We start from the raw sequence: 57,671 nt of genomic DNA on the forward strand, positions 1-57,671 counted from the left end.
TACATTAAACGTTTGTCTTGGTTGCCGTGCTTGTGAGCCTGTTTGTCCATCTGGTGTAAATTATGGACATTTATTAGAAGAAGCTCGAGATATTATTAATCAAAATAAAAAATTCTCAATGCCAGTGAAAGCTGTTCGAAAAGTCGTTTTTGAAGGATTATTCCCCCATCAAAATCGAATGCGAACATTAACCGGACTAATCGGATTTTATCAACGTTCTGGTTTACAAACGCTAACACATAAAACAGGTATTATGAAGTTATTCCCTGAAACACTTGCAACAATGGATCTCGTTTTACCAAAAGTCCCTAAAATGAAAGCAATGAAAGATCGTCCTTTATTTTTACCTGCAGAAAGTACAAAGAAAAAACAAGTTGCATTCTTCACAGGCTGCTTAATGGATACGATGTTTTTAGAAACAAATAACGCAACGATGAAACTTCTCCAATTAGCTGGTTGTGATATTGTTATTCCGAAAACACAAAGTTGCTGCGGTGCATTGCATGGACATGCTGGTGAAAAGAGTGGAGCAAAAGAATTAGCAAAGCGAAATATAAAGGCATTCGAAGATTTAAACATCGACTATATTATTACGAATGCAGGTGGTTGCGGAGCTTACCTCGTAGACTATGATTATCTTTTAAAGGATGATTCGGAGTGGGCTGAACGTGCTAAGCAGTTTGTTTCTAAGATTAAAGATATTACTGCTATACTAGTAGAACTAGACTTCCATAAGCGAACTGATTTACGACTCACGCAGCAAATTATTACATATCAAGACTCTTGTCATTTACGCAATGTTATGCGCACAGCTTCTGAACCTCGTATGTTACTAGAGGCTATCCAAGGTGCAACATATCGTGAAATGAAAGATGCGGACCGCTGCTGTGGCTCTGCTGGTATTTACAATATTGTTCATTCAGAGTTATCAATGGAATTTCTAGATTACAAAATGGACCGTGTGCATGAAACAGAAGCAGCAACCATTGTTACTGCAAATCCAGGTTGTTTATTACAAATGAAATTAGGAATTGAGCGAGAAGGGCTTTCTCATAAAATGAGAGGAATTCACATTGTAGATTTATTATTAGAAGCAATTGAAACTAACTCGTAATAACTCGTAACATACGTAATAATAGGAAAACGGCTATCTCCTTCGTCTATGTAAAGAGATAGCCGCTTTTTTGTCTGCTACAACATTAAAAATATGTTACTTTATTATAAAAAAGAACAACAGAAACATTACAGTTTTGTAAAAATCAATCCATTATATTCCTCAAAAAATCGCTCAAACCATTGATACAATAGGATTCTTCATTTTCCATTTAGGTAAATTCATCCAAAAACCCCCTCTTAAAATCAAGTATAAAAACACTATAAATTCCTTTTATACTCTATATTTCTCTTATTTTTGCTCACTTCTTCTCTTAGGATAAATTAGGTAATTTTAAAGTCTATGAATTTTTTTCCATCTTTTTTCTCGCAAATTGTATGCTACGATAAATTTGTCAGTCAGACAGGCTGTCAAAAACAAATCGTGTGAAAACAAATTAAAACTTTATATAGGGGGACACACATCATGAAAAAGCGTGTTTTATTATCTGTAGCTGCTGCAACAGCTCTTACTTTAGGAGTATCTTCTCTAGATGCACAAGCTGCAACAGTACAACCATCTAACATTAAGGTTCAAAATATTCAGCATTCAAAAGTAATGATGAAACAAATGAACCAACAAGAATTACAAGCATTCTTACAATCTATGGGCGTTGAGTCATTAGCGCAATGGCAACAAGGAAACTTCCAACCAAATTGCATTATTCCTGGTCAACAACCTACTGAAAATGTTGTAACTGAGCAACCAACAGCTAAGCCAGAAACTCAAAAGCCTGCTGAGCAAAAACCAGTTGAGCAAAAGCCTGCTGAAGAAGTTCAAAAACCAGAAGCTCAAAAGCCTGCTGAAAACAACAATACTCAAAAACCTGCTGAACAAAAACCTGCTGAGCAAAAGCCTGCTGAAGAAGCAAAATCTTTAAGCGAGTTCGAACAACGTGTTGTTGAATTAACAAACGCTGAGCGTGCAAAACAAGGCTTACCAGCACTAAAAATCGATACTGAATTAAGCAAAGTAGCACGTATTAAGTCTGAAGACATGCAAAAAAACAACTACTTTGATCATAACAGCCCTACATACGGGTCTCCGTTTGACATGATGAAGAAATTTGGTATTTCTTATACATCTGCAGGTGAAAACATCGCTCAAGGCCAACGTACACCTGAAGAAGTAGTACAAGCTTGGATGAACAGCGCTGGACACCGTGCAAACATCTTAAATAACGGCTTCACTCACATCGGTGTTGGTTATGTAGAAAGCGGCAACTACTGGACACAACAATTTATTACAAAGTAAATAGATTAAAAGAGTCTTCTCATAATGAGAAGACTCTTTTTCAAGTTTCATAGCTTTCTATTATGTATGAATAGAAAATATAGAACATAAACAACATAGATCCACAGCTTATTACACTAAGCAATATATAAAATCCCCACTCTAAGTTCAAAAACAATGAAAACAATATGCCACATGCCATCACTTGAAAAATCCGTCTACTTACTAAACGAATTTTTTGTAATTTAATTGGATCTTTTTCTTTGCCTTTTATTTTCTTAAATTCTTTACTCAGCATAAAAAGAAACATGCTAATCCCAATCGTTAATCCTGTTTGAAAGAATATAAAATCTCCAAAATTAATCAAGAGAATAAGCATATGAATAAACAACATAAATAATGTAATTTTCTTTATAAATCCGCCTATAATACAATGCTCTCTTTCATTAAACTTAAATATATTATGTGAAATAATATACAAAAATCCATATGAAAAAATAATAAAACAAGGAATAAATGCTACAACAACTTGTTTACTCATAAACTCGTTTGGCTCACCATTTACATTCCAATGTACTGCCATACGATTTGGTAAATAGGGGTAAAGACATAGAGTAACTAAAAGACAAGCGAAAAATATTCCAAGTACATACTTATATTTGATCAAGTAATTCTCACCTCTCTTTTCTCTTAACGGCTTCGCTTCTTTTAGAGAAATCCCTGCAAAAATCTACTTTTTTCAAATTAAAACTTATACTTTACGCATTTTCTTTTTGAAATTCTTTTATTTTATTATTTAATTTTGTAGGAAACGGCACATCAACTTCAATTGCTTCTTTCGTAATTGGATGCAAGAAATTTATCTTCATCGCATGTAATGCTTGACTGGACATATATTTTGTTTGTCCACCATATAATACATCCCCAACTAGTGGATTACCATTATGGCTCATATGAACACGAATTTGATGCGTTCTACCCGTTTCTAATTGTAACGTTACGAAAGTCGTGTTTTGCTTCTTAAAATACTTTTCTACTTTATAATATGTGATAGCTTGGTCACCTTTTGGAGAAATACGACGCCTTGTAGCATGATGGCGATCCCTTCCGATAGCAGCATCAATCGTTCCTTGTTTCTTATTTACTTTCCCTTCAACGAGCGCTGCGTACGTTCTTTTAATTTTTCGTTCCATTAATAAACGATCCATAATTGCACCAGCAATTCTATGCTTAGCAAACACGACACCACCTGTCGTATCTTTATCTAAACGATGAATATGACGAACCTTCGTCTCTAAACCTTGCATTTGAAAATGAAAAGCAACAAGATTTGCAAGTGTCCCGTTTCCACCTTTTTCAGCAGGATGTGTGTCCATTTGCTCTGGTTTATTTACGATGAGTACGTGATCATCTTCGTATACTACATGTAATTCACCATATTCTGGATTTACACCGTACTCTTCCTCCGCAAACATATGAACTTGTAACTTATCGTTCTCTTTTAAAAGCTCATTCCATCTTCTTTGTTCCCCGTTAACCGTAACACCTTTTTCCATACGAAGCTGATGTAATAGCTTTTTCGGTATTTCCCATTCTACTTTTAATACTGATTCAATACTTATACCATTCCATTTAGCTGGAACGGTAATTTCACACCATTCGCCCTTTTTCTTTGTTTCCATACTGTTTATCACCTTATTTCTATTGATTCTCTCATTGTAACGGAAAACACACTTTGATGCACCGTCAAAAATAGAGGACAGTCTTATAATAGACTGCCCCTCAAGCTCTAAGCCTTTTCATTTCTAACAATACTTCTTCAGCTTTTTGTTCATACGATAAATCTTTAAAGAAATCTGCCAACCTTTTATAATCATTGTAAGCATCTAATAAATCGTCCATCCTTTCTATTTTCATCACTTGTTGTTTTTGTTTCATTTTTACTGGATAACGATAACCTGATACTTCTTGTATTTTGTAATACTCATCCTCTACTTGAACGACCTTTACAAGTTCTTCCTCCTCTGCATCCATCGTATACCCGTCAAATTCTCTAAGTAGTTCATAAATGATATGAGTCCATTCATCTTTTGGATAAAATCCCTTTTCTAACCGATAACCGACAATGCGATACATATGCCCATCGTTTTCTGCAAACTGTACTGTATCATTTAACTTAAACTTAAAATAACGAAACATTGCCTTCACCTACTTGTATGTAATGTTCTTATCACATACTATTTGCAAAATGTAGGTCTTGCTATTCATAAAAAAATGCTCATCAATATGATGAGCATTTTTTTATGATGATTTTTCTCGTTTTTTTCGAAATGGCAACCACCAGTTCCAGTCTCCAAATAACTTCATTAAGCTTGGTACGAGCATAAGACGAATAATTGTTGCATCAAGAAATATTGCTAATGCAACGCCAAGCCCCATCTGCTTTACTGGTAAAATATCAGTAAATGCGAATGCACCAGTTACAACAATCATTATTAAAGCAGCTGATGTAATGATTCTACTTGTTGAAACGAGCCCTTCTAACGTTGCTTGATCGTTATCTCCTGTTTCTTCATAGAGCTCATGAATGCGTGAAATAAGAAATACTTCATAATCCATACTAAGCCCAAATACGAGGCCAAAAATGAAGATTGGTAAGACAAACAGAACCGGACTCGCTTCTAAACCGAAATGACCACCTTCAAATAACCAAACAACAATTCCAATGGTTGCACTTAAACTAAGTATATTCATAATAATTGCCTTAATTGGAATGAGTATAGATCGGAATGCAAATAATAATATAACAAAGGTCGATCCAAATATAACAGACATACCAATTACAACTTTATCTTTAATTTCATCTTCTAATTCTTGTTGAAACGTCGTCATTCCGCCTAGATAATACGTAACATCCGTTTCTTTATAGTTCTTTTTAAAGTCACGCACCCACTGTTTTGCAGTCTCTGTACGTGGTTTTGTTTTCAAAAAGACTTCTATCGTCGTCTTATTCCCTTTCGTGTATGCTTCAAATACAGGAGTTAGTTTCGCTGACTCTGGCGACTGCAATATTCCAACAACTTGATTTGCTTTCATTCCAGTTAACCCGTCGTATAAACTTCTTACTTCATGTACTTTCTTATCATCTTTTAACTTTTGAACGACTTCTTCTATCTTTTGTAGACTTTCTTTTTCTTTCATATCTTCTTTCGTCTCTACAACTAACGTAACATCAGCGTGTGTTTTGACAGTTTCATTAAATGCTTCTTCATACTTTTCATATGCAATCCTTGTATCACTCTTTTCAGGTAAAGCTTCAACACCAGGGAACTGCAAATTAGCTGTACGTAACGGCAATAAGCAAATAACAATAAATGTTGTAACAACAATAATCATTGCGATTGGATGTTTCATTACAAATTGTGCAAATTTACGCCATGCTTTTGCCGGCGTATGTGCTACTTGATTCTTTTTTAATATTCTTTTACCTATTAACGATAATAGCGCTGGAAGAAGTGTGAGTGAGAATAAAATACTCATAATCACAACAATCATTCCGCTAATCGCGACAGATTGAATATAATCTATCTTAAAGAAAAACAAACCTGACAACCCAACAAATACGCATAATCCTGAAAATACAATTGCACGTCCTGCCGTCTGGTATGTAATTGCTATCGCTTCTTTTACCGTTCGTTTAGCAACTTCCTCTCGAAAACGGTTCACAAATAATAGCGCAAAATCAATAGATAGTGCAAGTCCAATCATCGGTGCAACGTTTAACACGAAAATAGAAAGTTCTTTATCCACACCGATAAAATACAATATACCCATCGTGCTAATAACACTAAGCGCCCCATTCAAAATCGGTAAAATTGATGCCAAAAGGCTACCAAACGAAAATAATAATACAAGAAACGCAATTGGTAATCCAATCATTTCTGCTACTTTTAAATCATTTTGCGTTCTTTCATTAATCTCTTGATTAATTTTCGGAAATCCTGTAGGTGTTACTTTTAATGCTACATTACTTTCTTTCTCAATCTCATCAGCAAATTGTAATGTCTTTTCCATTCTTTCTTTATTTGTTTTCCCAGAAAATAAAATTGTCGCATAACCGATATCACCTTGTAGCATTTCTTTATTTTGGATTGGGTGATGGAAAGATTCATAGTTCTCTTTCTCTTGAACATTCCTTACAATTTCATCTATTCGTTTTTTAAATTCCTCATGCGAAGCATCTTTATTTTTCTCAAAAACGAGCAGAAGCGTATCTTGAGACCTCTTAAAATCTTTATCTAAAATTTCTTTTGTTTTTTGATAGTCGCCTTCCGTTTGGAAACCGTCACCACCTAATACTCCCGGTAGCTTTGGAGCAAAAATCCCAAGTGCGATTGCCAGCAACAGTAACGCTACAATTACTGTATAACGAAATTGATACAAAAAAGCTCCTAACTTCCCCCACTTATCAACTTTATGAACATTTGTCTTCACACATTTTCACCTACTTTAAATAATTCAATTGTCACTTATACTGTATCATATCTTTATACAAACAAAAAACGCCTAGGAACACTATAATGATAGTTTTTCCAGGCGTTTTTTCTATCTCTCTTTATTAAGCCCCAATCTCTCAGTAAGTAAACGATGATAGTAAATCGCGATAATTAACAAAATACCACCTACGCAGTAACCAGCTAAAATATCAGTTGGGTAATGTACATTTAAAATGACTCTACTTAATCCAATCGATAGAATTACTATACCCATCAAAATCGTTGTGACACATTTCCCAGCTACGCTTTTCAAATTAGCAGCAATGATATAAGCAAGAAATCCAAATGTCATAATTGATAGCATCGCATGTCCACTAGGAAAACTATATCCAAGTGCATCTAGCGCTTCATTTAATGACGGACGTTCTCTCTTTACAATCTCTTTTATCCCTTTATTCACAAGATGTGTTATTAAAATTCCCATTGGATATACAATCATCGTAGCATAATAACGCTTCTTCCAAAAAACAAGCAAACTTATAACGAGCGTAGCGACTATCCCAATTGCTGATCCCAATTTTGTAAAGTACGAGAAAAATGTAAGGGAACTCTCCGTTTGTAGCCCTTTTACTAATCCACGGACATATGTATCCATCACGGTAACGCCACCTGCATGTACGCGCCAAGCAACAATACCAAATACAGCAAATAATAAAGCAATACACATTACCTCATATTGATGTAACTTCTTCAAACGATTTCCTCCTACTATGAAAAAATGCGATTTCTACTTTAGAAACCGCATTTCCTTACTTATTTACCTTTTGTTTTTAGCTCTGTCCAGTAACGATCATAGTCTTTTAACTTATCATCTACATCAACAAGCCATTCTGTACGATCTAACTCTTCTTTCGTTAAGAAAATCATGTGATTATCACGGTATTCTTTACTATGAAGAGGATGAGCTTTTTCATTTGGATTACTGTAACCAATGGACTCGTAGTTTTTCACACTTACTTTTTCATCTAGTAAGTAGTTCATAAATTTCTCAGCAAGCTCTTTATGTTTTGCACCTTTTGGAATTGCTAACGTATCAGCCCAAATCGTGCCGCCTTCTTTTGGTACAACGTATTCTACATCTTTATTATCTTTTGCGATAAATGCTGCATCTCCAGACCAAACTGTTCCGATCCAAGCATCTTCTGTAATGAATTTTTGTTTAATGTTGTCTGTATCAAATGCTAATAAGTTTGGAAGCAGCTTCTTTAAATCATCTGCTGCTGTCTTTAACTCTGCATCTTCTTTCGTACTGTTTGAGAAACCGTGCTTCTTAAGACCCATTCCTAATACTTCACGAGAATCGTTTAGTAACGTTACATGTCCTTTATATTTCTCATTCCATAAGTCAGCCCAGCTTGTAGGTGCTTCTTTCACATACTTTTTATTGTATGCAATCCCTGTTACACCCCAAGTGTAAACTAAAGAATATTTATTCTCTGGATCAAACGCCGGTGTTTTGAAATTGGAAACCATGTTTTCGATATTTGGGATATTCTTTTTATCTAACGGCGCTAATAAATCCATTTTTGCCATTGTTTTAACCATGTAATCAGATGGCTGAATTAAATCATACTTTGCGCCACCAGCTTGTAATTTCGCAAGCATTTCTTCGTTACTTGCGTACTTATCATAGTTAATTTTCACATTATATTTCTTTTCAAAATCTCTTAGCACTTGCTCATCAAAATTGTCAGCCCAGCTATAAATATTTAATTCTTCTTTCTTTTCACCACAACCAGCAAGTACACCAACAACAAGGCTAAAGCTAATTGCTGCGCCAGCTATTCTTTTCATTAATTTCATCGGTTTATTACCCCCTCGTACTTTCTATATCGTTCGTATTATAAAGGAAGGTGTCCTCCAGAGTTTTCTTCACCATCTGCACCTTTGTTACGGAAGATTTCAGATAGAACCATTAATCCTACGATAGCAACAATTAAAATTGTAGAAAGAGCATTAATTTCTGGTGATACTCCGCGCTTAACCATACTGTAAATGTATAATGGCAATGTTGTTGATCCTGGTCCTGATACGAAGAAACTAATTACAAAATCATCAATTGATAATGTGAATGTTAATAATGCTGCCGAAATAACTCCCGGTGCAATTGCTGGGAACGTTACATAACGAAACGTTTGCCAAGGCGTTGCTCCTAAATCATTTGCAGCTTCTTCTAAGTCACGTCCCATACTTGAAAGACGCGCAGCTAAAATAACAACAACAAACGAAATACTAAATGTAATATGTGCAATAATAATCGTTGTTTGTCCAAGTTCCATTCCTAACTGACTGAAAAGAATTAGTAAAGATAATCCCATTAAAATATCAGGAATTAAAATTGGTAAATATACAAGGCCATTAATAGCCCCTTCGAAACGATATTTATAACGATGTAAAGCAATCGCAAAGAATACACCAAGTATCGTTGTCACAATCGTTGTTATAACTGCAATCGTAATACTATTTACAAATGCATCAATAACATCTTGTTTTTGAAATAAATCTGTATACCAATGGAATGTAAAACCTTCCCACTCCGCATTAATGCGAGAGTCGTTGAAAGAATAGACCATTAAAACCATCATTGGAAAATACAAGAATAACAAAATTAACCAAGAATAAGAAACTAAAAACTTCTTCATCTTTGCCTATTCCCCTCCGTTCTCATTATATTTATATACTTTCGTTGCACGATAATATAAGTAAATTAACAGAACAGAGAATAGAACAACGATAATCGATAACGCAGATCCAAACGGCCAGTCACGTGCACCTAAGAATTGGTTTTGAATAACGTTTCCGATTAATGCTACTTTCGATCCGCCCATCACGTCTGATACAACAAACATTCCGATAGAAGAAACGAATACTAAAATAGAACCAGTCGCAATTCCTGACATTGTCATCGGCACTGTTATATTCCAAAATGCCTTTATTGGTGTTGCTCCTAAATCATAAGCCGCTTCTAGCTTACGCTTATCTAGCTGCTCGATTGCTGCATACACTGGTAAGATCATAAAAGGTAATAAAGAATAGACCATTCCGAGTATTACAGAAGGAGTATTATATAATAAATTTAACGGTTCACTAATAATACCAAGCTTTAATAACAACGTATTCACAAGGCCTTGTGAACGTAAAATAACAATCCATGCGTATGAACGAACAAGAAAGTTAATCCAAAACGGGATCGTTGCCAATAATAAAAGAATAGAACGATATTTGCGGTCAACAATTGTAATTGTATACGCAAATGGATAACCAATTAATAAACATATTACTGTAGTAATAACTGCGATTTTAACAGTTTCCCATAACGTCCCTAAGTACAATGGATCAAACACACGGGATATATTCTCTAACGTAAATTGCATTTCTACTGTCCCGTAAGCTCCGCGCTGCATGAAGGCGAATCCTAATACGAATACGAGCGGGATTAGGAAGAAAATTAATAGCCACGCGACTGTAGGTAGTGCGAGTAATTTCCCTTTTTTCAATTTAAGGTCACCTCGTCCTCTTGCTCCCAGCCTACATATACATTATCTCCAATGCTCCACTGCGCTGCCTCTTCAGCAGTTTGATATGCCATTAGTAATTCTGATGTTTTCTCATCACGTACATAAAGCTTCTCCATATTTCCGACAAACTCTATATCTTCAATATGTCCAAGATGGTATTCTTTTAAAATTGGTTCTTCAACCGAACGTACTTTTACATTTTCAGGGCGAATTGCTACATAGCCTTCCCCGTTTTTCACAATATTATTTTCACCGATGAATGTCGCAACGAACAATGTTTTCGGCTTATTATAAATTTCTTTCGGCGTTCCGATTTGTTCGATATGTCCTTTATTCATAACCACGATACGATCGCTCATGCTCATTGCTTCTTCTTGATCATGCGTTACGTATATGAACGTAATTCCTAAATTACGTTGTAAGTTTTTCAATTCACGTTGCAAGTCTTTTCGTAACTTAAAGTCAAGCGCTCCAAGTGGCTCATCTAATAGTAATACACGCGGATTATTTACAATTGCTCTTGCAATTGCAACACGCTGCTGTTGTCCACCAGAAAGCTTCGCAGGTTTACGATTACGGAACTCAAGTAACTGCGTTAAACGCATTGCCTCTTCAGCACGCTCTTTCTGCTCTGCTGCTGATACTTTCTGCATTTTCATACCAAAACAAATATTCTTCTCCACTGTCATATGTGGGAATAGTGCGTAATGTTGGAACACTAGGTTCATATGACGCTTATATGGCGGCAAATCGTTAATTCTTTCATCATCTAATAAAAGATTCCCTTTAGTTGGAGTTTCAAATCCTGCGATCATACGAAGTAAAGTCGTTTTCCCGCAGCCACTCGGCCCTAAAATTGTTAAAAACTCTCCCTCTTTAATATCTAAAGAAAGAGGTGGGATAATCACTTGATTTCCAAAATGTTTTTCAACTGCTTCAACTTTAATAATCTTTTTCATTTTCCCGTCCTATCTACCTTAAATTTTTAATTTTTATATTCATGAATAAATATTTATGTTCTATAGACTATTTTTTGTTTCGATCCAAACAAAAATGGTTATTTAGCAAGCGTTCGTTTCTATTCTTTATGTAGTATGTTTGATTCATTTTCGCATGATACATAACGTCGAACAGAAAAACCCCTTCCATTGCGAAGGGGCTATTATCATACGGCTGCGCCTACTGATAAACACCATCATCATTTTAACAACTTTCGTATGAATTTTAAAGCACTTTTTGTAGAAGAGTAACGAATTTTCATGTCGAATGCTGTAGATTGGGCTAAAATGCTTTTATAATGTGAAAAAGTCCGAAAACTTTCTTTCCCATGATAACCCCCTAATCCACTACTTCCAACACCCCCAAAAGGTAAATATGGCGTGGCAAGATGATAGACAACATCATTAATACAGCCTCCACCATATGAAATATTACTCGTCACTTTCTTTTGTACTTCTTTATCTTCAGAAAATACATATAACGCTAACGGCTTCGGATGTTGCTGAATTGTGCCAATTACATCTTCTATGTTGTCGTACTCTATGATTGGTAAAATCGGACCGAAAATTTCATCTTCCATAACAGCATCTTGCCATGTAATATCCGCTAGTACTGTCGGTTCAATATGTAATGTATCTTTCTTATAGTTTCCACCAATTACGACTTGACCATCTTGTAAAAATCGACATAATCGTTCAAAATGACGTTCACTTACAATACGCACGTAATTTTCATTTTGCAAAGGTTCTTTACTATACTGCTCTGTAATTTCATGTCGCATTGCCTCAATTAGCTTTTCTTTCACAGAAGAATGCACGTACATATAATCAGGCGCTACACACGTCTGCCCTGCATTTAAAAACTTACCCCAAACAATTCGTCTGGCTGTCATCTCTATCTTTGCATCTTTATGTACAATACAAGGACTTTTCCCGCCAAGTTCTAACGTAAGCGGCGTCAACTGTTTCGCTGCTGCTTCCATTACAACTTTTCCAACGCCAACACTACCAGTAAAGAAAATATAATCAATTGGTTCCCTCAACAAAGATGTACTCTCTTCAACGCCACCTTCTACTACCGCTACAAGCTCTTCTGGGAATAACTCACCTAACATTCTCTTAAGCACTTTTGAAACGCTTGGCGTTAACTCTGACGGCTTTAAAACGATTGTATTTCCAGCTGCCAGTGCTCCTACAAGTGGTGCAATTGCTAATTGGAACGGATAGTTCCACGGTGCAATAATAAGCGTAACACCATACGGTTCTGGCACTACTTTTCCTTTTGATCCAAAATGAGTCAGTGCTGTTCGAACTCGCTTCGGTTTACTCCAAGATGACATATGTTTCAATTGAAAAGAAATTTCTTTTAATACATACCCAACTTCAGTTGTAAACGACTCGTGAACTGACTTATTTAAATCTAATTTCAATGCCTGAAATATTTCTTCTTCAAAACGCTGAATGCCTTCATAAAGTTTCTTCAAATTATTCTTTCTCATTTTCATGCTTCTCGTATGCCCTTTTAAAAAATATTCCTTTTGCCTACTTACAATAGAGGAAATACTCATTCACTCACCTTCTCCCACTATTTTTATCCAATTCTTTCATTATTTATATAGACTTCATATATAATAAATTTCTATTCTTAAAGTTACATTATATATGACTTTTTTAGCTATATAAAATTCATTGCTCAAAAAAAACTACCGAAAGAAAATCTCTCGGTAGTTTTACTGTATTAACGATATAAACGAACAGCACCTGCAGAATTATCATCAGCTTGTCCTACTACTTCAAACTTCAGACCAAGCTTCGGTAAAATACGTCCTGCATCTGGAATCTGTTGATTAATATACGTTTTAGAATCATCAAACTTTGGTACACCTGCTAAGCCATCATACGTAAATGTTCCACGCGTTGGAGATACAACTTTCCAAGCTGGCGTTTTGTCGAATGAGAACGCTGCATCAGCGATTTGGAATCGTGTACTACTCTTAACTGTTGGTTTACCATTTAAAGTACCAACAATTGCTTCTGGGTGAGAATCAACTACACCAAGGAAACCGTGTCCTGGATGTACACCAACCCAGTTATCTGTGTAAGCTGAATCTGCATACCATACAACCATACCAGTGTTATATTCAGGACCGCGAGCAAATTTCAACGCGTTATCTGAACCAGCATAGTTTCTCCACTCAACATAATAGTTATGTTTTTTCTTCTCTGTTCCGTTAGATACAACGAAACCGTCTAATTTTAATTGTGGTGTACCTTCTGCGTCATCAGAGAATACTACTTTCCCATCTACTGTTAATGAAGCATTATCAAGAGCGAATCCATTTAATGCTAAACCGCCATCAGTAATGTAATCAAATGTTAATTTTACTTTCTTACCTTTGAATTGGCTTAAATCATATGATTTGTCAATCCATTTTCCATTTGTCGAAGCTGCATTTCCGCTATTCGCTTTCTCACCAAGTCTTTCAATTAACGTTTGTTGACCGTCTTCTGTTACAGCATGTACCTCAAGGAAATCGTACTCTGCTTCAATTTCATATAATGATTTGAAATCAAATTTCGCAGTCGTTGCATTCGTTAAATCGAACAGCGGTGTTTCCATCTTCGTATGAAGATCATCACCTTTTGTACTGTAGTAATACTGTTTTCCAAATGCCGGCTCAATTGTTTTTATATCTTTGTCTGGTAAGTTAACACGAATCATACCTGGACGGTTAGATTTCGTAACACTTTGGTCTAAATATGTTGCTAGACCGATACCTTTATTTAATTTCTCGTAATCTACTTCTACGATATTTGCCCAATTACCACCGATTGTTTTTTGGAAATACTCTTTATTTTGTGGTGATAAACTCGTTGGTGTTGTTCCAGCAATTTTACCAGCCCAGCTTCCGCCACTCATAATAGACCAAGCTTCAATCGGCTCACCTTGACCGCTATATTGTGTATCATACTCATCTGGTAAACCTAAATCATGACCATATTCATGTGCGAATACACCAACTGCGCCATCTTCTGGTTCAATTGTGTAGTCGAATGCTGCCATCTTTCCGCCCCAATATGGAACTTTCGCTTGTGTACCTTCAATTGCGAATGGTTTTGGTCCAACTGTCCAGCGGTGTGACCAAATTGCATCATCACCTAATTTACCACCGCCAGCTTCTTGTCCAACACCCGCATGAATAATCATTAAGTGGTCAATTAAACCGTCTGGTTGATTTTTATTTCCATCACCGTTTACATCATATTGATCGAATTGATCAAACTGTGATAAATCAAGACCGCTATCTACAGCTGCTTTTAATGCGTCTTTTACTAGATCACGTGGCCCTTTTGGTCCTTTATTATCATGACCGCCGCTAGCAGCATCTGCACCGTAATCAGCAGCCTTACCAGGAACTGTCAACCATTTTGTAACTGTTCCATCTACAGTGTAACTACCACCAGATTGCTCTTCGTAATATTGTTTAAACGTTTCAATTTTACTTCCATCATCTAACGTGAATGGCTCGTCACCGAATAACATTTTTTCATAGTGTTCTTTATTAAAGTCTTCCGAATACATATAACCAGGTTCTTTATCAATATTGTTATGTTTGAAATCAGCGTACTCTACAAGTAAAACGAGTACTTTATCTTTACGAACTTCGCCGTTATACTCTTTTTGCTTTGCCGGAGAAGTTGGCACTTTACCGTTTAGACCACCTTTAACTGGGCCTGTCGCTGCAGGTGTCCCTGTTGCTGGTTGATTTAATTTTTCTTTCGTTTCTGCTTTCGCATCTTTCACTTTCTTTAAAAAGTCGGATGCATCTTTCGTAAGTTGGTCCCCATTCGCTGCTTCTTTCCCAGGATTTTCACCCTTTTTGTTCTCTACATACTTTTCGACTGCTTTCTTTGTTTCTGTCTCTGAAGCCTTCGAATCAATTACCCCACGTTTTTTTAATGCATCTGCTAAACGTTCTTCCGGAATTAAATGATCATCAACTGGGCTCGTAGCTGTTTTATTCACAGGCGTTTCAGCATATGCAGATTGAGTGCCAGCTCCGAATGAAAGGCCTAATACAGCTGTCAATGCGATTGATGACAAAACTTTGAACGGTTTCTTGTTCATCCCTTATTTCCTCCCCTAATAAATAATATGTATTACAAATTGAATTTTATTAAAAATTCAATATTTTTTCAATATTTAGTCATATTATGTAATGTTTTTAATATATTTGTAAAAATTTCATAGTTAGCATACGAATATATCACAATTCAACAATGTTTTCTGAAAATATTGAAAGTTTTTATCGAACAATTTATAATTTCCATAGAGGGAGTTTAATGGGGATTTTATCTTTGTTTCATCTACACAATATTTGATAATTCACTATATAAAACACAAAATCGGATTTCATTATCATGTATTCTGTAGCAGCAATTATGACCGATAATTAGGGAGGAATTACATTTGTACAAAGATAAGACAGACGCACTGGATCAAGAATGGATTGATTTAATACTTGAAGCTCTAGATGCTGGTATCGCCATGCAAGACATCGAGCAATTTTTCCAACGTATGAAGCCATCCAGTCAGGCTCAATAGGTTTGTTCTTTTTAACGAAGTTTATGTTATAATAATGACATCATAAGACAACTACATATTGATAGAAAGGTGCGCAAATATGATTGGAGAACGTATAAAACGCCTTCGTTTACAAAAAGGGATTTCATTAACTGAACTTGCCGAAAAAGCTGGCGTTGCTAAATCTTACATTAGTTCTATAGAACGAAATTTACAAAAAAACCCTTCCATTCAGTTTCTTGAAAAGATCGCAGCAGTTCTACAAATTCCAGTTGATACTTTACTTCATGATGAAACAACAAAGGAAACTAACCTAGACTCCGAATGGACACAACTCGTTAAAGATGCAATGAACTCTGGTGTCTCCAAAGAACAATTTCGTGAATTTCTTGAATTTACAAAGTGGAAGCAAAATCAAAAATAATAATAGAAAGAAGTGCTTACAACCAGCACTTCTTTTTCTTTATAAAAAAAAGCGGGAATACCCGCTTTTTTTATTATTTTTCTTCCCCAGCTTCTTGGTTAGCATTGAATGTCCATTCTAAATTCAATGTATCACCTTGGAAGATATTTTGGTCTTTTCCATCATCTACAAATTCAAATTGTACCCATAGATAATCCTCTGTACCAGCTGCTAATCCACCCTTTTCTCCCCACTCAGGAGCAAAGATATCTTTAGCTAAAAGATCTGGATCAACTTTTTGTAAGTCTGCTAAAGTTGTTTCGTATACAGGCTCACTTTGTTTATCCCAGTTCCAAAGGAATTTTACTTTAACGTGCTTACCAAAGTCTTCACCAGCATTATCACCTTTTGCATCTTTAACAGTATACTTTGTTGCTAATTTAACGTCTTTAATAGTTAACGAACCGCTGTTTTGTAATAAGAACTCTTTCTTAACAGAATCCCCTGGTTTTAAATCTTTAATATCTACAAGCGTCTTAGGGTTTAATGTAAGGTCTAACGTCCCAGCTGCAAATGTATTATTTGATACTTCTTTATCGCTAAAGAATGCAAATGTTCCTCCACCAATTAAAGCTAACCCCAATGCTGCTGATGCAACTCCCATACCTAATTTCTTTTTCAGACTCACAATCAATTCCCCCTAGCTTTTTTTATATTTTTATCACTTATTTTTCAATAAGAGATGTAAAGAAAACTATATTAGCTTAGCTAATATGCGTTCTTTTTTAAAAACCTTATGTTCATTATAACGAACAACCCTATATAAACACAACACATATTTATTAATATTTTCAGTTATTTTTATTTCTCAATATTATTTAGACTTTTCAGAAAAAATAATGATAATTTATAACTTTTTTCACACTCAAATCATTTAATACTATAAGAAAAAAGAAAAACAAAGAGGTGAGGGCTAACGTTCCCTCACACTCGTATAAATATTACTAGCTTTGCTTATTCGTTCATAATCTCTTGCACCACATTCTTGTTTTCCAGCTGTTTCACTAAAGCTGTTACTCCGCTTTCTTCTGTTCTTCTATTTTCTTCTGTTCCTCTGCTTTCTTCTGTTCTTCTATTTTCTTCTGTTCCTCTGCTTTCTTCTGTTCTTCTATTTTCTTCTGTTCTTCTACTTTCTTCTGTTCTTCTACTTTCTTTTGTTCTTCTACTTTCTTTTGTTCTTCTACTTTCTTTTGTTCTTCTACTTTCTTTTGTTCTTCTACTTTCTTTTGTTCTTCCGCTTTCTTTTGTTCTTCCGCTTTCTTTTGTTCTTCCGCTTTCTTTTGTCCTTCCGCTTCAATTGCAACGTTTAATTGTTGCTGAAGAGCCTGAATTTGCTCATCAATAGCTTTCAAGCTAATTTCTTTCTCAATATAGTCACGCTTCTCTTTGATACTGCGGAAGCCTTCATTTACATATATGGACACTTGCTGCATCGACTCATCTTTATTTACCTTTAATTCTTCTTGTATTTGATTGTAAGGAGCTTCTATTTCAGTATATACATTTTGCAGGGCTTCCTTCTCAGCAACAATTTTCTCACGCCCATGTTGCCATACAGAAATCGCCTGTTTTATTTCTTCAATAGAAGTTGCTTTCGATTTCCCCTTCATCGTTCCATACTCACGCTCAATAAACTGTTTATGTTTCTCAGATTGCTCTTTTAACGTATTAACTGTTTTCGGAAATATAATTGCTGTAGAAAGCGTCGCTTCTACTTTCGTTTCATGAATGAACGCCGCTTCTGTATGTGTCATAATTTGAGATCCTAAATAAAACGTAATAGAACACATACACGGCAATATAAGCATCTTTTTAAAATTACGCGGTCTTTTCAGCATCTTAATCTCTCCCATCGAACATTACGTTCTTTATACAGAACATTATCTATATTATAGTAAAGAACTATTAAAATTGATAGACAAATACTAGAAAAATAGAAAAAGGGCTATCCATGTGATAGCCCTTTTTCTTATTATCTTTCTTCACCTGCTGTTTGTTGTGCATCAAACGTCCAATTTAATTGTAACTTATCGCCTTGGAATTGATTTTGATCTTTTCCATTATCAACGAACTCAAATTTCACTTTGAATTTATCAGATTTACCTGCTGAAATACCTTTTTCATCCCAGAACCAAGCCGATAAATCATTATCTACAGCTGTAAGTGTGTCACCTTTTAATTTATCTAAAGTAGTTTGTTTCACAATTGTCTCATGCTTATCTACATTTTTTAAGAATGTTACTTTAATATGTTTACCAAAATCATCTTTATTATCTTTCTTTACATCTTCTACATTATAATCTGTTTTCAGTAGAACCTTTTTAATATCTAAAGAGCCTTTATTTTCTAGTTTAAATTCTTTTTCAATTGTATCCCCAGGTTTTAAATTCGATACGTTAACAACTGTTGATGGATTTAATGCTAAATCCAGTGTTCCAGCCGCAAATGTATTGTTTGACACTTCTTTATCACTGAAAAATGCAAATGTTCCTCCACCAACTAACGCTGCTCCTAGTACTGCTGATGTAATACCCATTCCTAATTTTTTCTTTAAAGTCATGTCCATATCCCCTTAATATATATTTGTTAACTTCCTAAATGGAAAGTATAACCAAACAAACTAGACGGATTGTTCTACTTTTTTATCTTTCTTTTCTCCGTCAATGCTACGAATAGCACCAAAAATAGAAATCGCGGAATAACCAAGTAAAAAGACTCCTGGAATAATAAGAAGTAATGCTGCTCCCGCTTTTGAATTCGCATAATTCAGTAAATAACCAACATACGGAACTGTAATATCTGCATACTTTCCAACTACATTTTCTGCAAGTACTGGCTCTAAATCTGGTCCGTTGTTGTTATCCCCTTTTGTTTCATACATTACTTTTCCATTTGTATCTTTCACACCGATAATACGGTGAGTGATAATTTTTTGATCTTTCTCTTTAAAGGTAATAACATCACCTTTTTGATATTTAGAACCATCTTTGTTTGGTTCTATTGCAATGATTGATCCTGTTAAAAACGTCGGCTCCATTGATCCTGAAAGAACGCTCTTAAATTGATATCCCATAACTGTCGGATCACCACCACTCGCTTTTGAAGAAATAACTACAAAAGCTAAAAAAACCATCAATGCAAATAAAACAAATGAGATTGCGTTGCTAATTACCTTCCAAATTAATTTCATCGTCTCTCTCCCTCTCCGTTGTTTTATATTATTTGAAGTATGCAATATCCATTTTGTTCTTTAACAAGAACACAAGTAAATGATATAACGAACTTCAGGTTATTGCAATAAGAAAATTTACAATTATTAGTTAAATGTATTTTTAGCATAGAAAAAGACTGTGATAAAATCTCCACAGCCCTTTTTACTAATACGTTATTTTTCTTCTGTTTTCATTCCTTTTGTATTTCGGCGTAGCACTACATATAAAATGGCTCCAAATAATACAATCGCACCTATCCCAACACTTATCACTTTCACATTTGAACCTTTTACTTCAGGCGCAGTTGTATATTTTTTAGGCATCACAAAAGTGACATCTTCTGTTGAAAGAACATTTACCGTCGCAATTGTTTGATTATTTTTCGTAATATCAACTGCACCAACTACCTCACCACGATGGATTCCTTTATGATACAAAGATTCTTTATCTAATGAAGCTGCCCGGAAAATAGTTTTCACATTTTTCCCTTCATCTTTCTTAAGCATAAGTTCTGCACTTTTTTCAAGTTCACTATTAATATCTTTATTTAAATATGTTGTTTTTTGATGCCAACTATGTTTATCTAGTACAGTTTGCTTCACAAATTGACCAAAAGAATAGTCCGCCATCTGCTTCAAATCTTCATAAATTTCAGGTCTTTGAGAAGCCATTACTACATTTATAATACGATTTCCATCTTTCTCATTTAATAAAACAAGTGTATTACGCGCTTCATTCGTAAACCCTGTCTTACCGCCAATGCTATATGGATTTTCAAAAAAATTAGATTTATTAAAAATAGACACCGTCTGCCTAGACGTCGTAACTGTCGTTCTTTTCGTATTCATCGCTTGTAAAATTTCAGGATACTTTTGCACACCTTTCGTAATCATAGCCATATCATATGGCGTCGTATAATGATTCGGATCATGCAATCCATTCGGTGTTACAAAGTGACTATCTCTCGCCCCTAATTGCTTGGCTTTCTCATTCATCATATTGGCGAAATTTTCAACACTCCCGCCAATCCGCTCCGCAATCGCATACGATACATCATTCGCACTCAGCACCATTAAAATCATAAGCGCAGTATTTCTATTAATTGTCTCCCCAGGTTGGAACTCAATTTGATAATTACTCTTCTCTTGATCTAATGCTAATTGTGAAAATGCAAATTGATCCTCTGGCTTCGTATGCTCCATGAGTAAAATCGCTGTTAATACTTTCGTCATACTAGCAGGAAATGCGCGGTGATGTGCGTTTTTGTCATATAAAACATCTCCTGTTTTCGCATCAATCGTCGTTGCAAACTGACTAAAAACATTCGGCCCTTCCGCAGGTGGTGGTGCAACTTGTTCTGGATTTACTCCAATATTCGTCTCAGCACGCAATGTTATAGGCGTCAAAAAAAACAAACAAATAACTGTAATAAAAACCAAAATTTTCTTAAAATTTACCATATGACTCTCCCTTTTCCATTTACTCCTTAACAAAATAATAAATCTACCAATCACATGTAATTTGTATTAAACTGGAAGAATTTTCACTATTTTTTACTATATCATATTTTTACGATAAAGAACATAAATATACAATAAAAATAAGAAGGAATTACTCTTTCTTATCCTTCTCATCAATCAACGAATCTATTAACTTTTGACTAGCTTCCTCGGGCGTAATCTCATCTGTTATCCCCATAAACGACCAACCTTTAGAATCGACCCACTCAACAAACTCTTGTAAAAATTCATCATGTGTAACATCCACATCAAGAATCGATCCATTAATCGAAATCGTTCTATTTCTAGACACGCGCATCTTGAACGTTTTTCTTACCATTACAACTTTTCTCCCTCTACTTCTGAATATTTATAAAGTGAAACTTTAATCAGCCCTCACCAATCAGGCTTTTACGAGCAGCCCGCCCCCCAACCTAACTTCTTTGCTTTTGCTGAATTTTGAGGTAAGGGATCTTACTGCCCGCAAATAGCGGAATAAAATAATCTTGTATCTCTGTTATACATGATTTTCAGTAAATTGTAAAAAGGATATATTGGCCAATTGGCATATTGAAACTGAAAATCTATCATTCTGCAAAAATATTAAATGATATGTAATTGATCATAAATGACTAAATAGATTCACATAAAAATAAAACAACTTACATTTCACCACACCAAATACAACTGACTTTCGTAAAATGCAATGGAGTATACTAGAAGAAAACTTAAAATGAGGAGGAACCTCATGGCGCGTTGTACGTATTGTAAAACGAAGTGGACAATAAAAGATGTATGGTCAATACTCGTGACATTTGAAAAAGATTGTCCGTATTGTTTTGTGAGACAATATCTATCAAAGAAAACAGTGAACGCTATGCCAGAACTTATAAGCTTACCTTTACATTTCTTACTCCCTTTTCTTGTTGATTTGAGTGCTGAAGGTCCTTTGGATTGGTATCGTAAATAATATAACCTCTACATCCAAAGACTACTTTCTACTGAATTCGCTTCTCATCATTATTCCTTCATACATTACTAGCATAATCGCTTATACTTTCCCTTTTGAAGATCCTGTATCTCAGCAGAAAGGGTGTCCCCTGGACAAGGTTTATCAATTATGACTTTAATAAACGATGATATATGTATACTGTTAAACATAAAAAATTAGCATTAGATTCCACTCAAATATTAATTGAAACCCAACACTGCTTGTATTCTGTAATTCAGAATACAAGCAGTGGTTTTTTATTATGCATTTTTGCATACAGTATGATTTTCTCTTGTAAATAGATAATAATGGTATATAATAAAGTCAACATTTTACCAATAAAAGGTAATAAAAAGAGGTGTGATAAGTAAATAACCAAAACGTATTAACAGATTTATTCTATGTAAATTATGATACATATACGGATCAAAACTATGAAATTATATGTAGAGGTTAGATTACTACAAGATGAAAGATTCATAGCGAATACACTCGAGGAAAAAAGCGTTCGATTAGATTAATGTTATAAAACTACTTAATGTGATATCTATGGAACGAATTGAGAATATACTTAGGGGGAATTTCAAGTGAAAACATTTGGTAAAGTATTATTAACAGGAGCTTTAGCTTTAGGTGGTTTAACAGCTATGAACATTGATACACCGAAGGCACATGCTGACGGAGCAAGCGAGTTCTGTCGTTATATTTGTGGTCCTAGCGAAACGTTGAATGGTGTTACAGTTCAAGTACACGCTACAGAATATAGCTTTGGTCAAAACGTAATTGCAAGAATTACAAATGAACGAGCTGAAGATATTCATTACAATGTCAGCATCGAGAAAAAATATGGCGATAACTGGGGAGAATATGATACTTTCTTCCATTGGCAAAATCAATGGGTTCCAGCTGGAAGTAATGATGAAATTTCTACTTTCACAGGATATGGCGAAAACATTTCAGACAATGGAACATATCGCTATAAAGTTGAAGTTGTAAGTGCTGACGGTTCTGTAGATACAATTTACACAGCAGGAATGACAGTTACAGGACGATAGCTCATGAACGAGCTCCATTATTTATGATTGTATTTTTGAAAATATCATTGATAATCGCGGTGATATTATTATAAAAAATAAGCTCTTCGGGGCTTATTTTTTATATAAAAATTGGAATGATAATATCCACAAAATTAAATCTTTACACCATTAAAGTTTATTGCTATTATAGGAATACATCAAATGTTACAATATTCAATAAATTATACAAATCCTTCGATTACACGAATGAAATGAAAACACATTGCTGATCGTAATATTTATAGTTGGGATCCCGTAGCTCAGCAGGGAGAGCGCCACCTTGACAGGGTGGAGGTCGTGAGTTCGAGCCTCTCCGGGGTCATAAAAAAAGAGACACCATATCAACCTTCTACGTGATATGGCGTCTCTTTTTTATCTAATTCAATTACTTCCCACCAAACATCTTCTCCAAAGACTTCGCATTTGCAAACAATACTTCTTTCAAGTTATCGTCAGCAACGATTTTATAGTCGCCATCTTTGTCTTTTTTTAAGTTCAATGTAACTTCGCGAGTTGCCATTGTTGCATCTTTATCCGTTAAGTTTTTGATGATAGTTGAGGTCATTGTTTTTTCGATCGCTTTTTCAGATTGTTCTTTGTCTTCGCTAAATGCGCTAGCGAAGGCCATTGGCATAACTTCTCCCACTGCTTTTGTTACAGCAACGGATAGATCAGCAGATGTAATTTTCACTTTCACTTCTGCTTTGTCATCCTTTTTTGATACTTCTTCTAGCTTTTCAAATTTAAAGTTTTTTGTAATTGCACTTAGCATTGCTTTTGCCTCAGCATCATCTGTTTTTTCATTTAGTTTATTAAATTCCTTGTCACTCTCAACAAATGTACGAGCCTTTTCTACATCACCTTTTTGTATCGCTGTTAAAAATTCTTCTGTAGTATCTTTCGGATTTGTACACCCTGCTAAAACACCTGCTGTTAATCCTACTACCATCATTAATAGCAATAATCTCTTTATCTTTTGCACGCTCATTCTCCTCTTATCTTTTCTAGTAAGTCAGCATCATACAATATTATGAAACTGACATTACAAACATTTTTTAGTATAGCATTTATATGATTCGTTTTCTATTAATTCCCAAAAAATAAAGGGCCTTGCAGCATTCCTACAAGGCTCTTTATCTATCAATCCGTATCCGTAGCACAAATGAACCACATTTTACGCTCCCTACTATCTAACACCACCCAAGTAACATCCCATGCAACATCGTAAAACCAATCTGTCCAAGGGCAATAGCTTTCGAACACTTTAATATCTTCATAGCGATCTTGGAACATATATTGACATACATTCACTGCTAATTGTTTTGCGATAACTGGTCGTTCCTTAAATCCTTCATATGCTCCGCCCGACAAAATTTGAGCGGCAATGCTACCATCAAGCATGACTGCCCATTGCTCTTTAAAATGCAACTTATATTTTTCTGACGTATGTATTTTTAACTCTTCTAAGCTATTGATTATATCTAAAGAGTTAAAGATTCTTCTAAAGAAGTGCTCGTGTCCATCTTTCCAATATGGTATTTCTTTGAAAAAATTTTCGTTATGTACTTTAAAACAGCTTATAACCGCTCCGCCATTTACGTTTTGTTCCTTAAATGTATGTATGAGTTTCTCAATAGATGAGTCATTCGTTTCTATTTTTTCAAACGTTCCTGCTTTCCATCTCATAACGCCCACTACTCTCTATTCAAAATTTGTTTCTTCATTATAAATATCAAAATAAAACCCAGCAACTTTAAGATTGCTGGATTATCTCTTATTTATATTTGAAAAAACAATAACAATTGCTCCAATTATATAATGCCCTGCTACCATCCACATACTCCGATCAAAAATCATAAGCGACAACCAAAGTAATATATTAATAGCAGCAAATAATACATATAAAATGAAGTCTCTCTTTTGTAGTGCCCCTCTATTCATTACAATGTAAATTGCACCGATAGGAGGCAAAATAAAGCAAAGGAAAAAGTTTTTCTTAACAACCATGGGTACGCAGTTGCTTTCTGCATATGAATCTCCTTTTCATCATAATACTTGCTTCAACATCGGCCTCACTACCCTATATTCATCACTATAAGTGTCCTTTATGATTAAAGGCGGGTATTCACTTTTTTCTTCCTCAATCATTGTGAATACTTCTGTTTTCTCTTGTAATGTATTAGATTCTCTATTTTTAGTAGGTTTTTTACTTGTTTTAATTTTCTTCGTTACTTCGCCAAGTTTTTGCCCAACTTCTTCAGCTTTGGCAGGTTCATTCGTAACATAGTATTCTTGTTCGTCCCATACTAATATAGGTGGCACTTGTTCTCGTTTGTTACATATTATATAAGTAGTACTAGCTACAAGTAGTAGACAAGTTAATAAATAGAAGATAGTTTTTTTATTCATATACTACACTCCTTATCTATCATTTCATTGGATTATATAATACAAATCATTTACAGTAAATGGATTTAGCCGTAATTTTCAGGTTAAAACATAAGAAAAAACCTTACCAAAGTAAGGTTCCGTTTTACCTTCTATAGTGACTGACTTATTAAAACAATCATTACAATAATCGCTATAAGCATAACAACTAAACAGCCGATTAATTTATAAAATCCTCGCTTCGTTAATGTCCCACCTTGAACATCTTTACGAATAAATAAGAATACGGCTAAAAATAATACAAGCCCAATGCCAAAAGCATACATCATTTGCATATGTTAATCTTCCTTTCTCTCTTCCATCTTAATATCTTTTTGCCAAAACAACAAATGAGATAAAGACGGTACTCATCGTAAGTGCCATAAGTATATTCAATAATTCAGTAGCAGATAGTGTAAGTATTTTTAAGTTTAAGCCGATAGAGAAAAGAAGATAATATGCTGTTAATGCAAAAAAGGTTACAAACATTCCTTTATAACGAATGAGTTTCATTCGCTCATCTTTTTCTTTAAATTGTGGGTGTAAGTAGCTTAGGCAGAAACTCATAATCATCATCCCAAGCAATGGATACGTTATAGCCGGCGGTGCAGAATGCGTCATTATACCTGTTAATATCATAAATCCACTCATAAATAGAAAGATAATTCCCATGATTACAAAGTACTTTTGTGAATAGTTCATTCTTACTCCTCCCCTTCTTTTCCTTCATAAATAAATACATGTTCTATCGTTGTCTGAAATGTTTTTGCTATTTCAAATGCTAGCGGAAGTGATGGATCGTATTTCCCTTTTTCAATTGAGATAATGGTTTGTCTGGAAACCCCGAGTTTCTCGGCCAGTTTTTCTTGAGATAGTCCAAATTTCTTTCGGTATTCGACCATTTTATTTTCCAAGGAAATTTCTCCCTCCTCCCATATATCGAGTATATATGTAAAGTAAACTTTACGTCAAGGTTCCTTTACATTTATTTCAATCAGTTTTCGTTCTATTTATATAGAAGAAACTTGTTCGATTTCAGCACGTCTATTTTTTAATAAAACATGGAACACTGTATGTAATCGTTACTATATTTCCTCCTCACCTTTTTTAAAATTTAATATCTCCATATTTGTTTTATCCTTTTAAAATATTTCATTTATTTCTTTATTTCACAAAATGCGTTATTTGTTTTACGGTGTTTTTCGTCATATTTATAGAAACTAACTGTTTATGGAGCATTTTTTATGTTTAGCAACTTTTTTTGTAGAAATCCTTCATTTTCCTTTCGATATTTAACACTATCGAAATAAAGTTTATGGTAAATTCATAATTTTTTATTTTTTATACTATATTCCGTTATATTGTTGTATAATATCTATGAAAGCGCTTATTATTTCAATATACATAATTCGAATCAACTTTTATCAAAACATTCCAATGATTATACTTATATTTACATGTAACAATTCTAGTTTTCAATGTAGGTATACCAAATATATCCACCCCATTTTTCTGTAAAATTACTTTATAAAGTGAAAGATTAACTTGGGTGATAAGTTATTGTGAATGTTTTTTTACAAAACAGATAAGTAATAGTGTTTGGTATTATGTAAATTATTGTAATAACATAAGAGTAAAGAAAACATTTACATTGATTATTGATTCATTACTTATTGAAAAAGAGCAAAATGCACCTTTGTATGGAAAAGGATTATATGCATTGGGAGGTTTAAACAAATGACGAGGAAGAATACAACGACAAACCCTTGGGCCAAGTTCCACGGTCCGAACCTTGGTTATGTGATTGAACAGTATGATCTTTACGTAACTGGAGCAGGTTCTGTTGATCCGGAATTACAAGAGCTTTTTGAAATTTTTGGAGCTCCTTCGTTTCAAGATGATGTCGTAACAGGGGACAACACAGCAACACATTTTTCTCCTCAAAACACAGGTAACATTGAAAAAATTCTTAAAGTCGTTCAACTTGTTGAGCAGATTCGTTCTTTCGGGCACACGTTGGCTCACATCAACCCGATGGAAGATGCTGCAAATGGACAATCTCTTCTTGAGAAAGCAATGAACGAACTGAGCGATGCTGACTTGAAAGCGATTCCAGCGAAAACAGTATGGCAAGATGCACCAGAAGGTATTCACACTGCACTTGATGTAATTCATAGATTAAAAGACGTTTATACAAAATCTTTAGCTTATGAATTTTCTCATATACAAGATAGTGAAGAACGCACGTGGTTGCATCAAATGGTGGAATCAAATTCATTGCGTCAACCACTATCAAATAAAAAACGAACTGCTCTTTTAAAACGTTTAACAGCTGTTGAAGGTTTCGAGCAATTCTTGCATAAAACATTCGTTGGGCAAAAACGTTTCTCTATCGAGGGCGTTGATATGCTTGTGCCTGTTTTAGATGAAATTGTTCTAGAAGGTGCTAAGAACGGCGTAGAGGATGTCATGATTGGTATGGCTCACCGCGGTCGTCTAAGCGTACTTGCTCACGTATTAGAAAAACCATATAGTCACATGTTTGCTGAGTTCAAACATGCAAAAATAGAAGGCGCAGTAGCCAATTCTGGCTGGACTGGCGACGTAAAATACCACCTAGGTAGAGAACAAGTCGTTAGTAACGAAGAAGTTAGCACTCGCGTGACATTAGCAAATAACCCGAGTCATCTTGAGTTCGTGAATCCTGTAGTAGAAGGTTTCGCACGTGCTGCTCAAGAGAATCGTAAAAAATCTGGTCTTCCAGATCAAGATATTTCAAAATCATTCGTAATTTTAGTTCATGGTGATGCTGCATTCCCTGGTCAAGGTATTGTATCTGAAACGCTCAACTTAAGCAGATTGAACGCGTATCAAACAGGCGGAACGATTCATGTTATCGCAAACAATGCAGTTGGTTTTACAACTGATAGCTATGATTCTCGTTCTACGAAATATTCAAGTGACCTTGCAAAAGGTTTCGATATTCCGATTGTTCACGTGAACGCTGATGATCCAGAAGCTTGTCTTGCAGCTGCTAACCTTGCGATTCAATATCGCATGCTGTTCAAAAAAGACTTCTTAATCGATTTAATCGGTTACCGCCGCTACGGTCATAACGAAATGGATGACCCAGCGGTTACGCAACCACAAGTGTACAAAAAAATTAAAAATCACCCAACTGTAAGAGCAATTTATGCAGATCAATTACAAGCTGCTGGTGTTCTAAATGCAGATGAGATTGAAACAATTACTCAGTTTACGCAAGAACAATTAAAATCCGATTATGCACAAGTACCGCCAGCTGATACGAGCGATGCAACAATTCACGTTAAAGTGCCAGATGTTGTTGCAAAAGGCATTCAACCAATTGATACTGGTGTTGAGATTGATTCACTTCGTGCAATTAATGAAGGTCTACTATCTTGGCCAGAAGGCTTTAACGTATATCCGAAAGTGAAGAAAATTCTTGAGCGCCGTAAAGATGCTTTAGAAGAGAACGGTAAAATTGAATGGGCACTTGCTGAGTCATTAGCATTCGCTTCTATTTTACAAGAAGGTACGCCAATTCGTTTAACTGGTCAAGATTCACAGCGTGGTACATTTGCGCACCGTCATATCGTATTACACGATACTGATACAAATGAAACATATTCACCATTACATCGCTTACCAAACATTAATGCATCATTCTCTGTTCATAACAGTCCGTTATCAGAGGCTGCTGTTGTTGGTTACGAATATGGTTATAACGTATTCGCTCCAGAAACTCTTGTTATGTGGGAAGCGCAATATGGTGACTTCTCAAATACTGCGCAAGCATTATTTGATCAATATGTTTCAGCTGGAAGAGCAAAATGGGGTCAAAAATCTGGTTTAGTTCTTCTATTACCACACGGTTATGAAGGTCAAGGACCAGAGCACTCTAGTGCACGTCCAGAGCGTTTCTTACAGTTAGCTGCTGAAAATAACTGGACAGTTGCAAACTTAACGAGCGCGGCACAGTACTTCCATATCCTGCGTCGTCAAGCATCTATCTTAGGAACAGAAGCTGTTCGACCATTAGTACTTATGACGCCGAAGAGTTTATTACGTCACCCACTTACGCTTTCAACTGCTAGTCAGTTAAGCGAAGGACGTTTCCAACCTGCTTTAGAACAAGAACACCTTGGCATGAAACCAAATAAAGTAAAACGTCTTGTTTTAAGCACAGGTAAAATGGCGATTGACTTAGCAGCAGAAATCGAGTCTGGTAAACATGAGTACAACTTAGACGAAGTTCATGTCGTTCGTATCGAGCAATTGTACCCATTCCCTGCTGAGAAAGTTCAATCTATTATTAAACGCTTTAAAAACTTAGAAGAAATCATTTGGGTTCAAGAAGAACCTCGTAATATGGGCGCATGGCATTACATGGCTCCAATTCTGTTCGAACTTGCTGGAGATAAAGTAAAAACAGGTTACATTGGACGTCCTGATCGCTCTAGTCCATCTGGCGGCGATCCATTCGCTCACAAAGCTGAGCAAGAACTAATTGTTGCACACGCTTTAGATGTGAAGTATAACTTCCGTCAAGATAAACAAGAAATTGAAGTTTTCAGCAACTAAAAAGTAATAATGAAGGTTTCTAGCTTGTTCCCTGGGCAGATATTCTGCCCAAGGCCAGGCTAACAAATGGAGATTACCGAAGACAAAAGAAGAAAAAACACACCGTTAGGCAAATAAGGGGAGGACATTTAAAATGATCGAAATTAAAGTACCTGAGCTTGCAGAATCTATTACCGAAGGAACTATTTCACAATGGCTTATCAACGTAGGCGACAAAGTTGAGAAAGGCGGCAGCGTTGTTGAGCTTGAAACTGATAAAGTCAATGTAGAAATCATTGCAGAAGATTCAGGTATTGTATCGAAGTTACTAGGCGAACCTGGGGATACAGTTGAAGTTGGCGCAACTATCGCAATTTTAGATGCTAATGGAGCACCGGTTGCAGTAAGTACACCTGCACCACCTGCTGAGCAAGCAAAACAAGAAACAGCTGAAGCACCGAAAGCTGCGGCTCCAAATGCTGAACAAGCTACGGGTCTACAAGGCTTACCAAATACGAACCGTCCTATCGCATCACCAGCTGCTAGAAAAATGGCTCGTGAATTAGGAATCGACTTAAACGACGTACGTAGTACAGATCCACTTGGACGCGTGAGACCACATGATGTACAAGCTCATGCTGCCGCACCAAAAGAAGCACCAGCTGCTCCAAAAAGTCCAGCTCCTGCTCCAGTTGCAAAAACAGAATTCGAAAAACCAGTTGAGCGCGTGAAAATGTCCCGCCGCCGTCAAACAATTGCAAAACGCCTTGTAGAAGTTCAACAAACATCTGCAATGTTAACAACATTTAACGAAGTTGATATGAGTGCGATCATGGAATTACGTAAAGAGCGTAAAGACGCTTTCGAGAAAAAACATGATGTACGTCTCGGCTTCATGTCATTCTTCACAAAAGCAGTTGTTGCAGCATTAAAACAGTTCCCATTATTAAATGCTGAAATTCAAGGTGACGAGCTTATCATCAAAAAATTCTATGATATCGGTATTGCAGTAGCAGCTCCAGATGGATTAGTTGTTCCAGTTGTACGCGATGCTAACCAATTAAACTTCGCTGAAATCGAAAGTGAAATTCGTAATTTAGGTATGAAAGCACGCGATAACAAACTTTCATTAAAAGAACTACAAGGTGGTACATTTACAATTACAAACGGTGGTGTATTCGGTTCTCTAATGTCAACACCAATCCTAAATAGCCCTCAAGTTGGTATTTTAGGAATGCATAAAATCCAAGTACGCCCAGTTGCAATTGATAACGAGCGTATGGAAAACCGCCCAATGATGTACATTGCTTTATCTTACGATCACCGTATTGTTGATGGTAAAGAAGCAGTTAGCTTCCTTGTTGCTGTTAAAGATATGCTTGAAGATCCAAAATCATTATTATTAGAAGGTTGATAGATTAATAATCTAATATATAAAGGCTGTAGAATACATCATTCTACAGCCTTTTTTTGCGTTCATACGGGACAAATTTCATGACATAAGATAATAATGTATGCCTAAACGTAAGGAGGATTAAAATGAATAACCTTCCAATTCATGCAAAACTTAAAGTAAATAAGGATACTTTCTTCCTGCCCGATTCAAACGGGGGTGTCTATTTTCGAAATAACGCCAGTTCATTTCGCATGGACGGTGATGGAATTTATGACTGGATTGAAAAATTAATGCCAATGTTTAACGGTAATTATTCTTTAGCAGAAATAACTGATGGTCTCCCTCTCCCCTATCAAAATCGTGTATTTGAAATTGGAGAGGTTTTATATGAAAATGGTTTCGTTCGCGATGCAAATCAAGATGCACCTCATGAATTAAACAGTACATTACTCGACAGATATGCTTCACAAATTGAATTTTTAGAAGCTGATTCTCATTCAGGTGCTTTAAAATTTGAAACGTACCGCGGAGCAAATGTCCTTGTACTTGGCTCCGGAGATATGCTTACTTCTTTAGTTTCTTCTTTATTAGAATCTGGTTTACCTACATTTCATTACCTCGTTACAGATCGAGATGAAACAAACTATGACAGAATACATGAGCTAATAGAACGTGCATATGAAGTTGATAACGGTGTACTCATTCAAGAAATCGATACTACAATTGACCGTCCCTTGCATGAAGTATTCGAACCTTTTGATTGGATTTTATATGTTTCTCAAAATGGAGACATTGACGGTTTAAAAACAGTTCACACTATTTGTAGAGAAACGAAAAAGAATTTCATACCAGCTATTTGTTTATCAACACTCGGTATAGCTGGACCTGTCGTAACGGAAAATCGTGATGAATGCTGGGAATCCGCATGGCATCGGCTACATGAAACGACTTTGCAAAATGAAAATTCATCAGATTCCTTCTCACCAATTACATCTGCAATGTTAGCAAATGTAATCGTTTTTGAATTGTTTAAACATGTCGCGGATGATTTATATCGTGAAAAAGAATTACAATTCTTTTTATTAAACTATGAAACACTTGAAGGAACGTGGCATCCTTTTATAAAACACCCTCTTGCAACTGATGAAAGTTTTACAATTGATACGATAGAAAATCTTTCTGAAAAACTTGAGCATCGGTCCAACCAACATACTTCAACTGATGTATTCCGCTTTTTCGACTCATTAACTTCTAAAGAAGCCGGTATATTCCATGTATGGGATGAACAAGATTCATATCAATTACCGTTATCACAATGCTATATTCAAGTAGCCAATCCATTATCAGATGGCCCAGCTCCCCTTCTGCCTCTTATGACTCGCAGTGGATTGACTCATAATGAAGCGCGCCGAGAAGCTGGTTTAACAGGAATTGAAACATATGTAGCAGAAATCATTCACCGCCTTATTCCTGAACATAACGATATCGGTATTGGCGCTGGAGAAACGATGACAGAAGGATTTTACCGGGCACTACAACAACATTTAAATAATAAATTGTATGAACGGCAGTCACATATGCTAGAAGAACTTACAACGATTGATTTAACTGATATTCACGATAAACATTGTAGATTTTATTACGATGCCCTTGCTACAATTCATGAAACACCTAAAATCGCAATGAGTGAAGAGATTCTCAGTTTTCCAGTCGTTTGGGTTGGTATAAATGATAAATGGTACGGTGCATCTAATATTAATATGACGTTAGCGTTACGGAGCGCACTACAACTATCACTGCTCCACATTCAAAGTGAAGAGACTCCTTACAGAGCTAATATCTTGCCTGAATCATCTATTATTTTATATGACACGGATTCTTTTAGGGTGGAAATACAAGCGGAAGAAGAAATTCCAAGTGTGCAATCTTTACAGCTTGCCTTACAGCATTTAGAAGAACATAATTTTTATCCCTTCGTGTTTGATTTAGCAATCGAACCATTTTTGAAAGAAAACTTAGACGGTGTGTATGGGGTATTAATTGCAAAGGAGGACGGTCTATGACTCAAAATATATTGCTTATAGGGGATGGTCTTCTTGCAGACTATGTACATGATCATTTATGCAAACAATATTCCATCATTCGTCAGCATACCCTTACAGAAGAACTTCCTGAAAATATTTATCTCGCTCTCGTATTACATGATGGATCTCCTTCTACTATTCATCATGACGCTGAGCTAATTTTTCGGTCAAATCATATTCCGTGGCTACGTGGTTTTACTTCATTTGGCGAAGGTATTATCGGTCCTTACATTCATCCTCTTACGCCCGGATGTTCCCATTGTTCTGATGGACGCCGTTTTATCGCTGGCTTTGATCAAAAAGAAATGTGGGAACTACAGCGGAAATATGCCTTTAAAGCAGATAATGTAACGAGACGTGATGTACGTGCCACCCAAAATGGAATGTTGCAAATGTGCCATCTTATTTGCGCAGAAACAGAAAAAATATTAACTCATAACCATTCTTCTTTAGAAAATGAACTTATTTTACTAAACTTACAAACATTACAATGTACGCGGCATTCTTTTCTTCCAGATCCTCTCTGTCCTGTATGTAGTAATTTACCTGATGATACTGCGGATGCGGCGGAAGTTTCTTTACAACCAAGTTTAAAAGTAAGCACCGAAACGTATCGCTGCCGTTCCATTCATGAATTAAACACATTTTTAACGAGAGACTATTTAGATTATCGGGTCGGTATGTTGAACGGCAAAATGCAGCATTCTTTATTACCATTCGCTGACGTCATTATAAACATGCCATTAATGTTTGGAAATGAAGGTGTTGCAGGCCGAACTCATTCATTTGCAGTGAGTGAAGCAACTGCCATTTTAGAAGGTTTAGAACGATATTGCGGTATGTCGCCTCGTGGGAAAAAGACAAATGTGCATGGTAGTTTTCATGATTTAGAGGAACATGCACTAAATCCCCTCACACTCGGTGTACATACAAATGAACATTACAATCGTGATAATTTTCCATTTAAACCGTTTGATCCTGATTATGAGCAAAACTGGGTATGGGGATATTCTTTATCACAAAACAGACCGCTTTTAGTTCCTGAATCAATTGCTTATTATAGCCTCGGTCATCGAGATGCTTTCGTGTATGAAACATCAAATGGATGTGCAATTGGCGGTAGTTTAGAAGAAGCGATTTTTCACGGCATTTTAGAAATTGTAGAGCGTGATGCCTTCTTACTCACTTGGTATGCCGAATTACCTCTTCCCCGCCTGGATCTTAATTCAGCAAATGATACGGAATTACAATTAATGATTCAGCGGTTACGTACGATTACCGGATATGAATTACACGCTTTTAACGCGACGATGGAACACGGCATTCCGAGCTTATGGGTAATTGCAAAAAATACGCGTGAAAATGGAATGAACGTTGTTTGTGCGGGAGGCGCTCATTTAGATCCTATTCGAGCTTTAAAAAGCGCCATTCAAGAAATAGCAGGCATGTTACTTATAACAGACGATGAGCTCGAGCACAAAAGAGAATACTACGAAAAATGCTTACAAGATCCTTATTTCGTTAATAAAATGGAAGACCATAGTATGCTGTATGGATTGAAAGAAACGGAAGAACGTCTTCACTTCCTTTTACGGGAAGATGCACCGGTGCAAACGTTCCAAGAAATGAATGTATCACAATCATTTGATATGGATTTAACATCCGATCTCCACCAACTTTTAAATCGTTTGCATCAATCTAATCTTGAAATAATCGTTGTAGATCAAACCGTTCCCCTCATAGAAAAGAATGGATTACATTGTGTAAAAGTTATTATTCCAGGCATGCTACCGATGACGTTTGGTCACCATCTTACTCGAGTTACAGGACTGGACCGGGTATATACCGTACCGATGACACTTGGATATACAGACGAACCTTTAACGAATGAAAGATTAAATCCACATCCACATCCGTTTCCATAGTAAAGGAGGGATTTCATGCAGCTAGATACTTTTTTACATCATCTCCATTTCTCTATCGATGAAATTATGCCGAATCATGAGGTGGACTGGAAAGACGCACCGCTTCCTTATAAATTATATCGAAATGTACCTACCATCCCGCTCTCCTTAGAAATCCCGTTATCTTTATCGAACTCTTCTACTACACCTACTCTAAATGAAATTGGTCACTACCTTTGGTATTCATTTGGTGTAACACAATTATGTCAGCTAAATAGCGAGAGAAATGTATTACGTAGATCCATTCCTTCAGGCGGTGCCTTATACCCGAATGAATTGTATATCTATTTAAAGATTGACGATTATCCAGACGGCATTTACCATTATGACGCCGCGCATCACCGACTTATTTTACTTCGCGAAGGAAATTTCGATTCTTATTTGGCAGACGTACTCGGTAATCGCTGTAATATACATGATTGTTTCGGTGCTGCATTCGTATCCACTATGTTTTGGAAAAACTTCTTTAAATACAATAACTTTTCATATCGACTTCAAGGATTAGATAGCGGGGTTCTCATTGGACAATTACTAGAATGTGCAAAACAGTTCGGTTATACGAACGGCGTATACTTTCAATTTCTAGACCGTGCACTGAACCATTTACTCGGATTATCAGAAGGCGAAGAAAGTGTGTATGCCGTTATTCCTTTAAGTACAGAGCTAGAAACTAATTGGTTTCACAATGATTACCGTGAAAATAAAACAGTTACTTCTCATGAGTTGTTGCAACAAATTCCGCCACTTGCACATGAACATTTCGTTCGCTCAAAACATGTAAATGAATATCCGATGATAACAAAAATAAATGAAGCTTCTATGATTGAATCAACAGCACACTTCAAAACGCTACATGATGAAGAGCACTATCAACATAATACGTACGCTGTACAACTGCCGAAAGTAGAGCGTTTATCTTATGATTTCTTGCAACTTTGCAGAAAACGGTATTCCCCTGATGCTGACTTTACTTTAACGAAATGGGATGCAGCCGAGCTCGCTACTTTACTACAAGAAGCGAGCCTCTCCTTCCCCTATTACAACGACCTTGACGGTAAGTATACAAATAAAAATACACGCGTCTCCTTATATGGATGTTTTTATAACGTGAAAAATATTGAAAACGGAGCTTACGCTTATAACAGTAAAACACATTCCATACAACCAATTCGATATGGAGACCTTCGCTACCCACTTCAGTCTAGTATGACGATGGATAACGTAAACCTTTTTCAAGTACCACTTTGCCTACATGTAGTCGGAAAGAAAGATTATTATACAAATGCATTAGGCTATAGAGGGTACCGTATTCATCAAATGGAAGCAGGTATACTCGTTCATAAACTCGTTTTTGCAGCGACCGCGATGGGGATGGGCGGGCATCCTTTACTTAGTTTTGATACAAATTCATGTGATCAATTGTACGGAATAGATGCTGGAAATGAAACATCTCTTATTCAAGTTCCAGTTGGGGCATATCGGGCGCGGAATTGGTTAAAAGGGGCTTTGCATTGTTAGAAGCACGCCGTCTATCGGCGTGCTTTTTTTAAAGGATTTAATTTATAAAAAGCGAAATGAGTATATATTCTTACATAAAAGGAGAATTTAACTTGAGCATTTTACAACGGTTAATTCAGCAAGCAAAAAATCCTAGCGGAACAATTGGTTCCTCCATGCTTTGTATTATGAACGCTGCACATACGAGATTAATAAATTGGGCATTGCAGAAAGTACATATAAAGACAGATGCAGTCGTATTAGACATCGGCTGTGGTGGAGGTAAAACCATACACATTCTTTCAAAACGAACTCCACTTAGGGAAATATATGGGATTGATTACTCCGATCAAGCTGTGAAAAATTCTATACAGACGAATGCAAAAGATGTTCAAAAACAAAAAGTAATTGTTCAACAAGCAAGCGTTTCTTCTATTCCACATCATACGAACTTCTTCGATCTCATTACCGCCTTTCAAACTCATTATTTTTGGCCTGATGTTGAACAAGATATAAAAGAAGTATTTCGCGTCTTAAAACCGGACGGCTCCTTTTTATTAGTGGCTGAAACTTTCAAAATTCAATATCATATGAAGAAGTTTAACACGACCGAAGAACTAATAAATCTCTTTTATAAAACAGGATTTACAAGTGTACAATGTTACGAAGAAAGAGATTGTCTTTGTGTAATAGGAATTAAATAAAAAGCAGACCTCAAAGGGTCTGCTTTTTTACTAGATTAACTTAAAAATACTCTTAATTTGTCTAGCAAATAACCAATTTTTCGTACCGTAGTTATCATTTAAACTATCTAAATTAATAGATTGTCCGTTAGCAAACTTTAATTCTAACGTAGTATTTTTGTCATTTGTTTTTAAGTTACTATTTGTAATGTCATCATACTTTAATTTTTCAATCTCAACATATTCGTCTTTTTCTTGTCCAATCACGACATGGTCTTGGAAGAAGAAAAAGACTTCTACTTTTTTACCAAAACAAAATACATTTTTCGTATAAATTAATGTCGCGTTATCAAGTCCGACACATACTTCTTTCATTTCTTCCACAACGTGTCCAAAGTCTTCTTCATGTCTTGCATTTGATTCAGCAATCCATTCTTCGATTGTTTTCATGTTAATTGCCATACTGCGCCCCCTGGTTCGTTCATTGCTTTATTTAAAAATAAATACTATATGAAAATATAAGCGATAAATACTATGTTTTCAAGGGTGAACGGTATATTCGAAATAAAGTTAAATTTCAAAGTAATATACTAGGAGCATCGATTTCATTATATTTTAAACGTTTGAACGAGACATTCTTCATCATCAATTAACTGTGTTTTCTCATCAAATTCGATGTTTAGCTCCCTATATACTTTCTTCCAAAAAGAAACTGCTGGTATATTTTTCACAAGTTCGATAACGAAATACTGCCCTCGTTTCTCTTTTAGTACATTCGCAATAACTTGTTTACCGATTCCTTTCCCTTTGTACTGATTCAATATGAAAATGTCATTTATACCAAAGTCGTTTTCCTTCTTCAAAAAAGGACGTTCCAGTAGTAATAAAAATCCTACAATATCATTATCACTTTTAATAAAATACGGAGTGATTCCGTCATTTTCCCAAAACATGTGCAAATCTTCGTATTCGAAAAATCCATTTGCCTCAATCGTTATATTAGGAGTAAATGTAGAGAGGTCATGAAGATATAGTGCATACAAATTACGCAATATTTCTTTTTCTGATTCTTGAACTATTTGAAGTGTTAAAAACATTTTTAAAGATCCCCTTCCCTATATGTAACTGTTTCTCCCTCTTTATTATTCGCTAAAAAAGTTTACCTACCTTTGCAAAAAAAATAGCACTTAAAAAGTGCTATTCTGCTCTCCTTGCCGCTTGTTGAATTGGGTCCCACACGCTGTTATATGGTGGTGCATAACTTAAGTCGACATCTTCTAAATCGTGAACACTCATTTTATTGAAAAGCGCCATTGCGATCACATCAATTCGTTTATCTACGCCTTCTTCTCCAATTACTTGCCCGCCCAGTAATTGTTTCGTATCGGATCGATATAGTAATTTCAAGTAAAGTAGTTTTGCATTTGGATAATAGCCCGCCATATTTGTAGAATCTACTTTGACTGTTTTATACGGGATGTTTAGCCCTTTCGCTTCTTTTTCATTTAATCCTGTTCTTGCGAGTGTCAAATCCATAAATTTAATAATGCCTGTACCTAACGTACCTTTAAATGCTCTTCGTTTATCCAGCATATTCAGTCCAGCAAGTCGCCCTTGTTTATTGGCAGTCGTTCCGAGCGGGATATGATCATGAATTTCCTTTATAACGTGGTAATGTGTTGCGCAATCACCAGCTGCATATACGTCTTGCACATTCGTTTGCATATATGCATTTACTTCAATTGCCCCTTTATGATTCTTACGTATATTTGTCCCTTCAAGAAAATCAGTATTTGGCTTCACTCCTACCGACACTAAAACAAGATCTGCTTTATACGTACCTTTATCCGTTTCAATTGCTTCTACTCGTTCATTCCCTTTAAACGCTTTTACATTTTCATTCGTTAAAATTTCAATATGATGCTTATCTGCTTCTTTATGTATGTACTCTGCCATATCTGCATCGTAAATCGTACCGATATGATCATTTCGCTCAATCATTCTTACTTTCTTACCAAGTTCGACGAATGTTTCTGCCATTTCCAGTCCGATTGCACCACCGCCAATAATCGTTACATCTTCAACTTTATTCGTTTCTAGCGTTTTTAATATGCGCTCAGCATCAGGAATTGTTTTTAAAAGATGAACGCCTTGTAATTCCCGTCCTTCCCATTCTGGCATAACAGGACGCACTCCAGTCGCAATTAATAATCGATCGTACGGAAATTCAAAGACATCTTTCGTCTTCGTATGCTCTGCGTACACCATTTTCTTTTCCGTATCTACTTTCGTTACTTCATGACGCACTTTCGCATCAATTCCATATTTCTCACGAAACGTCTTCACGTTGCGCGCGATTAACTTTTCAGTTGAAGCGATAGCACCACTAATGACATACGGTAATCCACACTGAGCGTACGAATAAATTTCACCTTTTTCTAAAGTTACAACATTTGCATTTTCATCGTTTCTAACAATTTGCATCGCTGCACTCATACCAGCTGCATCTCCGCCAATAATGACATAGTTCACTTTACCACTCCTTCTTTTTTACATACTCTTTACGTTTTCCATATTTTATAGAAATAACACCTACTTCCATTGTAAAGAAAGAGACTTTCATCTTCAAATTTTGTGCACAAACCTATGCTTGAATAGGTAACTGTCGTGTCTTATAAACAATATGTTTAATATGCTATAACAGTAACAATTGAAAGTAGGTGAAACATACATGTGCGCCGGCCTTCTCGCTCAAACTCCAGAGGAACCGAAAGAACCAAAACCCGCCTTGTCGCTTGATCAAGAATTCTCCATTAACGCAACCATCTATAGTGCTCGTGCTTGGTTATCTAATGATGAGACTTTCCCACAAACGATTTGGAAAGGCTCTCGCTTCGCTTCAGCATCACACGCTGGCAAGTCCATCTTACCAATCGGTACTGTAAAAATTTTGAATTTATCCGATGATACAATAACAGTTACTGCATCATCAGAATCAGATGATAATCTCAAAATAGTCGTACCCCCTCATTCTGAAAGTGTTTTAACATCTAATGGTTTATCTGATGTGCAAGCAAGTACATCAGGAGGAGCAAGTAAAGTCACATTTCTCTTTCATATCTTTTTCTCAAGGGATCCTGGTTCAGATAAAAAACCATAAAAAAGGTACAGTTATGCACTGTACCTTTTTTCATGTGTTCTATTCTCTTGATTTGATTAGTTCAATATTATAAGTTTCGATATCTGTTAACGTTCCTGTAAAGTAAGGATTTTCTCTATACCAAGACTGTTTTGCAAAATACGCTTGCATATCTTTCGTTTGAAAAATATGTCCATGCCTTGCATATATTTCATTTCTAGCAATTTTCAACCGCTCTTTCGATAAATATGTTAAATCTGCGCTCGTTAATTTTCGAATATCACTATCAGGAAAGATGAAACCATTATATACATACTCAGTCGTAGGTGGCGGGGTAACATTATAAACAACTGTTTTTTCTGTACTTTTCTTTTGAAATGGAAGATTATAAGACGAAAGTGCCGTTACCGTCTCTACTTTTGTCGTTTCCCGTCCACTTTCTCCATTTCGTTCTAAATAAATCGTCGCACTTCCATCAGTCGCTACAGGCCCCCATGTAATTTCTTCTCCTGCCAGCGCTGTAACTGGTTTTTGATTTACGTACAATGTTGCACCAGGCGCGTTCGTTTGAACTGTAATATATTGACCTTGCAACGTTAAATCTACCGTTACGTTATTTTGGCTTTGTTTCATAAGTACAACCTTTTCCTCACGCGATAGTTTTACGTAGTCATTTTTATATTCTGATTGAAACACTTGATTTCCCGGAAGAAATGGCCCATATTGCTTCTCAAACTTTTTGTCATCTGTCTTATCAATTTCTTTTCCGTTCATTTTTAACGATACGTCTTTTTCATTTGTAAGCAAAGTTGTATAGTACGTCTTCGCTTTCAATTTATATCGATCAAATATAAAGAAATACTTTCCGTCTTTCGTTAATGAAAAATCAGCTCTTTCTATTCCGTCCCGTTGTTTTTCACCTTGTCTCAAATATTCTTTTAATTCATTCACGTAAGATGGATTTTCTTTTATATACGAAAATAGAGGCGTTACGCTCTCTCTCGTTATCATAACCGATGGATCATCTGCCGTAACGATCTCAGCTAATCTCTCTCCGTCCCTCTCTTGTAAAATCGTAATCATCCGGTCTACTTGTGCCACCTGCGTATAATACGACGATCCGTACAAATACAATCCAATAATCGCTATAACAAATAGCGCTAACAGTGTAATGCCAACTTTTACACCACCGCTCATGTTCTTCTTTACTACAGAACGTCCCCTCTTCGTCCCGCAGTTTTGACAAAATTGCACACCATCTTCAAACTGAACTCCGCACTTTGTACATACATTCATCCAGTCAACCACCTTTTCATTAGAAGCCAGTTATTCCCTGTGTTAAGGCTTGAATTATCGTGCTAATGTAAGACCAAAGTACAATGAATGTTGCAATTCCAATTAAAACATTTGCAATAATAAGTGTGTAAACGAGATCTAATCCGCCATTGTCTAGCTTTAATACGGCTACAGTTATACTAATCCCTATATAAGTTGCAGCTACGGATAATAATATAGGTAAGAAAAAGATTAATAAGAAACTAAAAAGAAAAGAAAGGACTAATATGACAATAGCCGGCGTCGCTATCGTTCCCCATATACCAAATACTTCAAGAAACGAAAAAGATGATTTCATCATCTTGCCACTTACAAAAATAATAAATCCGACAAATAAAGTTAAAATTAATAAAAAGAAAAAGACCGTTATAGATTCTCCAAAAAACGTGGGAGTAGATATATCTGGTGCAAATGTTCTCGTAACTGCTGATGCTGCACTCATCATTCTATAAAAAATACATGCTCCTAAAAAACAAATAAGAACAAGACTTACAATTCCATTTCTTACTTCAATCGTGCCGCTTTTCATAATCGCTGTCGGTGCTTGTAATGCATGTTTAAAAAATTGAAAATAGCCGCTCGCAAACCGCTTCGCTTGCTCTACCGTTTCATTTGGCCGAGTTTCCTTTACTTGTGCCGCGCGTGCTTGTTCCGGCCCTTCTTCTTGACCACTACTTGCCACTACTTCTTCCGTTAACGAATGTCCACAATTCCCGCAAAACTTTGCCTCTGCTGCATTTTCTGTATGACATGACGGACATTTCATTCTCTCATCCCTCCTTAAGCATATACCATATAGGGTGTTACAAATTCAATATATGACTTTGTACATAAAACATGACTACAAGAAAAAGATTCTGAAATCCTTCTTTCGAAAGAAATATATGTGCTAGCAATCTTGAAAAAAAATGCTATTATGAAACAGAATAAATAATATTTTTAACAGATTGGATGAAAGACAATGGAATTGGTAAACTCAATTTTTCAAATACTCCTTACAAGCGTAATCCAATTATTATCTTTAATTGGCGTTATCATTGTAATTGGATTTCTATTAGGCTATTTAGAATCTCTCACACGGATGTATTGGTCGAGAGCTTTCGGAAGAAAAGGATTCCTTTTAACTGCGTGGATTGGTGTTCCTATTCATGAACTTGGACATGCCATTATGTGCGTACTATTTCGTCATAAAATTGTTGCAACGCAGTTCTTCCCAACAGACATAAGTCAAGGTGCTTTAGGCTACGTACAACATCAATACAATCAAAAAAGTGTATATCAACGAATTGGGAATTTCTTCATCGGTATCGGGCCTATTATTTCTGGTATTACTGCACTAATCCTTTTAATGCGCTATTTCGTACCAGAATCATATTTTTTATTTAATACAACTCTCGAAAAAACGATCGCTTCTACTTCTATTAATATAGAAATGATCCAAAACATGCTCTTGTCGACGTTTGTATTATTGAAAAGCTTATTTACAATCGGCAATTTATTGAACCCTTCCTTTTGGTTATTTTTATTTATCGCCATTTGCATTTCTGCACATATCGCTTTAAGTAAACCAGACATTAAAGGATCAATAGACGGAGTTATCGTCATGTTTATCGTTTTATTTTTATTCAATATAATAGCCGGACTTTTTCAGTACGACAGTAATCAGCTAATTGGACAGGTTATGAAATATAATATGTATCTCATTGCGTTTTCTAGTGTAGCACTGCTTTTCTCTTGTCTTTCTACACTCGTTAGTTTTTCGTTTTATAAAATAAGAAGAGGGCGTTCTTTTTGAACGCCCTCTTCTTATTAATTATTCCCCTTATAATCACAATGCTCAACAGGCACACGAGCATGCCCTTCTTCATCCGTACACCATGACTGTGATTGGAATGCAAGAAAGATACCAATCCATTCTTCTTCCTTTTCAAAGTGAATGAGTATCCCTCCGTCTTGCCATATGCCATTATCACCTTTCCATTTCTCTACATTCCCTTGATTCATGTGAATATCATGTATACCGTTTCCTGGTTTGAAATGAAAATAGGAATCTGGTGTATTTTCTTCTGGTCCCCATCTTTCACCAAACGCGTAAATAATCGCTTTTTCTTCTATCGCTCGCTTTATATAACGTTCTATTTTTTCGTTTAAATCATTATCTGCTCCTGCTTTTTCGGGAGGCAAAGGAATCATTTGTTTTGAATCAAATAGATTTCCTCTTACATAATCTAAAGCCACTTTCGGTTCATTGTTTTTTATTTCTGTAAAACCGAATGGTAATGTCGGTAAAATATGAATCGCTTCTGATTTAATATTGTTACTCGCAAAATATAAAACTTCTGACGGATAACTTTGCGACTTTACGTTAATTGCAATACGATAATCTACTCCAGTCTCGCCCTGTAAATGAACTTGATAATGAGGTGTTTTCCCTTTTCCAATCTTTGATTGTATAACTGTACCTTTTAACACACCGTAGTTTTTTAGGGGCATACATTTCATCTCCTATTCATTTAGTAGAAGCTATTCATATTTAAATCATTATCCACTCATAAAAAAAATCCTCCTATGTTAGGGGGATTTTTAATTTCTCAACATATACCAAACAATAACCTCTACCACTACAAGTAAAGCCGCAACAAAGATCATTAACGTCGTCTTCTTTAATAGTTCATTTTCACGGTAAGGGATATTACATAAGTAAGCACCTAGTGTAATCCGTGACGGACAAGCGATTGTCGCTACTGATGATGCGGTGTTTTGCAGTGTTGTGACGTATTGCCACGGGAGTGCTACGTTTTGTGCGGTTTGCATTTGTAGTTTTATAAACATTGCATTTGATCCTGCGTTACTACCTGTTAAAAATCCACCAATAGCGCCAATAAACGGAGCAACAAAAACGAAAAAGGTTCCAAATGTTTCACCAGCTGTCTTTGCGAGTAATAAATGCATGCCTGATGCACCCATTAGTTCTGAAATGGCGATAAACATTGTCGTAGTAATAGCAAAAGGAATCCATTGTTTGATCGTTTGCGAGAGTGATTGTTTAATAATATTAGACGGGATGCGGAAGAAAATAATAGTAAATAAGCAAGTCATACCGAGCCAAAATCCTGGTGAATATAGTAACTCTAGTTTGTAAGAGTATGATTTCAAATCAAGAACCGCATATGATCTGAACAAATCATGTAATGCTGGAACGAGGCGAGAAAGTAAAATACAAACTGTTAGAAATATATAAGGGCTAATAATTTTTATAATGGATACTTCTCTCTCCGTTGCAGCCGCATGTTCTGTTATAAGATTCTGCCCACTTTTTCCTTTTAATTTAATGATAAGAAAGCCAAATGTAATCGTAACGATAGAACTTAATATCCCGGCTAGTTCAACACTTACGTACGCATTAGAAAGATAGATTCCGAGAGAAAATAATAGAAAGAATCCTACTCCTTCTTTCCACTTTTCTATAACCGCTTGCCAGCCGCCAACAACGTGTAAAGAAAGAATAACAAAGTAAGCAAACATCGGAATACTTAATAGCGCTGTATTTGTACCAAGTGTTGTAAGAGGCATATTTATTAGCTGCGAACCGATAATCGTACCAGTTGCCATTGCGCCCCATGAACTAGCTAGTAAGCCGATAAATGAGAGCAGTACAGCTTGAAATGGTTTATATCCTAGTGAAAGAAAAATAGGTGCTGCAACCATGAAGCCAATACCGAATCCACTTACTGATTCAATAAGCGGGCAAATGCCAAAACACATAAGCAGCATTTGTAATAAACGATCCTGAGTAACTGCTTCTAGAAAACGCGCTACTTGATCGATGTACCCCATTTTGTTCATGAGGTGAAATAAAAAAATACCGAAAAATAAAACGTACCCGACAATAAAACAAATTAACCATCCTTTAATCGTTGCGTGCACAGTTTCACTTATCCCTAATCGAAACGTTGGTGAGAGTAAAACGATTCCGACAGACACTGCATAAGAAATTAACGAGGACCTTAATGACGTTTGTTTAAATAAAAATAAACAAATGAAAATCATCATAATTGGGATAAGTGCCAACAATATGGCCATGTTATCATCTCATTTCGTTTAAAATACAATTTTTAACTATTATATAACAGATGACATAATTTTCAATTGTTTTTACAACAGATTCAAAAAAAGAGCCAAACGGCTCCTTTTCATTCACTCCCATTTTCTATTATCCTGAAAAATTGTCTGCTGTCCGACTATTTTATCTAACACAACAAACACAATATAAGCACATATTACTTGCAATACAATATTTCCAAATTTCATTAATTCAAATGAATGAATCCACCTGAATAATTCGTTTAATAATACAATCGAAACAATACTAAATAATTCTACACTAATCGAAAATATACATATTTCTAAAATAGACTGTTCTTGAATGCGATTTAAGTTTGAAAAGATGAATACATATCCTAAAAATAGAGCCATCAACTCTATTTTCGTCATGCTAATGAGCCAAGCGTATAGTGGTACAGTTAAAAGAAGATATAGTAATTTCCATCTTAGCATGCCTTCTCACCCTCTAAATTATATGTATTTTCTGTATATTTTAACATTTATTGAGCAAAACAAAAAGAAGGGACTTACGCCTCTTCTTTTTGTTTTGTCGCCTGTATTAATTCACATATCCCTTCTCTTTCTCCATTTTCTAACAGCTCAATAACTTTACTTCCAACAACAACGCCGTCACATATTGTAATCATTTCTTCTACATGTTCCTTTGTTGAAATACCGAATCCTGCGACGACTGGTAAGTTGACGTGTGATTTTACTTTTTCTAAGTAACTATGAATCTCTTCTTTAAAGTTTTGACGTACTCCCGTTACGCCCGCTACTGTAACAGCATAAACGAACCCTTCTGATTCACTCGTAATTTTTTCAATTCTTTCAATAGGACTCGTTACGGTAACGAGTGGAATGAGCGCAATGTTTGCCTCTCGAAGTAACGGCGCAATAATATTTTGTTCTTCATACGGTAAGTCTGGGACGATAATACCGTCTACACCTGCTTCTATACAGTTTTCGATGAATCGTTCTTTTCCGAATGCGAGTACTGGATTTAAATATGTCATGAGTACAAACGGAATTTGTACTTCTTTCCTTACCTCTATTAATGCTTGAAAAATGCCTTTTAATGTTACGCCGCTATCTAGCGCTCGCTTTCCTGCTCTTTGAATCGTTGGGCCGTCCGCGACTGGATCTGAAAACGGAATACCAATTTCAACGATGCTTGCTCCAGCCTCATCTAGAAAACGAATTCTTTCTTTTAATTTTTCAAGGCCACCATCTCCGCCCATTACGTACGGAATAAATGCTTTCTTACCATTTTCAAACGCTGCTTTAATTTTTTCTACTCCCATTTTTTACACCTCTTCCATATAACGTTTTATACTCTCTACATCTTTATCACCGCGGCCTGATAAGCAAATAACAAGTCCTTCATCTTCCTTCATTTTCGGAGCTAATTTTAATGCGTATGCGACAGCATGTGAACTTTCTAGCGCCGGGATAATGCCTTCTTTTTTCGTTAATAATTGAAATGCTTCTAACGCTTCTTCATCTGTTATCGAATGATAAGAAACGCGGCCAATATCTTTTAGCAAGCTATGTTCTGGACCAACACCTGGATAATCGAGTCCTGCTGAAATAGAGTGTGCTTCTTGAATTTGCCCTTCTTCGTTTTGCAGAAGATACATCATTGATCCGTGTAAAACACCGACGCTTCCTTTCGTTAAAGTTGCTGCATGCTTTTCTGTATGAACGCCTTTTCCAGCTGCTTCTACGCCGTAAAGAGCAACTTCTTCATCGTGTACAAACGGATAAAACATTCCCATTGCGTTACTACCACCACCAATACAAGCAACGACTGCTTCTGGTAATTTTCCTTCTAACTCTTCATATTGTTTCTTCGTTTCATTCCCAATTACACTTTGGAAATCACGGACAATTTGTGGGAACGGATGTGGTCCGAGAACTGATCCCATAATGTAGTGTGTATCATGCACGTGTGAAACCCAGTAGCGAAGCGCCTCGTTCACCGCATCTTTTAATGTGCCGCTACCTGCCGCTACACTTTCTACTTTCGCTCCGAGTAATTCCATTCGGAACACATTTAATTTTTGACGTCTCACATCTTCTTCTCCCATAAAAATGACGCATTCTAACCCGAGAAGAGCACATACAGTAGCTGTTGCAACTCCGTGTTGTCCAGCTCCTGTTTCAGCGACAACTTTTTTCTTGCCCATTCGCACTGCAAGTAGTGCCTGACCGATTGTATTGTTAATTTTATGAGCTCCTGTATGGTTCAAATCTTCACGTTTTAAATAAATCTTTGCACCACCGCAATACTTCGTCATATTTTCAGCATAATATAGCGGTGTTTCTCTTCCGACGTACGTTTTTAAATAATGATTTAATTCCTTTTGAAATGCTTCATCTTGCATCGCTTCTTTATATGCTTCTTCTAGTTCTAGTACAGATTGCATTAACGTTTCTGGAACGTATCGTCCTCCGTATATACCGTAATGTCCTTTTTCATCTGGATATGCGTAGTTCATTTGGAACACTCCTTCGCTTTTATAATAAATTGTTTTATTTTCTCTACATCTTTCTTTCCTTCTGTCTCTACTCCGCTGCTCACATCGACCATATATGGCCGAACAGTTCGAATTGCTTCTTCTATATTAAGAGCGTTTAATCCACCAGCTAATATCGTTTTCTTTCGCAATTCTTTTGGCATATGCCCAAGTAGTTCCCATGAAAATGTCTTTCCATTTCCTCCATGAAACTTTTCTTTCGGGCTATCAAACAATATATAATCCGTTTCATATGCTTGAGCGCTTTTCATATCACTCTCTGAAGTTACTCCTAGTGATTTTATAGATGGAATATTCAATCTTCTAATTCGATGATTCTCTTCATCCCCATGTAGTTGCACATGCGTTAACCCGCACTCATCTGCAATCTTCTGAATCACTTCAACTGATTCATTTACGAAAACCCCAATTTTTAACACGTGTGCTGGAAGCTCCCCAATAATTTCTTTCGCTAGCCCCGGAGTAATTTCCCGCTTACTTTCTGCAAAAACAAATCCGATTGCATCTGCTCCGTATTCGCAAGCACATTTTGCTGTTTCAACATCAGTAATACCGCAAATTTTCACTTTCATATATTCACCTTACAATCTTCAAAAAAGCTACTAATAGAAGATGATGTCATAAGTGCCTCTCCAACTAATACCCCTTTTGCCCCAGCTCTTTTAACGCGGGTAATATCTTCTTTTGAATGAATGCCACTTTCACTAATCCAAAGTAATTTCTCCTCATTCAATCGTTTTCCTAACTTTTCAGTTTGGCTTAAATCTACTTCGAACGTTTTTAAATTACGATTATTAATGCCAATAACATGTGGATTTAGTTGGATCGCAGTTTCTAATTCCTGTTCATCATGAACTTCAACAATCGCTTCCAATCCTTTTTCTAACACGTAGCCATACAACTCTTTTAATTTCTCTTTCGTTAACGCTGCTACGATTAGTAAAATAATATCTGCTCCCGCTTCATACGCTCTATCGATTTGAATCTTATCGATTATGAAATCTTTACATAAAAGCGGAATGTTACTTTCTTCTCTTGCCGTTTGCAAATCGTGAAACGATCCTTTAAAAAATTGACCATCTGTTAAAACAGATACTGCTCCTGCACCACATTTCTCATATGTTCCCACTTGTTTTCGTACGTCAACGTGTAAATTGATATCTCCTTTTGATGGTGATGCTCGCTTTACTTCTGCAATGACAGTAAACTGCTGTAACGCTTCTACAAGTGAATGTGCCTTTCTTTTTGTTTTTACTGGTGTATACGTTTCATATAACTCCGCAACTTCCTTTTTCTTCTGTTCTACAATTTTATCTAAAATCGTCCCCACTTTAGTTCACCCTTTCTAATTTTTCGTTGCTTGCTGCAATTAATAAGTTTAATTTGGTTAATGCTTTTCCAGAGTCAATGCTATGTGTTGCTAGTTTAATTCCTTCTTCAATCGTTTCTGTTTTTCCATTTGCAAAAAGGGCTAGACCTGCATTTAATAACACAGTATCGCGGTAAACACTCTTTTCTCCACTCAATACGCCGACTGTAATCTTTGCATTTTCTTTTGAATTCCCTCCTCTAATTTCTTCATTTTTCACTCTTGAAAAACCATACTTTTCTGGATCAATATTCATTTCTACTATTTCATTATCTTTTAAAAGGACTACGTGATTTTCCCCTTGTAATGACGCTTCATCTAAAAAACCACTTCCATTTACGACAAGCGCTTGTTTCCGGCCTAACTTTTGTAATACTTGTGCAACTGGTAATAACATATCTCGTTTATAAATACCGACAAATTGTGTTTCTAAATTCACTGGATTTGTTAAAGGACCAATTAAATTAAAGATTGTCGGCACATTTAATTCTTTTCTTATTTTCATAATACGTCTTAATGCTGGATGCATCGCTGGTGCGAATAAAAATGCGATGCCGACATGCTCTAATAAATAATCAATTTCGTTTGGTGTACTGCTAATATTTACACCCAGTTCTTCTAATAAATCTGCACTTCCTGTTTTACTAGATACAGCACGGTTACCATGTTTTGCAACCTTTACGCCAGCTCCTGCGAGTACAAATGCCGATGTTGTACTAATATTAAACGTTTGGGCACCGTCACCACCCGTTCCGCAATTGTCCATTGCTCCTTGTATATGGTTCAAAAACGGTAATGCCTTTTCGCGAAGAGCTCGAACAAGGCCGTATATTTCTTCTGCTGTTTCACCTTTCGCTTTCAGTAAGACTAAGAAAGCTGCAATTTCACTTTCCAATATGTTTTCATTTAATAAAAGAAGCCCTGCTCTATACATTTCCTCTTCTGTTAAATGTTGTCCCTCCACTAATTTACGAAGATAGTTATTCATACTCTTTCCTCCTCCTTCACTTCTGTTAAAAAGGCACGTATTAACTTTCCGCCTTCTTCTGTCGCGATTGATTCTGGATGAAACTGTAATCCGAATAGCGGATAATAATTGTGACGAACTGCCATAATTTCTCCGTCGTCCATCGCTGTCGCTAATATGTCAAAACACTCTGGCAAACTCGTTTGCGCTGCAACAAGGGAATGGTAGCGCATCGCTGTTAGCGGCTGTGTCACGTATGAAAAGATTGATGTTCCGTTATGTTTTACGCGTGATGTTTTTCCGTGTTTAATGCGCTCCGCTCTAACAATTTCTCCTCCAAATGCTGATATAATCGCCTGGTGTCCGAGGCAAATACCTAATATGGGAACGTTCTTATAAAAGTGACGAATCACTTCGATACAAATGCCAGCATCCTCTGGTTTTCCTGGTCCTGGCGAAAGCACAATTCCTGTTGGATTCATCCCTTCTAGCTGTTCTATCGTTATTTGGTCATTTCTTACGACTACAATATCTTCTTCGTATTCACCTAACAGTTGATACAAGTTATAAGTGAATGAATCATAATTATCAATCAGTACAATCATTTCATTACCTCCAAGAGCGCTCTCGCTTTATTTAACGTTTCTTCATATTCAGCTACTGGGTCTGAATCATAAACAATTCCCGCTCCTGCCTGAACGTATGCTTTTTCATCCTTTATGACCATCGTTCGAATGGCGAGCGCCATATCAAGATTCCCTGAAAAACTAACGTATCCAACTGCACCTGCGTATACATTTCTTTTTTCATTCTCTAGCTCATTTATAATTTCCATCGCTCTAATTTTCGGAGCGCCTGACACTGTTCCTGCTGGTAGGCAATACGCTAATGCATCAAATCCACTCATTCGTTTTCGTAATGTTCCGTAAACTTCAGATACAATGTGCATAACGTGAGAGTATTTTTCTACTTTCATATATTTATCTATCGTCACGGATCCAATTTCACTTACTCTGCCAATATCATTCCGACCAAGATCTACAAGCATCATGTGCTCCGCTCGTTCTTTCTCATCTTCTAACAGTTCTTTTTCAATTTCCGCATCTTGCTCCTTCGTTTTCCCTCTCGGCCTCGTACCCGCAATTGGATTCGTCATCACCTTATCTTCTCTAACTGATAACAAGCTTTCCGGCGAAGAACCGAGTACAACATAATCTTGAAAATCGATATAGAACATATATGGTGATGGATTGGTAATTCGAAGCTTTCGGTATAACGCGAAAGGATCACCAATACATTCACTTTGCAAACGCTGAGATAATACGACTTGGAATATGTCCCCGGCCCGAATGTATTCTTTCGCCGTTTCTACCATCTCACAAAACTTTTTTTCCGTTATAGAAGAAGTGAATGATAATGTGGATTGTATTGCATTTACTTCAGTTTCTTCTCCTTGTAGCACTTCCTCTTTGTATACTCGTAGCCTTTCGTATACTTCCTCATAATCTGCTGAATCATCTTCCCTGCATACATATACAAACGACAACTTTTGGCGTAAATGATCGTAAACGATAAACTCACGATATAGTAAAAGGTGTACTTCCGGAACATTTAATGGGTCGTGTAAATCCGCTCCAATGTTTTCATACTGCCGAATGACATCATATCCAATATAACCAACTGCTCCTCCGCAAAATGGAAATGGGCTATCTACTTGTGAGGATGCGATTACTTCTTCTAACACTTGTAGTACGTTACCTTGTAACTTTTCTGTTTGCCCATATATCATTCGTTCTACTTCCGTACCAACGCTTTTCACCTCTCCATAAGGATTACATCCTAAGTAAGAATAACGCCCTTTATCTTGATGAAGCTGTGAACTTTCTAATAAAAATTTCTTCTTCCCTTTCATACGTCTATATAAAGAAATTGGCGTAATGCTATCTCCTTCTTCTTCAGTGATTACTAAAAATGTCTTTCTCTCTCTTTTTTGTTTTATAAATTCTTCTTTCGTCATCATGTCCTTCACCTCACTCTGAAAAATAAAAAAGTCCCCTACATATCGAAAATATGTAGAGGACGATAAATATACCGCGGTACCACCTCGTGTTGGATGCAAAAGCATCCCGCTTTGTTCAGGTACAAAATTTATACCTTATCCTTGTAACGGCGGAACCCGGGTTGCCTACTGAAAATAATTGTTCAGCATACCTCTCGTAAGCCCATTCCGTATATGGCACCGTACCGGGCTCCCACCTATTCCCAGCTCTCTGTAACGTCTCCAATATACGTACTCTTCTTACTTAAACGATTTCATTTATTTAATTTTTTATACACAAAAAGGGAGTACTCATCCTATAGAAAGGACGGGTACTCCCGTGGTGCCACCTTAATTCGTTACAAATGTAACGCACTTTACCGCATCAAAAACAATACGTGTCTCTTGTATCGATGAGATCATGTCGCCAAAGCCTACTTCTTTCGTTTCGGTTTGGAAGCTCCGAAGCCCATTCCACATCAATTCCATACTGATTCGCACCAACCATCAGCTCTCTGACATGTTCATCATGTGTACTCTTCTTCATCAACGCTTGCATTTTTTTAAGTTGCACTCATTATAGACCTAACTTTTTTCACAAGTCAATACTTTTTTTAAAATTTTATTTTTCTTTCCTTTCAATATTATATTGACAAAACAACCTCTTTTTATGTAAATATAATAAATACTCTATTAAAAATAAGGTTTTTTGTATGAATATTATATATTAAAAAAGTAAAATAACATCAAAAAACGCTTACATTTCTGAAAATTCGTATTTCTATATGGATTTTTCAGAATAATCATGATAGATTATAAAGTGAAACTTTAATCAGTGGGGGTTTTGTTCATCACCCCACTGATTATTAGTTGAACCAATCGGGCATTTACGGGCAGTTGATCTCCCACCTAACTTCCTTGCCCAGCCAATTTTAAGGTGGGAGTTTTACTACCCGTTAATGCGGGATAAATATGCATAACGCATCAAAAGACATGACAAAAGGAAGGGGAACTACATGAGTACGCAGATGTTAACTTTAACTTCTATCTCTATTTACATGCTCGGGATGTTAGTAATTGGCTATTTCGCCTACAAACGAACATCCAACTTAACAGATTATATGCTTGGCGGGCGTACACTAGGCCCCGCAGTAACAGCATTAAGTGCTGGAGCAGCTGATATGAGTGGTTGGCTTTTAATGGGATTACCCGGTGCAATGTTTAGCGTTGGATTAAGTAGTAGCTGGATTGCGATCGGCCTAACATTAGGCGCATACGCAAACTGGATCTATGTCGCTCCTCGCTTACGTACCTACTCTGAAATTGCAAACAACTCTATTACTATCCCAGAATTTTTGGAACACCGTTTCCACGACAAATCCCATATGCTACGCCTAGTATCTGGACTTGTTATTATGATATTTTTCACGTTTTATGTAGCTTCAGGATTTGTCTCTGGCGCTGTATTATTCGAAAATTCATTTGGACTCAATTACCATGTTGGTCTTCTTATCGTTGGTGGAGTTGTCGTAGCTTACACATTATTTGGTGGGTTTTTAGCTGTAAGTTGGACAGACTTCGTGCAAGGAATCATTATGGTAGTCGCTCTTATTCTTGTTCCAGTCGTAACAATTATGCACGTAAATGGACTTGGTCCAGCATTTGAAACAATTAAATCTATCGATCCGGCATTATTAGATATTTTTAAAGGTACTTCTGTATTAGGAATTATTTCATTATTCGCATGGGGCCTTGGTTATGTTGGACAACCACATATTATCGTACGCTTTATGGCAATTTCTTCTGTAAAAGAAATTAAAAGCGCACGACGTATTGGTATGAGCTGGATGATTTTTTCTGTTGTCGGAGCTATGTTTACTGGCCTTATCGGTATTGCGTACTATTCAAAAGCAGGTTTAAAACTTTCTGATCCAGAAACGATTTTCGTTGAACTTGGCACTATTTTATTCCATCCACTTATTACTGGATTTTTATTAGCAGCTATTTTAGCAGCGGTTATGAGTACAATTTCATCTCAGTTACTCGTTACTTCGAGTGCTGTAACTGAAGATTTATATCGTACATTCTTTAAGCGTTCTGCTTCTGATAAAGAACTTGTATTTGTCGGTCGTATGGCTGTTCTTGTTATCGCTTTAATTGGATGTGCATTAGCACTTAAACAAGATGATACGATTTTAGCTCTTGTTGGATACGCTTGGGCTGGATTTGGTTCTTCATTCGGACCTGCTATTTTATTAAGCTTATATTGGAAACGTATGACGAAGTGGGGCGCACTTGCTGGTATGATTTCTGGTGCCGCTACAGTAATTATTTGGACTCAATTCAAATTCTTAAAAGAATTCTTATATGAAATGATTCCTGGTTTCACTATTAGTTTACTAGTAATCGTAATTGTTAGTTTACTAACACAACCTTCAAAAGAAGTTGAAGAGCAATTTGAGGATTTCGAAAAACAACATAGTCATAATCTATAAAAAGAAATCTCTGCTGTTATCGTAACAGCAGAGATTTTTTACAGTTCGACAATCTTCTTATCAAATTTAACAAATTCTTTATGTTTCGTTAAATTTAACATAACACTACTCCTTTATAGTATGAGTATCAGCACTTATACAGAAAGGGGACTCCAACATGTTAGCAGCTTTCCAGCAACAACAAACACGAAAATTTTCACCTATCACAAATACTTCTGCGTCTTGTTTAAACATGCAACCTAACCCGCCTAAAATTTCAATTGCTCCTTCTGTTATTTCAGTCATCGGTGTTCATATGGAAAAACATAAATTAAAAATAAAAACGGGACAAAACATTGTGTTATCAGCTTCCATTTTGCCAATACAAGCAACGAATAAAGAGCTTATTTGGTCAAATATGAATTCTGATATCATCACCATATATCCAAAAGGTGACACCGTGACGATTACTGGAAAAAGTGCAGGTAAAGCAGTCGTAATCGTCACAACTGCTGAAGGCAAATTTCGTGACCTATGTGTCATTCATGTACAACCTTATATGACAAATCCAAAGTAAAAGAGTGGCTTTCTAGCCACTCTTTTACTTAATTTCAATGTGTGAATTTTTACTTGTAACAAGATTGATGAATTGGTCTTTATCTTTAGGAGAAATAACTTCTGTTTTATGTGCGCGGTAAACAATTTCAAGTCGATCCAATGACAATGCATGAGCAGCTATTGGATTTTTCGTATTTGAAATTTGTTTTATATCTTGTATAAATATGCGTTTTTTAACGAGACCTGATCTAATTGTAATTGTTTCTTCTCCGACGATGTATTTTGTCGAAAACCAACTCCACATAAATAATATTGCTAACGGAAGTGTAAAAAATAAAAGAAAATATTCTCTTCCTACAAATATGGGGGCAAAACACGCTCCAATGATAACGAAAAAAATCGGGTATAACCATACATCTTTTTTTGATGGAAATTCCACTAAACTCCCCCTCCTTCAACTAAATTTCTATAAAACAAAAAGAGAAGTATCACAACTTCTCTTTTCTCCTCTAACATTATATTTCCTGTGTATAAGCCGGTTCGTTCACTACATTTTTTGCTGTTCGTTTTTGTTGCTGTAGTAAGAAAACAGATACACCAAACAATACGAGCATGCTACCGATAATTTGCATGGCATTTAGTCTTTCACCTAGTAAAAAGAACGCTAATATAGATGCTCCAACTGGTTCTCCTAAAATACTCATTGAAATTGTTGTTGCATTTACGTAGTTTAATAACCAATTATTAATGACGTGTGACACTGTTGGCACAACTGCAAGTAAAAGAAAAACGGTCCAGTCCCACTTCGTATAACCTGTAAAAGGCACTTGCAATACTATATTATAAATCCCCATAAAAATACCTGCGAATGCAAAGACTGTAAAGCTGTAAATCCAGTGTGATACTTTCTTTACTGTCGTTTGCCCGATAAATAAATAACCAACAACCGCTATTACACTTAAAAAGGATAATATATCTCCATAAATTGCTTGTTCACTTAACCCTAAATCTCCCCACCCAATACACATTACGCCTAGTATCGCTATTCCCATTGTAGCAATGGCTGAGTATGTTGTTCTTTCTTTAAATAAGAAAAAACCTCCAACTAAAGATACGATTGGTTGAAGCGCTAAAATAATCGTCGAACTAGCAACTGTCGTATGCTTTAAAGATTCAAACCATAAAAGAAAATGAAGCGCTAAAAAAAAACCAGATCCAATTAAAAATC

57 protein-coding genes, 1 tRNA gene and 2 other annotated features (2 of these 60 cut by a window edge) are annotated in these 57,671 nt (G+C 36.1%); of the genes, 17 read left to right on the forward strand and 41 right to left on the reverse strand.

The window, feature by feature from the left end; all coding sequences use genetic code 11:
* Together C4S65_RS05620 and C4S65_RS05625 are read left to right on the forward strand one after the other, a co-directional pair.
* On the forward strand, positions 1 to 1,114 hold the 3' portion of the coding sequence (locus tag C4S65_RS05620) for a (Fe-S)-binding protein (RefSeq protein WP_097888300.1). It extends 215 nt beyond the left edge of the window; the window shows 1,114 of its 1,329 coding nt (coding positions 216–1,329); its start codon lies off the left edge, out of view; the stop codon is at positions 1,112 to 1,114.
* 465 nt (positions 1,115 to 1,579) lie between these two features.
* On the forward strand, positions 1,580 to 2,407 hold the full coding sequence (locus tag C4S65_RS05625; protein ID WP_097820678.1) for a CAP domain-containing protein: 828 nt from the start codon (positions 1,580 to 1,582) through the stop codon (positions 2,405 to 2,407).
* 40 nt (positions 2,408 to 2,447) lie between these two features.
* Here the strand turns inward: C4S65_RS05625 and C4S65_RS05630 are convergent, their stop codons facing one another.
* From C4S65_RS05630 to inhA1, 11 genes are all read right to left on the reverse strand, one after another.
* Positions 2,448 to 3,053 carry a DUF1648 domain-containing protein gene (locus C4S65_RS05630; protein WP_000599007.1) on the reverse strand — a complete coding sequence of 202 codons (606 nt, stop codon included), beginning with the start codon at positions 3,051 to 3,053 and terminating at the stop codon, positions 2,448 to 2,450.
* 91 nt (positions 3,054 to 3,144) lie between these two features.
* On the reverse strand, positions 3,145 to 4,068 hold the full coding sequence (locus C4S65_RS05635; protein ID WP_000448354.1) for an RluA family pseudouridine synthase: 924 nt from the start codon (positions 4,066 to 4,068) through the stop codon (positions 3,145 to 3,147).
* A 100-nt stretch (positions 4,069 to 4,168) separates the two neighbouring features.
* The gene (locus C4S65_RS05640; RefSeq protein WP_000490302.1) at positions 4,169 to 4,585 is read right to left on the reverse strand and encodes a hypothetical protein; all 417 of its coding nucleotides are present in this window, start codon (positions 4,583 to 4,585) and stop codon (positions 4,169 to 4,171) included.
* A 102-nt stretch (positions 4,586 to 4,687) separates the two neighbouring features.
* Positions 4,688 to 6,880: an MMPL family transporter gene (locus C4S65_RS05645; RefSeq protein ID WP_097888301.1), complete on the reverse strand. Its 2,193-nt coding sequence runs from the start codon at positions 6,878 to 6,880 to the stop codon at positions 4,688 to 4,690.
* Between the two features lie 111 nt (positions 6,881 to 6,991).
* A complete protein-coding gene (locus tag C4S65_RS05650) occupies positions 6,992 to 7,609 on the reverse strand; it encodes a phosphatase PAP2 family protein (protein ID WP_003306560.1) in 618 nt (205 codons plus the stop codon).
* 86 nt (positions 7,610 to 7,695) lie between these two features.
* Positions 7,696 to 8,745, reverse strand: coding sequence for a spermidine/putrescine ABC transporter substrate-binding protein PotD (potD, locus tag C4S65_RS05655; protein ID WP_000772492.1), 1,050 nt, complete (start codon positions 8,743 to 8,745; stop codon positions 7,696 to 7,698).
* Between the two features lie 38 nt (positions 8,746 to 8,783).
* The gene (potC, locus tag C4S65_RS05660; protein WP_000714189.1) at positions 8,784 to 9,584 is read right to left on the reverse strand and encodes a spermidine/putrescine ABC transporter permease PotC; all 801 of its coding nucleotides are present in this window, start codon (positions 9,582 to 9,584) and stop codon (positions 8,784 to 8,786) included.
* Between the two features lie 6 nt (positions 9,585 to 9,590).
* Positions 9,591 to 10,439, reverse strand: coding sequence for a spermidine/putrescine ABC transporter permease PotB (gene potB / locus C4S65_RS05665; protein WP_000715500.1), 849 nt, complete (start codon positions 10,437 to 10,439; stop codon positions 9,591 to 9,593).
* Complete coding sequence (gene potA / locus C4S65_RS05670; RefSeq protein ID WP_000720333.1) at positions 10,436 to 11,419, reverse strand: spermidine/putrescine ABC transporter ATP-binding protein PotA; 984 nt, start codon at positions 11,417 to 11,419, stop codon at positions 10,436 to 10,438. Before potA ends, potB begins: the two co-directional genes overlap by 4 nt.
* Before the next feature lie 239 nt (positions 11,420 to 11,658).
* The gene (locus C4S65_RS05675; RefSeq protein ID WP_000028387.1) at positions 11,659 to 13,026 is read right to left on the reverse strand and encodes an aldehyde dehydrogenase; all 1,368 of its coding nucleotides are present in this window, start codon (positions 13,024 to 13,026) and stop codon (positions 11,659 to 11,661) included.
* A gap of 170 nt (positions 13,027 to 13,196) precedes the next feature.
* Positions 13,197 to 15,587, reverse strand: coding sequence for a M6 family metalloprotease immune inhibitor InhA1 (gene inhA1 / locus C4S65_RS05680; protein ID WP_061668019.1), 2,391 nt, complete (start codon positions 15,585 to 15,587; stop codon positions 13,197 to 13,199).
* A 342-nt stretch (positions 15,588 to 15,929) separates the two neighbouring features.
* Between inhA1 and C4S65_RS05685 the strand changes: the two genes are divergently transcribed.
* Both C4S65_RS05685 and C4S65_RS05690 read left to right on the forward strand, forming a co-directional pair.
* A complete protein-coding gene (locus C4S65_RS05685) occupies positions 15,930 to 16,064 on the forward strand; it encodes an anti-repressor SinI family protein (protein ID WP_000276219.1) in 135 nt (44 codons plus the stop codon).
* Between the two features lie 79 nt (positions 16,065 to 16,143).
* Positions 16,144 to 16,467, forward strand: a complete 324-nt coding sequence (locus C4S65_RS05690; protein WP_000578885.1) for a helix-turn-helix domain-containing protein — start codon at positions 16,144 to 16,146, stop codon at positions 16,465 to 16,467.
* Between the two features lie 73 nt (positions 16,468 to 16,540).
* Here C4S65_RS05690 and calY read toward each other — a convergent pair whose 3' ends face one another.
* The 6 genes from calY to C4S65_RS05720 all read right to left on the reverse strand — a co-directional run bounded on the left by calY (position 16,541) and on the right by C4S65_RS05720 (position 21,557).
* Positions 16,541 to 17,134, reverse strand: coding sequence for a biofilm matrix protein CalY (calY, locus tag C4S65_RS05695; RefSeq protein WP_000053713.1), 594 nt, complete (start codon positions 17,132 to 17,134; stop codon positions 16,541 to 16,543).
* Positions 17,135 to 17,519: 385 nt separating this feature from the next.
* Entirely contained in the window at positions 17,520 to 18,344 is an 825-nt protein-coding gene (locus C4S65_RS05700) for a DUF4047 domain-containing protein (protein WP_142391525.1), read from the reverse strand.
* Between the two features lie 134 nt (positions 18,345 to 18,478).
* On the reverse strand, positions 18,479 to 19,066 hold the full coding sequence (locus C4S65_RS05705; RefSeq protein ID WP_000172852.1) for a CalY family protein: 588 nt from the start codon (positions 19,064 to 19,066) through the stop codon (positions 18,479 to 18,481).
* A gap of 60 nt (positions 19,067 to 19,126) precedes the next feature.
* The gene (locus tag C4S65_RS05710) at positions 19,127 to 19,696 is read right to left on the reverse strand and encodes a signal peptidase I (RefSeq protein WP_000767802.1); all 570 of its coding nucleotides are present in this window, start codon (positions 19,694 to 19,696) and stop codon (positions 19,127 to 19,129) included.
* A gap of 195 nt (positions 19,697 to 19,891) precedes the next feature.
* Positions 19,892 to 21,178, reverse strand: a complete 1,287-nt coding sequence (locus C4S65_RS05715) for a D-alanyl-D-alanine carboxypeptidase family protein (protein ID WP_103945165.1) — start codon at positions 21,176 to 21,178, stop codon at positions 19,892 to 19,894.
* A 151-nt stretch (positions 21,179 to 21,329) separates the two neighbouring features.
* Positions 21,330 to 21,557, reverse strand: a complete 228-nt coding sequence (locus C4S65_RS05720) for a hypothetical protein (protein WP_000251862.1) — start codon at positions 21,555 to 21,557, stop codon at positions 21,330 to 21,332.
* 408 nt (positions 21,558 to 21,965) lie between these two features.
* Here C4S65_RS05720 and C4S65_RS05725 point away from each other — a divergent pair, with 408 nt between their 5' ends.
* The 3 genes from C4S65_RS05725 (at position 21,966) to C4S65_RS05735 (ending at position 23,606) form a co-directional block, all read left to right on the forward strand.
* Positions 21,966 to 22,187, forward strand: a complete 222-nt coding sequence (locus C4S65_RS05725; protein WP_000090230.1) for a hypothetical protein — start codon at positions 21,966 to 21,968, stop codon at positions 22,185 to 22,187.
* A gap of 608 nt (positions 22,188 to 22,795) precedes the next feature.
* Positions 22,796 to 23,263 carry a hypothetical protein gene (locus tag C4S65_RS05730; RefSeq protein WP_016082408.1) on the forward strand — a complete coding sequence of 156 codons (468 nt, stop codon included), beginning with the start codon at positions 22,796 to 22,798 and terminating at the stop codon, positions 23,261 to 23,263.
* Positions 23,264 to 23,533: 270 nt separating this feature from the next.
* Positions 23,534 to 23,606, forward strand: a tRNA-Val gene (locus C4S65_RS05735).
* 63 nt (positions 23,607 to 23,669) lie between these two features.
* Here C4S65_RS05735 and C4S65_RS05740 read toward each other — a convergent pair.
* The 7 genes from C4S65_RS05740 to C4S65_RS05770 form a co-directional block, all read right to left on the reverse strand.
* The gene (locus C4S65_RS05740) at positions 23,670 to 24,266 is read right to left on the reverse strand and encodes a hypothetical protein (protein ID WP_001169501.1); all 597 of its coding nucleotides are present in this window, start codon (positions 24,264 to 24,266) and stop codon (positions 23,670 to 23,672) included.
* A 158-nt stretch (positions 24,267 to 24,424) separates the two neighbouring features.
* Positions 24,425 to 24,970, reverse strand: coding sequence for a hypothetical protein (locus C4S65_RS05745; RefSeq protein ID WP_061668021.1), 546 nt, complete (start codon positions 24,968 to 24,970; stop codon positions 24,425 to 24,427).
* 81 nt (positions 24,971 to 25,051) lie between these two features.
* Positions 25,052 to 25,291, reverse strand: a complete 240-nt coding sequence (locus C4S65_RS05750; protein ID WP_003306512.1) for a hypothetical protein — start codon at positions 25,289 to 25,291, stop codon at positions 25,052 to 25,054.
* Between the two features lie 39 nt (positions 25,292 to 25,330).
* Complete coding sequence (locus C4S65_RS05755) at positions 25,331 to 25,693, reverse strand: hypothetical protein (RefSeq protein ID WP_001036581.1); 363 nt, start codon at positions 25,691 to 25,693, stop codon at positions 25,331 to 25,333.
* A gap of 131 nt (positions 25,694 to 25,824) precedes the next feature.
* Positions 25,825 to 26,007, reverse strand: a complete 183-nt coding sequence (locus C4S65_RS05760) for a DUF3976 domain-containing protein (RefSeq protein WP_001178295.1) — start codon at positions 26,005 to 26,007, stop codon at positions 25,825 to 25,827.
* Positions 26,008 to 26,035: 28 nt separating this feature from the next.
* Positions 26,036 to 26,413 (reverse strand): hypothetical protein, encoded by a 378-nt coding sequence (locus C4S65_RS05765; RefSeq protein WP_001109901.1) that lies wholly within the window; start codon positions 26,411 to 26,413, stop codon positions 26,036 to 26,038.
* Between the two features lie 2 nt (positions 26,414 to 26,415).
* A complete protein-coding gene (locus tag C4S65_RS05770) occupies positions 26,416 to 26,625 on the reverse strand; it encodes a helix-turn-helix transcriptional regulator (RefSeq protein ID WP_000428510.1) in 210 nt (69 codons plus the stop codon).
* A gap of 823 nt (positions 26,626 to 27,448) precedes the next feature.
* Here C4S65_RS05770 and odhA point away from each other — a divergent pair.
* From odhA to C4S65_RS05800, 6 genes are all read left to right on the forward strand, one after another.
* A complete protein-coding gene (gene odhA / locus C4S65_RS05775; protein WP_097888304.1) occupies positions 27,449 to 30,316 on the forward strand; it encodes a 2-oxoglutarate dehydrogenase E1 component in 2,868 nt (955 codons plus the stop codon).
* Between the two features lie 133 nt (positions 30,317 to 30,449).
* The gene (odhB, locus tag C4S65_RS05780; protein WP_098301434.1) at positions 30,450 to 31,709 is read left to right on the forward strand and encodes a 2-oxoglutarate dehydrogenase complex dihydrolipoyllysine-residue succinyltransferase; all 1,260 of its coding nucleotides are present in this window, start codon (positions 30,450 to 30,452) and stop codon (positions 31,707 to 31,709) included.
* Positions 31,710 to 31,834: 125 nt separating this feature from the next.
* On the forward strand, positions 31,835 to 33,754 hold the full coding sequence (locus C4S65_RS05785; protein WP_061668023.1) for a putative thiazole-containing bacteriocin maturation protein: 1,920 nt from the start codon (positions 31,835 to 31,837) through the stop codon (positions 33,752 to 33,754).
* On the forward strand, positions 33,751 to 35,700 hold the full coding sequence (locus C4S65_RS05790; protein ID WP_098838640.1) for a TOMM precursor leader peptide-binding protein: 1,950 nt from the start codon (positions 33,751 to 33,753) through the stop codon (positions 35,698 to 35,700). The genes C4S65_RS05785 and C4S65_RS05790 overlap by 4 nt, the downstream gene beginning before the upstream one ends.
* 15 nt (positions 35,701 to 35,715) lie before the next feature.
* Positions 35,716 to 37,257 carry a SagB family peptide dehydrogenase gene (locus C4S65_RS05795; RefSeq protein WP_098838639.1) on the forward strand — a complete coding sequence of 514 codons (1,542 nt, stop codon included), beginning with the start codon at positions 35,716 to 35,718 and terminating at the stop codon, positions 37,255 to 37,257.
* Between the two features lie 92 nt (positions 37,258 to 37,349).
* On the forward strand, positions 37,350 to 37,940 hold the full coding sequence (locus C4S65_RS05800; RefSeq protein WP_098838638.1) for a class I SAM-dependent methyltransferase: 591 nt from the start codon (positions 37,350 to 37,352) through the stop codon (positions 37,938 to 37,940).
* Between the two features lie 30 nt (positions 37,941 to 37,970).
* On the opposite strand, the gene C4S65_RS05805 is transcribed toward C4S65_RS05800, so the two are convergent.
* The 3 genes from C4S65_RS05805 to C4S65_RS05815 form a co-directional block, all read right to left on the reverse strand.
* Complete coding sequence (locus C4S65_RS05805) at positions 37,971 to 38,381, reverse strand: DUF3908 family protein (protein ID WP_000996783.1); 411 nt, start codon at positions 38,379 to 38,381, stop codon at positions 37,971 to 37,973.
* A 146-nt stretch (positions 38,382 to 38,527) separates the two neighbouring features.
* Positions 38,528 to 39,016: a GNAT family N-acetyltransferase gene (locus C4S65_RS05810; protein WP_061668027.1), complete on the reverse strand. Its 489-nt coding sequence runs from the start codon at positions 39,014 to 39,016 to the stop codon at positions 38,528 to 38,530.
* A gap of 100 nt (positions 39,017 to 39,116) precedes the next feature.
* Positions 39,117 to 40,451, reverse strand: a complete 1,335-nt coding sequence (locus C4S65_RS05815) for a CoA-disulfide reductase (protein ID WP_098838637.1) — start codon at positions 40,449 to 40,451, stop codon at positions 39,117 to 39,119.
* A 199-nt stretch (positions 40,452 to 40,650) separates the two neighbouring features.
* Here C4S65_RS05815 and C4S65_RS05825 point away from each other — a divergent pair, with 199 nt between their 5' ends.
* Entirely contained in the window at positions 40,651 to 41,079 is a 429-nt protein-coding gene (locus tag C4S65_RS05825; protein WP_098838635.1) for a hypothetical protein, read from the forward strand.
* A 39-nt stretch (positions 41,080 to 41,118) separates the two neighbouring features.
* Here C4S65_RS05825 and C4S65_RS05830 read toward each other — a convergent pair whose 3' ends face one another.
* Positions 41,119 to 42,354, reverse strand: coding sequence for a YARHG domain-containing protein (locus C4S65_RS05830; protein WP_098617801.1), 1,236 nt, complete (start codon positions 42,352 to 42,354; stop codon positions 41,119 to 41,121).
* Between the two features lie 19 nt (positions 42,355 to 42,373).
* Positions 42,374 to 43,159: a zinc ribbon domain-containing protein gene (locus C4S65_RS05835; protein WP_098838634.1), complete on the reverse strand. Its 786-nt coding sequence runs from the start codon at positions 43,157 to 43,159 to the stop codon at positions 42,374 to 42,376.
* A gap of 195 nt (positions 43,160 to 43,354) precedes the next feature.
* Between C4S65_RS05835 and C4S65_RS05840 the strand changes: the two genes are divergently transcribed.
* Positions 43,355 to 44,188, forward strand: a complete 834-nt coding sequence (locus tag C4S65_RS05840) for a hypothetical protein (protein WP_086405989.1) — start codon at positions 43,355 to 43,357, stop codon at positions 44,186 to 44,188.
* 14 nt (positions 44,189 to 44,202) lie between these two features.
* Here C4S65_RS05840 and C4S65_RS05845 read toward each other — a convergent pair whose 3' ends face one another.
* The 10 genes from C4S65_RS05845 to trpE all read right to left on the reverse strand — a co-directional run bounded on the left by C4S65_RS05845 (position 44,203) and on the right by trpE (position 53,393).
* On the reverse strand, positions 44,203 to 44,886 hold the full coding sequence (locus C4S65_RS05845) for a DUF2278 family protein (protein ID WP_001128605.1): 684 nt from the start codon (positions 44,884 to 44,886) through the stop codon (positions 44,203 to 44,205).
* 90 nt (positions 44,887 to 44,976) lie between these two features.
* On the reverse strand, positions 44,977 to 46,476 hold the full coding sequence (locus C4S65_RS05850) for an L-lactate permease (RefSeq protein ID WP_086405988.1): 1,500 nt from the start codon (positions 46,474 to 46,476) through the stop codon (positions 44,977 to 44,979).
* Between the two features lie 114 nt (positions 46,477 to 46,590).
* Complete coding sequence (locus tag C4S65_RS05855) at positions 46,591 to 46,950, reverse strand: DUF4029 domain-containing protein (protein WP_000946977.1); 360 nt, start codon at positions 46,948 to 46,950, stop codon at positions 46,591 to 46,593.
* Positions 46,951 to 47,024: 74 nt separating this feature from the next.
* The gene (gene trpA, locus C4S65_RS05860) at positions 47,025 to 47,801 is read right to left on the reverse strand and encodes a tryptophan synthase subunit alpha (RefSeq protein ID WP_000537828.1); all 777 of its coding nucleotides are present in this window, start codon (positions 47,799 to 47,801) and stop codon (positions 47,025 to 47,027) included.
* Between the two features lie 3 nt (positions 47,802 to 47,804).
* Positions 47,805 to 48,998, reverse strand: coding sequence for a tryptophan synthase subunit beta (gene trpB, locus C4S65_RS05865; protein WP_001105039.1), 1,194 nt, complete (start codon positions 48,996 to 48,998; stop codon positions 47,805 to 47,807).
* Positions 48,995 to 49,609, reverse strand: coding sequence for a phosphoribosylanthranilate isomerase (locus C4S65_RS05870; RefSeq protein WP_000865126.1), 615 nt, complete (start codon positions 49,607 to 49,609; stop codon positions 48,995 to 48,997). The genes trpB and C4S65_RS05870 overlap by 4 nt, the downstream gene beginning before the upstream one ends.
* Positions 49,606 to 50,367, reverse strand: coding sequence for an indole-3-glycerol phosphate synthase TrpC (trpC, locus tag C4S65_RS05875; protein WP_000536710.1), 762 nt, complete (start codon positions 50,365 to 50,367; stop codon positions 49,606 to 49,608). Before trpC ends, C4S65_RS05870 begins: the two co-directional genes overlap by 4 nt.
* 1 nt (position 50,368) lies before the next feature.
* On the reverse strand, positions 50,369 to 51,394 hold the full coding sequence (trpD, locus tag C4S65_RS05880; protein ID WP_001067377.1) for an anthranilate phosphoribosyltransferase: 1,026 nt from the start codon (positions 51,392 to 51,394) through the stop codon (positions 50,369 to 50,371).
* The gene (locus C4S65_RS05885; RefSeq protein WP_000636341.1) at positions 51,391 to 51,978 is read right to left on the reverse strand and encodes an aminodeoxychorismate/anthranilate synthase component II; all 588 of its coding nucleotides are present in this window, start codon (positions 51,976 to 51,978) and stop codon (positions 51,391 to 51,393) included. The genes trpD and C4S65_RS05885 overlap by 4 nt, the downstream gene beginning before the upstream one ends.
* Positions 51,975 to 53,393, reverse strand: a complete 1,419-nt coding sequence (gene trpE / locus C4S65_RS05890; protein WP_061668035.1) for an anthranilate synthase component I — start codon at positions 53,391 to 53,393, stop codon at positions 51,975 to 51,977. Before trpE ends, C4S65_RS05885 begins: the two co-directional genes overlap by 4 nt.
* Positions 53,394 to 53,445: 52 nt before the next feature.
* Positions 53,446 to 53,690, reverse strand: a binding site (T-box leader).
* A gap of 42 nt (positions 53,691 to 53,732) precedes the next feature.
* Positions 53,733 to 53,970: a binding site (T-box leader), on the reverse strand.
* 457 nt (positions 53,971 to 54,427) lie between these two features.
* On the opposite strand from trpE, the gene putP reads away from it, so the two are divergent.
* Both putP and C4S65_RS05905 read left to right on the forward strand, forming a co-directional pair.
* Positions 54,428 to 55,906, forward strand: coding sequence for a sodium/proline symporter PutP (gene putP, locus C4S65_RS05900; RefSeq protein ID WP_000107195.1), 1,479 nt, complete (start codon positions 54,428 to 54,430; stop codon positions 55,904 to 55,906).
* A gap of 157 nt (positions 55,907 to 56,063) precedes the next feature.
* The gene (locus tag C4S65_RS05905) at positions 56,064 to 56,462 is read left to right on the forward strand and encodes an Ig-like domain-containing protein (RefSeq protein ID WP_000878734.1); all 399 of its coding nucleotides are present in this window, start codon (positions 56,064 to 56,066) and stop codon (positions 56,460 to 56,462) included.
* Between the two features lie 24 nt (positions 56,463 to 56,486).
* Here the strand turns inward: C4S65_RS05905 and C4S65_RS05910 are convergent, their stop codons facing one another.
* Both C4S65_RS05910 and C4S65_RS05915 read right to left on the reverse strand, forming a co-directional pair.
* Positions 56,487 to 56,882, reverse strand: a complete 396-nt coding sequence (locus C4S65_RS05910) for a PH domain-containing protein (RefSeq protein WP_098324014.1) — start codon at positions 56,880 to 56,882, stop codon at positions 56,487 to 56,489.
* Positions 56,883 to 56,958: 76 nt separating this feature from the next.
* Positions 56,959 to 57,671: the 3' portion of a DMT family transporter gene (locus C4S65_RS05915; RefSeq protein WP_000808256.1), read on the reverse strand. The gene runs 199 nt beyond the window's last position; the window shows 713 of its 912 coding nt (coding positions 200–912); its start codon lies beyond the right edge, outside the window; it ends in the stop codon at positions 56,959 to 56,961.

Origin of the sequence: Bacillus sp. ok061, assembly GCF_900108285.1 — a bacterium.
Classification (GTDB): domain Bacteria; phylum Bacillota; class Bacilli; order Bacillales; family Bacillaceae_G; genus Bacillus_A; species Bacillus_A thuringiensis_S.

Coding starts and splice junctions, on each gene's coding strand:
- C4S65_RS05625 (WP_097820678.1), top strand. CDS start 1,580: ATGAAAAAGCGTGTTTTATTATCTGTAGCTGCTGCAACAGCTCTTACT.
- C4S65_RS05635 (WP_000448354.1), bottom strand. CDS start 4,068: ATGGAAACAAAGAAAAAGGGCGAATGGTGTGAAATTACCGTTCCAGCT.
- C4S65_RS05640 (WP_000490302.1), bottom strand. CDS start 4,585: ATGTTTCGTTATTTTAAGTTTAAGTTAAATGATACAGTACAGTTTGCA.
- C4S65_RS05650 (WP_003306560.1), bottom strand. CDS start 7,609: ATGTGTATTGCTTTATTATTTGCTGTATTTGGTATTGTTGCTTGGCGC.
- potD (WP_000772492.1), bottom strand. CDS start 8,745: ATGAAATTAATGAAAAGAATAGCTGGCGCAGCAATTAGCTTTAGCCTT.
- potC (WP_000714189.1), bottom strand. CDS start 9,584: ATGAAGAAGTTTTTAGTTTCTTATTCTTGGTTAATTTTGTTATTCTTG.
- potA (WP_000720333.1), bottom strand. CDS start 11,419: ATGAAAAAGATTATTAAAGTTGAAGCAGTTGAAAAACATTTTGGAAAT.
- C4S65_RS05675 (WP_000028387.1), bottom strand. CDS start 13,026: ATGAGTATTTCCTCTATTGTAAGTAGGCAAAAGGAATATTTTTTAAAA.
- inhA1 (WP_061668019.1), bottom strand. CDS start 15,587: ATGAACAAGAAACCGTTCAAAGTTTTGTCATCAATCGCATTGACAGCT.
- C4S65_RS05690 (WP_000578885.1), top strand. CDS start 16,144: ATGATTGGAGAACGTATAAAACGCCTTCGTTTACAAAAAGGGATTTCA.
- C4S65_RS05700 (WP_142391525.1), bottom strand. CDS start 18,344: ATGCTGAAAAGACCGCGTAATTTTAAAAAGATGCTTATATTGCCGTGT.
- C4S65_RS05705 (WP_000172852.1), bottom strand. CDS start 19,066: ATGACTTTAAAGAAAAAATTAGGAATGGGTATTACATCAGCAGTACTA.
- C4S65_RS05710 (WP_000767802.1), bottom strand. CDS start 19,696: ATGAAATTAATTTGGAAGGTAATTAGCAACGCAATCTCATTTGTTTTA.
- C4S65_RS05715 (WP_103945165.1), bottom strand. CDS start 21,178: ATGGTAAATTTTAAGAAAATTTTGGTTTTTATTACAGTTATTTGTTTG.
- C4S65_RS05720 (WP_000251862.1), bottom strand. CDS start 21,557: ATGGTAAGAAAAACGTTCAAGATGCGCGTGTCTAGAAATAGAACGATT.
- C4S65_RS05725 (WP_000090230.1), top strand. CDS start 21,966: ATGGCGCGTTGTACGTATTGTAAAACGAAGTGGACAATAAAAGATGTA.
- C4S65_RS05745 (WP_061668021.1), bottom strand. CDS start 24,970: ATGAGATGGAAAGCAGGAACGTTTGAAAAAATAGAAACGAATGACTCA.
- C4S65_RS05750 (WP_003306512.1), bottom strand. CDS start 25,291: ATGGTTGTTAAGAAAAACTTTTTCCTTTGCTTTATTTTGCCTCCTATC.
- C4S65_RS05755 (WP_001036581.1), bottom strand. CDS start 25,693: ATGAATAAAAAAACTATCTTCTATTTATTAACTTGTCTACTACTTGTA.
- C4S65_RS05760 (WP_001178295.1), bottom strand. CDS start 26,007: ATGCAAATGATGTATGCTTTTGGCATTGGGCTTGTATTATTTTTAGCC.
- C4S65_RS05765 (WP_001109901.1), bottom strand. CDS start 26,413: ATGAACTATTCACAAAAGTACTTTGTAATCATGGGAATTATCTTTCTA.
- odhA (WP_097888304.1), top strand. CDS start 27,449: ATGACGAGGAAGAATACAACGACAAACCCTTGGGCCAAGTTCCACGGT.
- odhB (WP_098301434.1), top strand. CDS start 30,450: ATGATCGAAATTAAAGTACCTGAGCTTGCAGAATCTATTACCGAAGGA.
- C4S65_RS05785 (WP_061668023.1), top strand. CDS start 31,835: ATGAATAACCTTCCAATTCATGCAAAACTTAAAGTAAATAAGGATACT.
- C4S65_RS05790 (WP_098838640.1), top strand. CDS start 33,751: ATGACTCAAAATATATTGCTTATAGGGGATGGTCTTCTTGCAGACTAT.
- C4S65_RS05795 (WP_098838639.1), top strand. CDS start 35,716: ATGCAGCTAGATACTTTTTTACATCATCTCCATTTCTCTATCGATGAA.
- C4S65_RS05805 (WP_000996783.1), bottom strand. CDS start 38,381: ATGGCAATTAACATGAAAACAATCGAAGAATGGATTGCTGAATCAAAT.
- C4S65_RS05810 (WP_061668027.1), bottom strand. CDS start 39,016: ATGTTTTTAACACTTCAAATAGTTCAAGAATCAGAAAAAGAAATATTG.
- C4S65_RS05825 (WP_098838635.1), top strand. CDS start 40,651: ATGTGCGCCGGCCTTCTCGCTCAAACTCCAGAGGAACCGAAAGAACCA.
- C4S65_RS05830 (WP_098617801.1), bottom strand. CDS start 42,354: ATGAATGTATGTACAAAGTGCGGAGTTCAGTTTGAAGATGGTGTGCAA.
- C4S65_RS05835 (WP_098838634.1), bottom strand. CDS start 43,159: ATGAAATGTCCGTCATGTCATACAGAAAATGCAGCAGAGGCAAAGTTT.
- C4S65_RS05840 (WP_086405989.1), top strand. CDS start 43,355: ATGGAATTGGTAAACTCAATTTTTCAAATACTCCTTACAAGCGTAATC.
- C4S65_RS05845 (WP_001128605.1), bottom strand. CDS start 44,886: ATGCCCCTAAAAAACTACGGTGTGTTAAAAGGTACAGTTATACAATCA.
- C4S65_RS05850 (WP_086405988.1), bottom strand. CDS start 46,476: ATGGCCATATTGTTGGCACTTATCCCAATTATGATGATTTTCATTTGT.
- C4S65_RS05855 (WP_000946977.1), bottom strand. CDS start 46,950: ATGCTAAGATGGAAATTACTATATCTTCTTTTAACTGTACCACTATAC.
- trpA (WP_000537828.1), bottom strand. CDS start 47,801: ATGGGAGTAGAAAAAATTAAAGCAGCGTTTGAAAATGGTAAGAAAGCA.
- trpB (WP_001105039.1), bottom strand. CDS start 48,998: ATGAACTACGCATATCCAGATGAAAAAGGACATTACGGTATATACGGA.
- C4S65_RS05870 (WP_000865126.1), bottom strand. CDS start 49,609: ATGAAAGTGAAAATTTGCGGTATTACTGATGTTGAAACAGCAAAATGT.
- trpD (WP_001067377.1), bottom strand. CDS start 51,394: ATGAATAACTATCTTCGTAAATTAGTGGAGGGACAACATTTAACAGAA.
- C4S65_RS05885 (WP_000636341.1), bottom strand. CDS start 51,978: ATGATTGTACTGATTGATAATTATGATTCATTCACTTATAACTTGTAT.
- trpE (WP_061668035.1), bottom strand. CDS start 53,393: ATGATGACGAAAGAAGAATTTATAAAACAAAAAAGAGAGAGAAAGACA.
- putP (WP_000107195.1), top strand. CDS start 54,428: ATGAGTACGCAGATGTTAACTTTAACTTCTATCTCTATTTACATGCTC.
- C4S65_RS05905 (WP_000878734.1), top strand. CDS start 56,064: ATGTTAGCAGCTTTCCAGCAACAACAAACACGAAAATTTTCACCTATC.